Source organism: Paenalicyclobacillus macrosporangiidus (assembly GCF_900116805.1).
Taxonomy (GTDB): Bacteria; Bacillota; Bacilli; order Alicyclobacillales; family Alicyclobacillaceae; genus Alicyclobacillus_H; species Alicyclobacillus_H macrosporangiidus.
Genome location: NZ_FPBV01000005.1, coordinates 115,344 through 172,556, shown reverse-complemented (window position 1 = coordinate 172,556; position 57,213 = coordinate 115,344). Strand labels below are relative to the sequence as shown.

The window sequence follows — 57,213 nt, the reverse complement described above, 5'->3', positions numbered from 1 at the left end:
CGTCACGTCCGCGTCCACCGTGCCGAGCCGCCCCGCAATCACGTTTCCGTTGGTGTCGATCACGCTGTACGACGCCTGCCCCTGCGCATCCACCACGGGCCCGCCGTCCGGTCCGAACAGTTCCGTCCCCGTGTAGTTCGGGTTGATGCGAATGCGCCCGTTGAGGATTGGCAGCCCGTCCGCCCCCACCGGGAGCACCGGACGCCCGGACGCGTCCACCAGGATGTTGTTCCCGTCCACGTCGAAATGGCCGTCCCGCGTCAGGACCAGGCCCTGCGCCACCTGTCCCGAGGAGAAGGCGACCGGGAAGAAGCTGTGCCAGCCCATGTCCGCTTCCGTCCCCACGCGCAGCGACGCGCCTTCCCAGCCCGGCTGGCCGGGCCGCCCGAGCACCTGCCCCGCCGCGTTTGCGAACAGGTAGGAAGGATTGCCTTGGGCATCGTAATTGGCCGTACCGTCCGCCGCGGTGAGGGCCACGCCCTGATAGGCCGGATTGCGGATAGCCATCACGCCGGGAATGGCTTGTCCATTCGCCCCGACGACCGCCAGCGGGCGCCCGTTCACCTGCAGCACGCCGCCGGCCCCCGTCGTCACCGGGCCCTGGACCGACGCCAGGCCCGGCGCACCGCCGGCACCGGCGCCGCCCCCCGGCCCCGCCGCCACCGCCGCGTACGGGCCGGCGGGGGTGGTGTCCGAGATGGCCACGTCCAATGCCCTGCCCGTCTGCACGAGATCGCCCTGGCTGAACCAGAGCACGCCCTCTTGGAACGTGACCCCCGTCGGCATCGTGCCGATGGCCGGTCCCAATGCCGGGTTGCCGCCCTGGTAGTCCATGATGTGCAGCAACTGCTCCGGAAAGCTGAGCAATTCGGCGTTTGACGCCTTAAACCCTGGGGTTTCGGTGTTGGCGAGGTTGTTGGTGAGCACCTGCTGCATCCGTTCCGCAGCCGTCATCCCGGATGCGGCCGTGGTCAGTCCTCGGATCACAGGTCATCCTCCTTCCCAGCGCGATCTCGCATCGCTTCACATCCGCTCCGCCGCGCCGCTCGGCCGCCCCGATGGTTTGGCGCTCGCCCTGAACTTCTTGTAGTACGGGCTCTCGAGCATGATGCCCGTGCCCAGGACCACGCAGTGGGTCGGATTCTCCGCGACGTGCACCGGAATCTGCAGCTCATCCATCATCAGCTTGTCCAGGCCGTCGACGAGCGCCCCGCCACCGGTGAGCACGACGCCCTTGTCGAAAATGTCGGCCGCCAGTTCCGGCGGTGTCCGCTCCAGCACCGACTTGGCCGCGGCGACAATCTGCTCCACCGGTTCCTGCAACGCTTCCCGCATCTCCTCGGCGTGCACGGTCACGGTCTTGGGGAGGCCGCTGACCATGTCGCGGCCGCGCACGTCCATCTCGCCGGTCCGGCTGTTCGGGTACACGGTGGCGAGCTCTTTCTTCAGCTCTTCCGCAGTGCGCTCACCGATGAGCAGGTTGTGCACGCGCTTGATGTATTTGACGATGGCCTCGTCGAACTTGTCCCCCGCGATGCGCAGAGAAGCGGAGGTCACCACGTCGCCGAGCGAGAGGACCGCGACGTCCGTGGTGCCTCCTCCAATGTCGACCACCATGCTGCCGCTCGGCTCGAAGATGTTCAAGCCGGCGCCGATGGCGGCCGCTTTCGGTTCTTCTATGAGATCAACGTGCTTGATGCCGCACGCCTCCGCGGCTTGCCGAACCGCCTTCTGCTCGACCGACGTGATGCCGGCGGGGACGCAGATGATGGCGCGCGGACGCATCATGACGCTGTTGCCGATGGTTTTCCGAATGAAATGGCGCAGCATGATTTCCGTCACTTCAAAGTCAGCGATGACGCCCTCGCGCAACGGGCGAATGGCGACGATGTTGCCGGGCGTGCGGCCGAGCATCTGCCTGGCCTCTTCGCCGACAGCGACCACCTGCTTCGTCGTCTGATCAATGGCGACCACTGAGGGTTCGTTGAGGACAATCCCCTGTCCCCGGACGTGGATGAGAACCGTTGCGGTGCCGAGATCGACACCGATGTCTTTGGAAAACATTTGCGGCGAGTCCTCCCCAACTGAGCGTGCATCGGAGCGTATCTGCTGCCACGGTACGGATGTCCCAGAGTTCGCGCAGGCACAAGCTGCAATGGCCTTCCACCGAGGGCGCTGAGGCGCAAGCACCCAACGCGCATGGGTGTGTCAATCACGTTTCGTCCGAATAGAGAGTGATTCTACAGACCGCTGGAAACTCCTTTTCTCGTTTGAAAGTTTTTCGACGCGGATCGCGCTTGGGCGTCGTCCGACGCCTCCTTGTTGTACTTGAGTTTCGTGGCCTCTCCTCCCCGCAGGTGCCGGATGGACTTGTGGTACTCGAGGATCTCCTTGACCCGGCCGGCCAGCTCCGGGTTGATCTCCGGCAGCCGCTCGGTCAGATCCTTGTGGACCGTGCTCTTGGACACCCCGAATTCGCGCGCGATGGTGCGAACCGTGTTGCGCGTCTCGACAATATACTCGCCGATCTTCAGCGTACGCTCCTTGATATAATCATGCACTCCCCTCGCCTCCCCAGGTTTGCTCAGATGGTCTGATACAGTATATGAGGGGGTGTACACCATATGCCTTGTGACACGCGGTTAGAGCTTGTCAGGGCTTGTTTTTGGCTATTCCCTCTCGTTTTCTCGCAAATCCTCCCCGGGAAATAAAAAGGCGGCCGCTTCCTTTGGAAGCGACCGTCACCCCGTATCGTCGCGCGTCTCGTACGTGATTGTTCCAGGAAATCTTTCAGGCGAGCCTCAGCTCTTCGGCAGCACCGTCGCCGGGTCAATCAACTGGCCATCCTTGTAGACGGCGAAGAACAGGTGGTTGCCCTGCGACTGCTCGAAGAGGCACGTGCCCGAAGTGCCGATGGCTTGTCCGGCGCGGACCGTGTCCCCGACCTTGACCTTGACGGCGGAGAGAGACTCGTAATGCTCCTCGTAGCCGCCGGGAGACGTGACCACCACCGTCAACCCTTTGAGTTGGTTGGCTTGGTTGTTGGGATCCGCGTTGACGGCGGTCACCTTGCCGTCGGCCGCGGCCAGGACCGTGAACGGCTGGCCGGAGCCCGCCTTGATGTCGACTCCCTGGTGCGGATAGTAGCCGTTGTCGTACGACACCAGCGCGGCGGCCTGCTGATCGGCCGTGCCCTTGGCCGGGTAGAAGCCCAGGGTGACCTTGGTGGCGGCGGCGGGATCGGCCGGCCATTGCCACGTCAGCGCCTGCGTGGTGGTCGTCGTGGTCTGGCCCTGCCCCTCGTTGACATCCGTGCTGGTCACCGGACTGGTGCCTGTCTGGCTCTTTACATACATGAGTCCGATGATCAGCGCTGCGGCGCCGAGGTAGATGGCCGGGTAGACCCAGCGTTTCGAGAAGACGCGGCGGGATGCAATGGGGGCGCTGCCCGGGGTCTCCGGAGCCTGGCTGCCCTTTGGATTCTCTTTGCTCAGATTCTGGTTTGGATGCTTGTTTTCATCCATGTGGCGCTCACCTCATTCACGAGTGTCGCCACATTGCCAATGTTTTATACCACGCGGCGCATGAGATTGTCAGAATCCGGGGGAGATGCTGGCCAGGGAATGGATTCCGCCGGTGCGCGCCCCTCACGAACCACCCGTGACCTCCGTGCCGGGATAGAAGGTGGACAGGATGTCCCGCCACGCCTTCCCCCGCCCGGCCATCGCCGCCGCCTCGTGCAGGCTCATGCCGATCCCGCTGCCCTCCCCCTGCACCCGCACGACGAGTTTCCCCGCCTGCGCCGACAGTTGAAAGTGGGTCGAGGCGAGCCCGAGCCGGGCGGCGAAGTCAGTCCCGGACCAGGTCCGGTCCCCGCAGGCCACGATCTTCACGTAGCCGTACGAATCCTGGGCGACCGCGCGGAACGCGGACGGGTCAGGCAGTCCTGCGGAAGGGGGCCAGTTGAGGCGACCGGCGAGATCGACGGGCGTGAACTGGAGCGTCTGCGTGACGGGATGGGCGGCGTCGTCCGGACAGGGGACGGAGGGCAGATACGGCAGCGACCGCCCGAGCGCCTGCGCGGCGTCCCGCGTCCGCCCGGCGGATTGGCCGAAGAGGAAGGCGAGGATGGGTTGGCCTTTGTAGGTCAGAATCCGGCCGTCGGTGGCCTGCACGGCCTGCTGCAGGCGGGCGCTGTACACGGGGTTGCGCGCGCCGTAGCGCTGGGCCTGGGCCTCGGCGGGGAGGAGCGGGAGATCGAGGACGGGGCTGTCGGTGAGGTCGGCGTTGTGCTGATAGGCGAACGCGGAGCCGTCCTCCGCCGGATGGGACAGCGCCCGCACCGCGTAGGTCCGGGCGGCGACAGCGGCGGCCTGGAGGGCGTCCATGGGCGCGTCGGGGCTCATCTGCGCGGCCAGGACTTCGACCAGCCAGTCGTTCAACGCCACGGGCGTCACCTGGCCGGTCTCCATGTGGTACACGCGCAGCACGGTGTGGGCGTCCCAACTGTCCACCCAGGCTTCCATCCCGAGGCCTCCCCCGCCCTTCCCGTGCACGGTCAGCGCCATCCCCGCCGGCAGGAGCACCACGGCAGCGAACGCGGCGGCGAAGGCGATCCCAGCCTTGCCCGGCCACCCCAGCGGCCCTGGGTGGAGGCGGCGGTGCACCCGGCGCCAGAGGGCGCGCGGACGCAGAAGGGCGGGCGGGTCTTGGTGCGGCCAGAGCCCGCGAAGGGCCGCCAGGAGGCGCAGACCCCCGCGCAAGGCCGGAAGGTTGCGCAGACGTGCGCCACGCCGGACCTGCAGGTTGCGCAGGCCCGCACCCCGCTGGGCGCGCTCCGGCCGTGGCTGGGACGAGGCGGCAGGGCTGTGGGGTGCGGAGCGGGATCGCGGCAGGGGAATCACCGGGGTGACCGGGCGGACTTCCCCCTTCGGCGCGGGTTCCGCCGCCTGGGGCACCTCGTCCTTCTCGCCGTTCGGCGCGGCTTGGGGTTGGGGATGGGTGTTCTCCGGATTGGGCAAGGCCTGTCCCTCCTCCGCAGGGCATCGGTTGCGGACAACCTGGGATGATGAGTATGCGCGCGGGGGCGGGATTATGAAGGAGGGATGAGAGACGCGCGGCAGCCGCGGTGCGTCGCGAGGCGGGACGGGGCGTTGCCGGGCCGCAGCCGCGGGAGAAGCCCGGGCGGGGTCCCCCGCTATGGGCGAAGGATCGCGCGGGGGACCTCAGATGATGATGGGCGGCCGGGGCCAGAGGCCGAAAATGCCGCCGTACGGGATGAACAGACCCGGAAACGGCAGGAAGAATTGCGCCTGGCGCACGTCTCCGGCCGCCAGGGGGGCGTCCCCTTCGGCGCGGATCTGCCCTTCTTCCTGCGGCGATCCGCTGGCCAGCGTCACCGGGTGGATGAGCACGATCCCGTCGTGCAACGCACGGTGCAGCAACCCGGCATGCATCCCGTAGACGGAGTGACAATGCACCCACTTGCCGACGTACGGCCTGACAATCTCTTTGTGGATGATATGCACTTCCATATCGCCGACACCCTCCGGTGGGGATTTTGGTCTCTGCCGTTACGATACGTGAACCGGGGATGCGGCTCCTGGACGTGCGCCCACCCGGGCGGTTGTCCGGGAAAAGTTGGGCCGGGAGGTGAACCCGTGGCATCCGTCAGCGCCTGAGAGCGCCTGCGGACAGACCGTCCACTGAAATCGACAGGGACCGTCACGCGGGCTGGGTACTTGGATGTCGGACAAATCCGAAACCGTAGAACCCCCACAACGATGGCGGCAGGATCGTATGCGTATAACAAGCACCGATGCAGGAACGCTCCGGTGCCGGTCAACGCCCTGGCAGCCGTGCGATTGGCCGTTCACTTCTTCCTCTGTTCTGTTTCCCCCTTACCCTTGGCAGCCGGTCCTGCGGCTGCGTCTTTTTGTGGGCGCTTTGCCAGCGAACCCAAACAGAGAGGCCCGCCGCACCCTCGCAGCGAGCCTCATTCTGTATGTACCGGACTTGGCCGGGCGGCAACACGGCCGGGGGCCCCTCGGCCCGTGACCGAGCCGCGCCCGACCCGGCCGCCCTCCGGTTACCGCTTGTCCCATCCCGGCCGGCTATTCCTCCACGCGGCGGATGCTCGCGCCGAGCGACTGGAACTTGCCGACCAGGTCTTCGTAACCCCGATCAATGTGGTGCACCCCGCTGACGGTGGTGGTGCCGTTCGCCATCAGCCCCGCGATGACGAGGGCCGCCCCCGCGCGCAGGTCGGTGGCCGTGACCTCCGCGCCCGTCAGGGCCTCGATGCCTTCAATGACCGCCGTCCGCCCCTCGATGTGGATCTCGGCGCCCATGCGCTGCAGCTCCGCCACGTGCATGAAGCGGTTCTCGAACACCGTCTCCGTCATCATGCTCGTCCCCTGGGCCGTCGTGAGCGCGGCGACCATCTGGGCCTGGAGATCCGTCGGATAAGCCGGGTAGTAGTGCGTCTTCACGTCGATGGCCCGCAGCCGCGATCCCTCGATGGGCCACACCTTGATGCCCCGCACGTCGTCCTCAAGCTGGGCGCCGGCCTCCGTCAGCTTCGCGATCAACGCCGCCAAATGCTGCGACAACGCGTTCTCCACGTAGACGCCGTTGCCCATCACCGCGCCCGCGATGAGGAACGTCCCGGCCTCGATGCGGTCCGGGATCACGCTGTGCACGGCCCCGGTCAACTCCTTCACGCCGTCGATCCGGATGGTATCCGTCCCGGCCCCGCGCACGCGGGCACCCATGGCGTTGAGGTAGTTGGCGAGATCGACATTTTCCGGCTCCTTCGCCGCGTTCTCGATGATGGTCTGGCCGTTGGCCAGACACGCCGCCATCATGATGTTTTGGGTGGCCCCGACGCTGGCGATGTCCAGGTAGATCCGCGCCCCCCGCAGACCGCCGCGGGGCGCGCGCAGATGTACGCACCCGTTCTCCATCGTCACCGAGGCCCCCATCGCCTCGAAGCCCTTGATATGTAGATCCACGGGTCGCGGGCCGATGTTGCAGCCGCCGGGCAGGGCGATGATGGCTTCGCCGAACCGGGACAGCAAAGGTCCCGCTACGACAAAAGACGCCCGCATGCGGCGAACGAGATCGTACGGAGGCTCCACGCTCCGCAGCTGCGTGGCGTCGACGCGAATGGCGTGATCGATCCAGTCCACCTTGGCCCCCAGGGCAGCGATGGTCTGGGCCATGTGCTGCACGTCGAGCAGCGACGGGACTTCTTCGATCACGCTGACTCCCCGGGACGCCAACAGGCTGGCTGCAAGGATGGGCAGCACGGCATTTTTTGCTCCGCCGATGCGAACCGTCCCCTCCAGGCGGCGGCCGCCGTCGATGATGATCTTTGCCATTGCGTCAACTCCTGTGCGCCAAACTCCGCGTCCTTCGGGTGGGAGCCACGGTACGCCGCCCCCCTTCCGGCGCACGGACGGTCGCCGTCAGTAGGGGATGGTGATGATGGGCGTACCGACCAGGACGTTGGTTCGCTCGTGGTAGGTGTCGTCATGGATGGCCACTTGCAGGTTCATGCGATGTCCATGGGTCAGGATGCCGTTCGCAACCCCGGGGGAATCGGCCGAGATGCTCATGACGCCGCCACTGGTAATTCCCTCCACTTGGTGCGCTCGGACTGCCCCTAAAGCTTCGGAGATGAGCCGCTCCTTTTGACCGCCACTCATTCTAGCATTCACGGATCCTTCGATACAACCGCTAATTTGTGGCGTAAAACCGGCGTTTGCGACGCCCTGCCGGACCTGGGCGAAGTCGGCCCGGAACCCCGTGGCGAGGCTGCCCCATGCCGCCCCGGAGGCCGGTTTGGACGTGGGTGGCGCCGCCGACGTAGGCAACGCCGCGGACGTGGGGGCCGCCGCGGACGCCACCGGAGTGACGGGCGTGGTCCAGGCCTTGTCGATGCGGACCACCAACACGGTCGTATCCGGGCCCTGGCTCGGGTGATACGAGGACGCGGTCAGAATGACGCTGGCGCCGTCGGCCCTCTCCCCATAGATTGCGCAAAACGTGTCGTTTCTTCCCGCTTGATGCACCTGCTTCGCGTTTTGGATATGGAATTCCTGCTTTAATTTGCCCAGAAGCCCTTGCAATTCCGCTTCAGACAGGAACCGCCCCTCCGACTGGCTCCAGTTGTGCACCTCGTACCCGCTCGCGCTGGCCCCCGTCGCCGCGAAGCTTTGGATCACGAGGTCCGCCGAGGCACGGGCGGAGTCCGGCGTGGTGTTCCCGACCGCGCTGATGTTCCCGACGGTACTGGTGCTTCCGGTGGCGCTGGTCTTCCCGACGGCGCTGGTGTTCCCAGGGGCGCTGGTGCGCGCCGAGGCCGTGATGGCGCGGGCCGGCGAAGGCGCTGTTGCCGACGGGCCGCTCGCCTGCACCGCCTGTGCCGAACCGGCCGCTTCAGCCGAGGCGGTGTGGGACTGCGCGATCGACACCCCCACCCCAACCACCAATGCCGCCAACAACCACCGTTTCATCGTGGACCTCCCCTTTCCGCTCCGGGTCTCTACTGGCAGTGTGGGCGGAGAGGAAAGGATTTATACCAATCGGGAAGCGGAAGTTCATAGAGTCCATAGAGACGGAGCGGCGTGCGCGCCCCGTAACAACAGAGTTGTGGTTATGGTGTGGGACGGCGGGATTGATAGCGACGGCGTCCGCATATAACCACCTTTTCGCATTTACGATCCCGCGGGATCGAGGTCGCAAACGCGCGAGGCATCCCCCGGTGCCACCGCGTCACCCCGCCAGCCGGCGCGGGAACAGGTACGACGCCAGGGCCAGCATCAGCGTGCCCGCGAAGGCGAGGATCAACGCGTCCGCCCAGACGGCGTGCGTGCCTGTGCCGAGCAGGAGGCCGCGCAGGCCGTCGACCAGGTAGGTCATGGGGTTGATGGTCGCAACCACCTTCAGCCAGGCCGGCATGATGCTGATGGGATACAGGGCGTTGGAGGAGAAGAACAGCGGCATCGTGATCACCTGGCCGATGCCCATCATCCGCTCCCGCGTCTTGAGCAAGGCGGCCAGCACCATCGACATGCCGGCGAAAAATGCGGCGCCCAGGATGACGAGAATCAACACGGCGATCACGTTCCACCCCACATGCAGCCGCACCCCCACGAGCCAGGACAGCACGAGGATGACGACGGCTTGGCTGATGGCACGGGTCGAGGCGCCCAGCTGCTTGCCGAGAACGAGCGCGGAACGGCGCATGGGCGTCGCCAGGTACTTCTGCAGGATCCCCATGTCCCTCTCCCAGATGATGGCGATCCCGTAGAAGATGGAGATGAACGTCACGGACTGCGCGAGGATGCCGGGCGTGAGGAAGGCGAGATACGGCACCCCGCCGGTGGGCACCGCGCGCAGACGCCCGAAGGCCTGGCCGAACACCAACAGCCACAGGGCCGGTTGGACGGCGCGCATGATGAGCTCGCTGGGATCGCGGCGGAGCTTGCGCAGCTCGAGATCCACGATGGTCGCCGCGTGGACGAGGTAGCGCCATACCGGGTTCGTGTAGACGTCGGGCTGCGTCTCAACCGAGGCGGCGTGCGATCCGGCGTGTGCGTGAGACATCCCGCAGCCCTCCCTCGTGTTGGAATTGGCCGGCGAAGTGGACGAAGATCTCGTTGAGGGTCGCCTCCGGATTGCCGACGCGATCCCGCAGCTCCGCCAACGTCCCGAGTGCGGCGACGCGCCCGCGGCTCATGATGGCGATGCGGCTGCACAGGGATTCGGCTTCCTCCATGTAGTGGGTGGTGAGGAACACGGTCATGCCGTAATCGCGGCGCAGGCGTTCGATGTGTTCCCAGACGCTTTGGCGGGCGACCGGATCGAGTCCGACCGTCGGCTCGTCGAGGAACAGGACCTTCGGCCGGTGCAGAATCGCCTGGCCGATCTCGAGGCGCCGCACCATTCCCCCGGAGTAGGTGCGCACCAGCCGGTGGGCCGCGTCCTCTAACCCAAGCATGGTGATGACCTCGTCGATCCGCACCTTCCGCGCCCTGGGACGAAGCCCCTGCAGCCGGGCGCAGATGACGAGGTTCTCGTACCCGGTCAGGGCGCTGTTCACCGAGAGCATCTGGGGGACGTAGCCTATGGCGGATCGAACCCGTTGCGGCTCGGCCACGACATCAAATCCGGCGACCAGGGCACGGCCTGCGTCCGGCCGGAGCAGTGTGGCCAGCATCTTGATGGTGGTGGACTTGCCCGCCCCGTTGGGGCCGAGCAGCCCGAAGCACTCCCCCGCCTGGGTGCGGAAGGAGACGTCGTCCACGGCCTGATAAGCGCCGAACCGCTTGCTGAGCCCCTCGACGACGACGGAATCGGACATCGGCGGATGGTCCCCCTGGCTCATCCGGATCCCTCCCCTGGATGCTTGGGGCGTGCGTTGCCGGCGTGCGAGGTCAGCGGTCGACGGGATCGCCCTGGCCAGTGGCGAAATCGTGCGGCCCGCGGGGTTCGTCCACGCTGCGGTCGGGCGGGATGGCTTGCCCGTCCGGATCGTCCACACCCCGGTCGGCGGGGATGGCCTGCGCGAGCTTGTGGAACAGCGTCACCAGCTGCACGCGCTCCTCCTCACTCAACGCCTCGAAGGGACGGCGCAGGCGCGACAGCCAGGTGCTCTCGACCGCGCGGATGACGCGCTCCCCCTCCGGCGTGAGATCGACCGTGCGGACGCGCGAATCGGTGCTGCTGATGCGGCGGATGATCCAGCCCATTTTCTCCAAGCGATCGAGCATCTGGGACATGGTGCTGGGCCGCACGTCCAACTTCTCCGCCAACTGCCCGATGGGACACCCCGGCCGTTTGCGCAGGGTGCGCAGGATCATCCACTGGACCCGCGTGATCTGCAGATCGCCCTGCCGCAACGATCCCGCCCGCAGCGCCCGGTTCACCTTCTGCAGGTCCTCGAACAGGACCTCCAGCGACATCTCGCCTGCCATAGCTCCACCCCATTCAGCTATATCGTATAGCCAAACGAAATAATTCACAACCCCCTGTTTTGGGGATCGATCCCGGTGATTGGCTCCGCCATCCCCCGCGGGGGCTTGCCGTGGTGGCTGGCCGTAGTGGCTTACCGGGATGGCTTGCCGCGGTTGCTTGCTGCAGTGGCTTCGCGCGCCTGGCGTGCCGTGGCGGCTTCCCGCGGGAGCTCGCCGCAGTGGCTTCGCACGCTGGTAGCTTGCCGCAGGGTCCGTCGTTTTAGCGCACCGTCCTGCGCAGATCGGTGCGAAGGACGCGTTGGGTCTGCGTGTTGAACGTGATGGTCACGTACACGCCGAACTCCTGCTTTCCTTGCCGCAACCACAGCTTGAACGTCTCCTGCGCCCGGGTGGCCGACAGGTTGCGCCGCCCGACGTGCAGGTAGTCGACGATGGCGGCCTTGGGATAACGATTTTGCACGATCCGCATGGCCATCCTGCCCCACGGCGCGTACGCCGGCTCCGGCTTGACATTGGGACGCTGTGCCGGCTTGGTTGGGGCCCGGGAGCCGGGTTGCGGGGCTTGGGCCTGCGGGGCGGCAGTGGCCAGGAGGACCGGTTGCGCCGGAACCGCGGGGGCCGGAGCGGCGAGGGACCGGGGGGTCGAAGCGGCGAGGGCCAGAGGCTCGCTCGCCGCCGCGGGCTGCGTCGTCGCGGGTTTCGTCGCCCGCGACGGCCCGGCTGGGCCTGAGCTCGCGGGTTCGGCTTGGGTGGCCCACGCCCCCCTGGCCAGGCCTGAACTCGCCGACTCGGCCTGCACCACCCGCGACGCCTCCGCCGGGTCCGGGCCCACCGACTCAGCCTGCACCGTGCCGATCTGCGGCACAGCGGCCACCAACGCAGCTCCGAGCGCGAGGCACACCGCCCGCCGCACACGGCCGCGACGGTCATCATCCAGGGGCATCCGCGTCACCTCCAAAAGGTCTCCACCGTTTCCGCTAGTATGCCCGTGGACGACGCCGCGATGGCGGATAAGTACGAAACCGATGTTACATCCGGCTGCCGCAGCTTCCGTAAATACAGAACCGTTGCTATCGATCCCGCCGCCCCTCGCGAACACCGTGCCGCGCCGCCCACCGGCCCACCGGCCCCCGCACGGCGCCCCCCTACCCCCGCGAACTCAGCGCGCGCCGAGCTCCTGCAAGAGCATGCAGTACGCGTACTGGATCCGCTCGAAGTTCCGGATGCGAACGAACTCGTTCGGCGCGTGGGCGCGCTCCATCCCGCCCGAGGCGCCGAGCGTGATGGTGTCGACGCCGAGCAGGCGCTTCATCATGCCCGTGATGGGCACCGTCCCGCCGCCGCGCACCCGGGCCGGCCACTTCTTCGACACGGCGGCCACCGCCTTCTCCAGGGCTTGGAGACCCGGGTGATCCGCCGGCAGCAGGTACGGGTCCGCGTCGCCCGGGAACGTCTCAATGGAGACCTCGACTTGGCGTGGGGCGACTTTGTGGATGTGATCGATCACGCACTTCGCCACCCGCTCGGGATCCTGGTCCGGCACGAGGCGGCAGGTGATCTTGGCGTGCGCCTCGCACGGGATCACGGTCTTCGTCCCGGCGCCCTGGTAGCCGCCCCACAGGCCGTTGACCTCCAGCGTCGGGCGGGCGACGTTGCGCTCCTGCGGGGTGTACTCCGGCTCGCCGAAGAAGTCCTTGATGCCGATGGCGGCCTTGTACGCATCGGCGTCGAACGGGGCCTTCGCGATCTCCGCCCGCTCCTCCTCCGTCAACGGCCTCACGTCATCGTAGAAGCCTTCGACGAGGATGCGGCCCTCTTCGTCGCGCATGGAGGCGAGGATCTGGACCAACGCGTGCAGGGCGTTGTGCACCATGCCGCCGGCCCCACCGGAGTGCAGGTCGGTGTTGGCGCTGCGCACGGTCACCTCGAGCGCCGTCAGGCCGCGTCGGCCGACATTGACCACCGGATCGTCCTCGGAACCGACGCCCCCGTCCGCGCACACCACCATGTCGCACGCCAGCCTGTCCCGGTTCTCCTGAATGAACCGCGTCAGCGAGGGGCTGCCGATCTCCTCCTCGCCCTCGTACAGGAACTTGACGTTCACGGGCAGCTTGCCCTCCGTCTTCAACAGGGCCTCGCAGGCAATCGCGGGCAGCAACAGGCTCCCCTTCATGTCGCTGGCGCCGCGGGCGAAGATACAGCCGTCTTCGACGCGCGGATCGAACGGCGGAGAGGTCCAGAGCTCCAGCGGATCGGCCGGTTGGACGTCGAAGTGGCCGTAGAACAGGAGCGTCGGTTTGTCCGCCCCGGCATGCAGCCAGTCACCGTACACGACCGGGTGGCACTGGGTGTCCATCACCTGCACGTTTTCAATGCCCGCCTGGCGCAGTCGATCCGCCGTCCACTCCGCCGCTCGCCGCACCTCGCCAGCCAGCGAGGGTTCGGTGGACACGCTGGGAATGCGCAGCAGTTCGAGGAATTCGTTGAGAAATCGATCCCGATGGGTCTCCAAATAACTTCTCCAAGCTTCAGACATGTGCAAGTCCTCCTCTCGAATGGCGCGCCTGGGTGGGGAGGCGCAGGCCCGGCATGAAACGCGGCCCGGTGCGGGACGCACCGCACGCACCGCGGCGTGGCGAGGCGCCTAGGCGCTCACGCCCCGCCGACGCGACGCGCGCGACGCGATGAGGGTCACACCCCAGATGGCCGCCAGGACCAGAATGAGGCCCACGCCCAGCGGCCCGATGTCGAGCTCCTGAAGGCTCTTCCAGATTCCCCCGTTCAGTCCCATCTGCGGGCTCCACACCTGCACGAGCTCGATGACACCGATGGTGATGGCGGCGGCGACGGAGATGGACGTGACCGTCAGGTTGTAGCGGAGTTTGCGCACGGGATCGGCGAAGGCCCACCGATAGGCGCTGGCCATCCACACGCCGTCGGCGGTGTCGAGCAGGGTCATGCCTGCGGAGAAGAGGATGGGAAGGGCCGTCAGCCCGGACACCGGCACGGCCTGATGGGCGGCCGAGGCGGACATGGAGAGCAGTGCGATCTCGCTGGCCGTGTCAAACCCCAGCCCAAACAGGAAACCGATGGGATACACGTGCCAACTCCGGCTCACGAACCGGAACAGGGGCCACAACAGGGCGGTCAGCGGCCCGGCCGGGGAGGCGCCGGCGCCGACGCCCGGTGTGCCCGCGCGGCGCGCGAGTTGCAGGGTCCGCCCCAGGATGGCGAAGTTGATGAACCCCACGATGAGCAGGAACAGACCGGAGACGGTGCCGCCAATCACGCCGCCCGCCGCCTCAAATCCGGGCAGCGCCCGCTCCACCCAGTGCATGGCGAAGGTGGTGGCGATGGCCGTCAGGATGACGACCGTGGAGTGGCCGAGGGCGAAGAAGAAGCCGACGCCGGAGGGATCTCGCCGCTGCTCCGTCAGCTTGCGCACGGTGTTGTCCACCGCGGCGATGTGGTCGGCGTCGAGCGCGTGCCGCAACCCGAACGTGTACGCCAGAAGCCCCATGCCGAGGAGAATCGGGTGCCCTGGCAACGCCGGAAGCCACAGCAACAGGCCGACCACGTGCAGGCCGGCCACGCACAGCGCGAATCGGCGCCACCCCCCGGACAGGGAATGCGTGGGACATCCATCGGGTCGGTTCATGCAAGTCCTCCTCACCGATAAATCAGAGCAAGATGCGCAGCGCCTGCCCGGCGAGCACGTAGATCACCGCGACCACGGCCAGGACAAATCCACCGCAGAGCGCGAGCAGGAAGCGGAGCACGCGGGTTTGGTGCCCGAACGGATCGAACACAAACTTCTCCCACTTGAGGATGGCGAGCGCCCGCCACCAGACGTAGGTGCCGAACAAGAAGGCGACGATGAACACCAAGCCGTCGACGGCCATGAGGACGGCGCGGCTTTGATCGATGGCGCTCGCGAGCATCGGTGGCTCCCCTCCTTTCGTTAGGGTTCGGCGGCCGCGCGGGATCTCCTGCTTCGTTGGGTCATGCGCGGTCCCGCTCGTGCTCGGTTACACGTGATCGAACGCAGGCGGATACTTCACCGTGCCGCGTATGGAGTCGAGCGAACCCGCTTGGATTTCATGGACCATGAACACTTCCTCCGGCACTTGGAACGGAGACTGAATGCCTTTCGCCGTGGACGGCACAAACCCGAATTTGGGATAGAAGTTCGGGTGGCCCAATACGACGACGTGTTCAAAGCCGAGCTCTGCGGCCCTCCGCAAGCCTTCCCGGACGAGGGCGGACCCGATGCCCTGATGTTGATATTCAGGCAAGACAGCCATTGGGGCCAGGGCGAGCGTGGGCACCATCCCGGTGTCGGTCTCAATCCCCACGATGCTGAACAAGATGTGGCCGACCACTTCATCAGTGTCCGTCACGGCCACCAGGGACAGCTCCGGGACGAAGTTGTCGGAGGCGCGTACGGCCTCCACCAGGTTGGCTTCCCCTTCGCCCTCGAACGCGCGCAGGTGTACCTCCCGGATGGAAGTGAAGTCTTTTGGACTTTCGGATCGAATGGTGAACATCATAGGGCTCCTCTCCACGATATGGGGTGGCTTGATAGTCCCGCGAACGGCGGGCGGCACCTGGACCCCCCGACGGCTGGCGCTACTGCGCCGGGGTGTACACCGTCCACCCTTTCTGCGTCTGGTCTGGCATCTGGACGACCCAAGAATCCCCGTCGGCGAACGAAGGACCGTACACCCAGTTCCCCAGCCACAGGGACTGCATGGTGTTGGTCTTCGAATCATACCGCATCTGGGCGACATAGAGATCATTTCCCGAGGAAGCGGGCAGCGCCTCTTCCCAGTAGACGGAGCCGCTTCCAACGTCGGAAACCCCGACGATGGTCTGGACGATGTAGATCTGTGTGGGCTGCACCCACTGATTGTCGGCCTCGGACCAATAGTAGTCCGCCTCCCAGACGCCGGCGTTGCCGCCGTGGTTCGTGTGAGCGCCCGGCGTCCGACGGATCGAGATGTGGCGGGTCGCGCCATTCCGGCTGGTCCATGCGTCGACTTCCCTTCCGGCTGACATTCTCGGAGAGATGAGACCGGGCATCTTCTGCAATGGGTACACATTTCGGTCAGGAAGTCGCGGGGGTTGCTGTCAAAGGATGCGTGGCCGCATGCGGGAGAAGTGGCTGTGGGACGGCCCGGGACCGCTTCCCGCGACACCGTTGGGGAGACATAAGCCGAATCGCCGAAGTAAATGCCGGGTTGCCGCCTGCCTGGACTACGTCGGAACCGGTGTTTTGGCCGGAAAATCGTACAATATCGCAGGATGAAATGCGGAAACCACGCGACTTTGTCCGAAATCCCGGCCTAACGTGCCCGCCAAATCCATGAATGCGACGGCGAAGTGCCTTCCATAGTCCGAAAATCCGGCCAAACGCCGTCCCCTTCGCTCTGGGGGGACGTCCAGGCTGCCCAGCACAGGGGCGATCCGTTTGCCACCCGCGCGGTGATGACAGATGGCCTGAGGGGCCGGGATGGAGCCTCACCGCCCAACTTGCGCACCGGGATCGCAGCCGTATCGCCATCCGCCGACCCTGGACAGATACCCCACGGGGCCGTCTCCGACCGCGCCAATCGTCCTTTCGTACGGTGCGCGGTCGAGAGAAGGACAACGGGACCCCTTCGCGAATATGGGAGTCGATTCGCAGAATGAAGCCGCATTCATTGCACGCATGGATGTTCGTGGAGGCGAGATGACGGTATGGAAGGGAGAAATGATACAGATGATTCTGTCTTGTTGATTTCATTCCGGCGTCGAATCCCCTATGGTGACCATCCCTTGTGGAGAGGCGATGTCATGAAAAGGTTCTTATGCCACGACCTCCGTTTGGAATGCCGCTGCCCCACCGGATGGCGCCGTCGTTTGCCGTGCTCCACCGAAGCGGTTTGTATGAGCTCGCTGCCTACACCTTGCTTGCTGCCGCGACGGACTCGCTGCCTCGCCACGAAATGAATTCACTGTTTTCCCTGAAGCGGAAAGCCATCCCCTCGTCCGAAAGACGCCCGTTGACCAGGGAGCGATGGGTGGGGATCTCGGCCGCAATCGTCATCCTGGCATTCTCCAATCTCAGGGAAGCGTACATGGTCCTCAACGATTCGTTCCATGGGTAAATGGAAAGCGGCCCCGCCATCGGGGCCGCTCCATCCACCGCCGCTCAATACAGCCAGCCCGAGTTGAGCAGCGGGTGCAACAGCACCGCCGGGACCACGCCCAGCGCGATGGTGCCCAGCACGCACAGGCCGACCAGCACGTTCATCGTGCCGCTGGCGCGGATGGGTTCAATATCGCCCACCGGCTCGCGCTGGAAGATCTTGCGCACCCAGCCCAGGTAGTAGTAGAACGACGCGACGCTCGTCAGGAACAACAGCACGCCGAGCCAAGCCTGGTGCAGGTGCACCGTGTCCGTGAAGATGTAGAACTTCCCGATGAAGCCCGCCGTCAAGGGCATGCCCGCCAGCCCCAGGACGAACACCGTCAATGCCGCCGCCAGCCAGGGAGACCGCTGGTACAGGCCAATCAGGGCGTCCGAGTCGATGGTGTTGCGGGCGCGCGACACCACGTAGACCACGGCGAAGGCGCCGATGGTCATGAACGTGTACGCGTACAGGTAGAACGAGATGCTGTCGAACAGGCCCGGCCAGTCGTTGAAGTGGTTCGTCTGAATCAGGGCGAACGGGACCAGCACGTAGCCCGCCTGGGCCACGCTGGAGAACGCCAGCAGCCGCTTCATGTTGCGCTGCGGCAGGGCAATCAGGTTGCCGACCACCATGGTGACGGCCGCCAGCACGCCCGCCCACCAGAACAACTGCGTGGCCGCCGCGTTGAACGCGAATAAGAGCATCCGCAGCAGCATCCCGAACGCCGCCGTCTTCGAGAGCGTCGCCAGGAAGGCGGAGATCGGCGCCGGGGCGCCGTCGTAAGCGTCCGGCGTCCACATGTGGAACGGCACCAGCGACAGCTTGAAGCCCATGCCAGCCAGCATCAGGAGGAACGCCAGCACCGTGATGGCCGGGTAGTTGTTGTACATCGCGAATCCGTTGGATCCCAGTTCAATCAGGTTCGTCGTGCCCGAGATGCCGTAGACGAACGACATCCCGTACAACACCACCGCCGACCCGACCGCTCCCATCAAGAGGTACTTGGCGCCCGCTTCCACCGACCGCGCCGAGTGCCGCCGCAGCGCCACCAACACGTAGCTCGCCACGGACAGCAGTTCGAGGCCGACGTAGAGCGTGACGAGATCGACCGCCGTCGCCATCGCCAGGGCGCCGACCACCGCGAACAGGATCAGGTACGTGTGCTCACTCGCCACCTTCGTCCTGCCCGTGTAGTCCAGCGTGAACAGCAGCACCAACAGCGCGCTGATGAGGATGAGCACCGAAAACACCGAGCCAAAGGCGTCGACCACCACCGTATTCAGCGCAATGGCCGGTTCGTGGTGGAAGTTCCACAGCGCCGCCACCAACGCTGCGGCAATCCCCGCCAGGGACAGGCCCGACAACCACCGGCGGTCCCCCTTGCGGAGCAGAAACTCCAGGATCATCACGATAAACGCTGCTGCGGTGACGATGATCATCGGCCCCATCGTCGATCCGTACGGTTGATGCAACAGATCTGTCGCCGGCATCGCCTCAACCCCCAATCCTCAGCAGCGCCTGCACCGACAGACCGAACAGGTCGCCGATCACGCTGGGATACACGCCGATGAGCAGCACCAGTGCCGTCAGGACCACCGTCGGCACATATTCGCGCGGCGTCGCGTCCGCAAGCCCGGTGTACGACTGCCTGGCCGGGCCGAACGTCGTCTTCTCCATCGCGTACAGCAGGTACACCGCCGACAGGATGATGCCGATCACGCCGACGAACGAGATCGCCGGATACGTCCCGAAGCCGCCGATGAACGCCTGGATCTCGCTGACGAAACCGCTCGTCAGCGGCAGCCCCAGCGACCCCAGCGCCGCCACCAGCAGGAAGCCGGAGAGCATCGGCATGGGCCGCGACAGGCCGCCGAGGGACGGGATGAGCGCCGTCTGCGTGCGCTCCTTGATGGCCCCCGTCAGGAAGAACAACAGCGCGGTCAGCAGACCCGAGGACACCATCATGAACATGGCGCCCTGGAGTCCCGCCGCGTTCAGCGCCGCGACCCCGAGCAGCACCAGGCCCATGTGGCTGATGCTGCCAAAGGCGATGAGCCGCCGCCAGTCCTTTTGCGCCCAGGCGGCGAACGCGCCGTACAGGATGTTGATGACGCCTAGCACCGCGATGAGCACACCCCAGTGCCGCACCTCACCCGGCAGGAGCCCGACGCCGAAGCGGAGCAGCGCGTACGCGCCGGTCTTGGTCAGCACGCCGCCAATCAGCATGTTCGTCGTCGTGTCGCTGAACTCGTGCGTCGTCGGCAGCCAGGTGTGGAAGGGGACGAACGCCTCTTCCACCAACACGCCGAGCAACAAGATGAGGAACAGGACCGACCGGGCGTGCGGCGTGAAGAACGCCTCCGACGCCTTGTGCAGGGTATCGGTCAAGGTCGGGATGTCGAAGGTCAGCGCCCCTGCGCCGTTGATGATCCCCTGCGTGTCCGGCTGCGTGGTGCCGAAGCCGCCCGCCGCGCCGTAGGCCAGTCCGACCAGGGCCGCCAGGAACAGGACGCTGGCCAGTCCGCGGTACAACAGGAACTTGAACGCCGCCTTCCGGCTCCCCGCCTCCCCGAACAGATGGATGAGGAAGAAGGCAGCAAAGAGCGACAGCTCAAGCGCCAGCAGGAAGGTGAACAGGTCCATGGCGGTGAACACCCCGAGGATGCCCGCCGTCGCCAATTCCATCCAGAAGTAGTACAACCGCGTCCGCTGCAGCGTCCGCGGCGCCGCCACCCCGGCCAGCAGCGAGATGAACGCGGCGAGCAGGACCAACGGCAGCGACAGGCCGTCCACCCCAAACGACAGGCCGATGGAGAGGTCCGACTGCTGCCAGAGCGCCGGCAACGTGAACCAGTGCAACCGGCTGACCTCCTGGTAGGCGCTCGTCGCGTACTGGAAGCGACCCCAGGCTGCCAGCGCCAGCACCAGTGCCGCGGCGGATCCCAGCAGGCCGAGTGCGCGGTGTGCGCCCGCGCGCAGGCCCGGCACCACCAGGATCAACACGGCCGCGATCAGCGGCGCCAGGACAATCCAGAACACAAGGCCCACTACAGGACACCCCCTATCGACCACATCGCCCAGGCGACGAGGATCAGCACACCGAACGCAGCCACCGCGGTGTACGCCTGGATCTGGCCCGTCTGCGTGTACTTCAGGCCGAGGCCGATGGTGGCGACAATGCGCGCCACCAGGCGGACGATGCCGTCGATGATGTAGCGGTCGACGAAGTCGACGATGGCCGCGATGGCCTTACCGGTCGCCACCACGATGGCGTAGTAGATCTCATCCAGGTAGAACTTGCGGAACGACAGTTGGTACAAGAAGCCCAGGCTGCGCGCCAGCTTCTCCGGCTGAATGGCCGGCCGCCAGTACATCAGGGCCGCCAAGCCGATGCCCGCCAGGCCGACGAGCACGCTGAGCACCATCAGGCCCACGTTCTCCGGCGTCGTCGCGCCGATGGCCCCCTGCGGCGAATCGGCGAACAGGTACCGCTCCAGGCCGTAGCCGTTGAACGGGGTGTTGAAGAACCCTCCGATGGTCGCCAGAACGGCCAGCACCACCAGCGGCAGGGTCATCACCCAGGAGCCCTCGTGCGCGTGTTCATGGCGCGCGGGATCCCGCGGCTGGCCGGTGAACGTCAGGAAGTACACGCGGAAGATGTAGAAGGCCGTGCAGAACGCCGCGATCAACCCGAAGACATACAGAACCGTGTGCCCGCTCTCGAGCGCCGCCGCCAGGATGTCGTCCTTCGACCAGAACCCGGCGAACGGGACGATGCCCGCCAACGCGAGAGCGCCCGCGAGGAACGTCCAGGCGGTCAGCTTCATCTTCTTGTACAGGCCGCCCATCTCGAACAGGTCCTGCGTGTCGAGGGCGTGGATGACCGAACCGGCCGCCAGGAACAGCAGGGCCTTGAAGAAGGCGTGGGTCATCAGGTGGAACACGCCGTAGGCGTACGCCCCGACGCCGAGCGCCATCATCATGTAGCCGAGCTGCGAGATGGTCGAGTACGCGATCACGCGTTTGATGTCGCGTTGCGTCAGCGCGATGAGGGCCGCGAGCAACGCGGTGATGCCGCCGATCCAGGCGACCGTCGAGAGCGCCGCCGGGCTCAACTGGAACAGCGGGTAGCAGCGCGCCACCAGGTAGACGCCCGCCGCCACCATGGTCGCGGCGTGGATCAACGCGGACACCGGCGTCGGGCCCTCCATGGCGTCCGGCAACCAGACGTGCAGCGGGAACTGGGCCGACTTTCCGACGGCGCCGACGAAGATCAGGATGGCCGCCAGGGTCACCAGGTGGTCGTTGGAGATCCAGCCGAGCGACAGCTTGTGCGCGGCCGCCGCCGTGAAGACGGTGCTGTAATCAAACGACCCGCTGGCGAGGAACAGGAGGATGATGCCCGTGAACAGGCCCACATCGCCGATGCGCGTGACGATGAACGACTTTTTCGCCGCCAGGGCCGCCTCCGGTTTGAAGTACCAAAAGCCCACCAGCAGATACGAGCACAGACCGACCATCTCCCAGAAGATGTACAACTGCAGCAGGTTCGGAGAGATGACCAGCGCCAGCATCGAGAACACGAACAAATTCAGGTATTGGTAGAACACCGGGAACCGTTCGTCGCCGTGCATGTATCCCTTGGAAAACAGCAGCACCAGCGTGCTGACGAGGGATACCACCACCAGCATGAGCGCGTTGAGGTGGGTGACCTCAAACCCCACGGTGAACGAGTGCGTCCCGACCGTCAGCCAGTGAAACACGTACGGTCCAGTCTGGTCCGGGCTCTGGCCGACGGAGCGGAACACCAAGGCGCTGATGAGGAACGCGGCGAACGTCAGCACCACAGAGACGCCAGCCACGATGCCCTCCGGCGCACGCCGGCCGAGGACCAAGAGGAACACGTACGCCACCAGCGGCAGCAGGGGCACCAGCCACGCGTACTCCACCATACACAACCCTCCTGTCAGCAATTGCCGTCCTGTCCGCGGTCGTCCGCCCCGGGGAGGGCGGCGTTGCGCAACGGATCAATGCTTGTGGACATTCAGATCCTGGACCTCCGTGGTCTTGCGCACCCGGAAGATGGCGAGCAACAGGGCCAGTCCGACCGCGATTTCGGCTGCCGCGACGGTGATGGTGAACAGCGCGAACACCTGGCCGCTGATGTTCGGCCCCACGCCCAGCCGCGAGAACGTCACCAGATTGATGTTCGCGGCGTTCAGCATCAGCTCGATGGACACCAGCACGATGATCAGGTTGCGCTTGGTCAGCGCCCCGTACAGCCCGATGCAAAACAGGATGGCACCCAAGGCCAGCAGCGATCCGGTCGGGATTGGAAACATCCCGCTCATTCCTCCTCGTCCTCCTTTCGCTCGCGCGCCAGGATGACGGCCCCGACCATACCGACGATGAGCAACAAGGACACCAGTTCAAACGGCACGGTGTAGTTCTGGAACAAGGCCAGGCCGACGGCCACCGGATTGCTGTTCCCTCCGTTGACGTCCGCCTCCACCTCGGGCGGCCACGTGGTGGAGCGGATGACGAGCAGCAGGACCGCGCCGAGCAACACCGCGGCCACCGCGCTCAGGATGTTGCGCACCGTCCATTTGTGCGGCGGGTCCGCCGCCTCGTGGTTCGTCAACATGATGGCGAACATGATGAGGATGGTGATGGCCCCGGCGTAGATCAAGAGTTGGGCCACACCGACGAAATCCGCCCCGAGCAGGATGTAGATGGCGGCGCAGCCGATGAACACCCCGCCGATGGCCAGCGCCATGTAGATGACGCGCTGGAAGCTGAGCAGCATCACGGCGCATCCGAGGATGAACAGCGCGATGATGTAAAACCCGATCATCGGCGCATTGAGGAAGAAGGTCATCACGCCTCGCCCTCCTTCGCCTCGCCCGCCGTCTGCGGAACGCGATCCGGATGGCGCTGTTCATACGCCAGCTCGTTGTTGTACAACCAGTGCATGTCGAGGTACAGGTTGTCGCGGCTGTACGTGGCGAGCTCGAACGTGTCCGACATGAGAACGGCCTCCGTCGGGCACACCTCGGTGCACAGGTCGCACAGGATGCAGATGTCGAAGTTGATGTCGTACGTGTCGATCCGCATCTTTTTGTTGGCATCGCGCGTCCCGGACAGCGAGATGCAGCTGGTCGGGCAGATGCGCGCACACTGGTTGCAGACGATGCACAGTTCTGGAATGAACCGGTGGACGCCGCGGAACCGCTCCGGCCACTCGGGCCGCACGTCCGGGTACTGCAGGGTGACCTTTTTCTTCGGCAGCTGCCGCAGCGTCACGCCCAGGCCCTTGAGGAAACCGAACATCTTCGTCTCACCCCGCTTAGCTTCGGAATCGCACCAGGTCTCACGCGGGCGGCCGTTCTTCGCCCCAGGTGCGGCGTCATACGAACGCCTTGACGACGGCCGTGATGACGATGTTGACCAACGCGAGCGGCAGCAGCACCTTCCAGCTGAAGCTCATCAGCTGGTCGACCCGCATACGCGGCATGGTCGCCTGCAGCCAGAACTGAAAACTGATGTACAAAAACGCCTTGATGGCGAACCACAGCCAGCCCGGAAGAAGCGGGCCGCTCCAACCGCCCAGGTACAGGGTGGCGAACAGGCCGGCCATGGCGAACAGGTACACGTACTCGGTCAACATGAAAAAGGCGAAGCGGAAGCCGCTGTACTCGGTGTGGTAGCCGGCCACCAGCTCCGACTCCGCCTCGGGCAGGTCGAACGGCGTGCGGCTGAGCTCGGCGGTGGACGCGATCATGAAGACGATGAAGCCGAGAATCTGCGGGATCACGTACCACAGGCCGGACTTCGCCTGCGCCTCGACGATGTCGTTGAGATTGATGGAGCCGGCCATGAGCACCACGCCGACGATGGACAAGCCGAGCGGGATCTCATAGCTGATCAACTGCGCCGCCGACCGCATGCCGCCGATGAGCGAATACTTGTTGTTCGACGCCCAGGCGCCGAGCATGACGCCGTGGATCGTGATGGCAGACAGGGCGACGTAGAAGAGGGCGCCGATGCTGATGTTGGCCGTGAACACGTGATGCGCCGAGAACGGGATGGCGGCGAGCACCGTGAAGGCCGGCACGAACGCGATGATGGGCGCGAGCAGGAACATCGCCCGGTCGGCCTTCTCCGGGACCACATCCTCCTTGATCAGCAGCTTGATGACGTCCGCCGCCGTCTGCAACAGTCCAAACGGGCCGACCCGGTTGGGCCCGATGCGCCACTGAATCCAACCGATGAGTTTGCGCTGCCAGTAGATGGAGTACATGACCACCAGCAGGGTGAGGATCAGGATGACCACGCCGCCGATGACCATGCCGAGTACCGCCGGCCCGTTGAGCGGGTTCGCCTCCCAGTGCCACATCACGCGTCCACCTCCCCGAGCACGATGTCGACGGCGCCGAGAATCGCAATGAGGTTGGCCATGTTCTGCCCGCGCAGGAGCTTCGGCAGCAGCTGCAGGTTCAGGAATGACGGCTTGCGGATCTTCATGCGATACGGCTTGTCTTTGCCGTCGCTGACGATGTAGAACCCGAGCTCGCCGCGCGCCCCCTCAATGCCGCTGTAGTACTCCCCGGCCGGGACGCGGATCAGCTTCGGCACCTTTCCGAGCACCGGGCCCGACTCCGGGATCTGGTCGAGCGCCTGTTCGACGATCTTGAGCGATTCACGCATCTCCAGCAGGTGGAGATAGTAACGGTCGAAGCAGTCGCCGTTCTTGCCCACCGGGATCTCGAAGTCGAAGCGGTCGTAGATGCTGTACGGCTTCTTGCGCCGCAGGTCCCAGTCGAAGCCGGTGGAGCGCAGGTTGATCCCGCTCATCCCGTACGCCAACGCCGTCTCCGTGTCGTAGACGCCGATGCCGCGGACACGGTTGAGGAAGATCTCGTTGCCGGTGATGAGGTCGTCGTACATCTTCAACTGCTCGCGCATGTGCGGCACGAACGCCCGCACCTTGTCCAGCCATCCGGGCGGGGCGTCCCACTTGACACCGCCGATGCGCATGTAGTTGTAGGTGAGCCGGGCGCCGCAGAGCTCATTGAACAGTTGGATGATCCGCTCGCGCTCCGCGAACACGTACAAGAACGGGCTCATGGCCCCCAGGTCCAACAGATACGTGCCGATGAACAACAGGTGCGACGCGATGCGGTTGAGCTCCATCGCAATCACGCGGAGGTACTCCGCCCGCTCCGGGATCTCGAGCCCCAGCGCCTCCTCCACGGTGTGACAGAGCGCGTAGTTGTTGAGCATCGCGGCCAGATAGTCCAGCCGGTCGGTGTACGGGATGATCTGCGTGTACTGCAGGTCCTCGGCGAGCTTCTCCGTCCCCCGGTGCAGGTACCCGATGACCGGCTCGGCGTCGATGATGGTCTCACCGCTGATCTTGACCACCAACCGGAACACGCCGTGCGTGCTCGGATGCTGCGGGCCGACGTTGAGCAGCATCTCCTCGGTGCGCACCTGGTCTTTCTCGTCGATGAGCGACATCTTGTCCCCTCGCTTTCACAGCGCTTGCGCCGAAGCGTCAGCGTTCGGTCAAGCGTTTCGCTCGTCCCACTCGTTGTAGTCCTTGCGCAACGGGTGACCTTTGAAGTCGTCCCACATCATGATGCGCCGCAGGTCCGGGTGGCCGGTGAAAGTGACTCCGAGCAGGTCGTAGATTTCCCGTTCCTCCCAGTTGACGCCGGGGAACACGGAGAACAAGGAGGGGATCTCCGCCTGGTCCCGGTCGGTGCGGGTCTTCAGGCAGATGAAGTGACCCAGCTCGGTCGACTGGAGGTAGATGACGACCTCGATGTAACCCTTGTCCTTGTAGTCCGTTCCCGCCATGAATTCGAGGTAGTTGGTCCGCCAATCCGGGTGGGTGCGCAGCAAATCCACCGCTGCCGGCCAGTCCTGTTTGCGGATGACCAGCATCGGCACGAAGTGCGCGGCCCCCACCTCCTCCACCGCGGCCTCTCCCAACTGGGCCACGATGGCCGCCTTGACCTGTTCGGCTTTCTCCTTGGCGGCTTCGGCCCGCGGATCGGGCGGCGGCGTTTTTTTCGCCGCGGCGCCAGCCCCCGCCGCGGCGGGGCGTGCAGCCGGTTTCACGGCCGGCTTGTCGGCGCCTTCTTTGGCCGCAGGCTTGGCGACATCCTGTGCCGCCGGCTTGTCAGCGCCTTCCGCCGCGCTGGCGCCAGGCGCCGCTGATGCGGCGGATGTTACCGGTGCGGCCGGCGCGGGTGCCTCCGGCTTCTCCGTTGCGTCCGCAGGTTGGTCCTGTGCCTCGCCGGGTTTACGTCCCTCTTCGCTCACGCTCTGGCCACCTTCCTTCCTCTGGCCTCGTTGCGAATCTTCTCCTGCAGCAGGTTGAGTCCGTAGATCAGGGCAGGCGGAGACGGAGGGCATCCCGGGATGTAGACGTCGACGGGGACGACCTGATCGACCCCTTTCAACACGGAATAGCTGCGCACGTACGGCCCGCCCGCGGTGGCACACACGCCCATGGAGACGACCCACTTCGGTTCGGCCATCTGGTCGTACAATCGGCGCAGCAACGGGGCCATCTTCTTCGTCACGGTACCGGCCACAATCATCACGTCCGCATGGCGAGGGGAAGCGCGGAAGATGATGCCGAAGCGATCGAGATCGTAGTGCGCGGCACCGGTCCCCATCATCTCGATGGCGCAGCACGCGAGACCGAAGGTCAGCGGCCACAGGCTGTTGCTCCGGGCCCACGCCTTGAGCTGCTCCAAGGAATGGAGCATGACCCCTGCGCGCCTCAGTTCGGCGTTCTCTTCCGGCGTCAGACCTTCGTATTCCAGCACCGGCAGTTGCGCAGCGCGGCTCAGGTCCATTCCAGCACCTTCTTTCTCCAGGCGTACACCAGACCAATCACGAGCAGGAACAGGAAGATGAGCATCTCCACCAACGCGAACATGCCGAGCCTCTTGTAGCTCACCGCCCACGGATACAGAAACAAGGTCTCGACGTCGAAGACCACGAACAGCAACGCGAACAGGTAGTACCTTGCGTTGTACCGGACGCGCGCGTCTCCGAACGGTTCGAGACCACTCTCATAGGTCGTTCGCTTGCCCTGGGTGGGATGATTGGGCCGCAACAGCGGGCCAATGACCCACAGGGAGGCGACGGGCAATAAAATGCCGAGGATGATAAACAAGGCCACAAACAGGTACCCGTTCCAGTATTGGAACATGGCGTTCCCCCCAGGCGGACCTGGCGCCGGATCACCCACCAGAGCCCCTCGCGAATTCGTGCAACGGGTCAGAAGTTGGCGATACGACGCGGAATTTTTGACCTTGAACATTATAACAGACGCTATTTTGGGTGTAAAACACCTGTTTGGATCAGCGGTCTCGCGACACCGCCTAGTCCGAAACGATCATTTTCCCGGGCAACTGCCGCGAGACGACGGGCGGACGGGCGGTTACAACCCGCTCCGCGGGGCGGGAATGGGGATAAGGGGGCCTGTGGCGGCCGTGCGGGGCATGTCTGAGACGGGGCGTGCGCAGGACAGGGCGAAGCCCGCCGGCCATGCCCGAGGGGATGTGCGTGGCGTGCCCAGCGTGCGGATACTCGCTATGGAATACGGATATTCACCATTGGGAGGGGAGTAAAACACGGTTGGCAGCGGCCGCGTCACGAGCGCACGGACACATACCACCATTTTGACGTTAATGGCGGATGGCAGCGGATCGATAAACAACCTTTGCACGTAATCTCAGGCTAGGAATCATCGATAAGGTTCAGGACTTGATTTATCGAGGCCCGACCTGGTGCCCGCAGCCCCGGAGGCCCCCGGAATAAGTCGAAAATCGTTTCTATGACGTGCCCGAACCGTCACTTCAATCAAATACGGTTGCTATCTCCTCGCAAGTCGAGTGGAATAAGAAAAATTCGTTTACAACCGCTTGAACCGTGGTCCCCGGCGGGGCCCCAAGTGCGCTCAGGCAGAGCGGTCTCACGAACCTGCGGCCCTCAAAACGTCACTCATCAAGCACGGCCCACCGCATTCAGGGGCGAGGAAGTCGGGCCCGGGCCAGCCTCCCGGGCCAGCCTCCCGGGCCAGCCTCCCGGGCCAGCCTCCCGGGCCAGCTACCCGCACAAGCGCCCGCGGCATGCCCCCGCCCAAAATCATCGAGGGCGGCATCCGGACCTCGTCCGAATGCCGCCCTCGTACGCCTCATCCGTGCGGGCCGCCCGGCCGCTCAGACTCAGGAATTCCGCCGGCGGGCGAGGAGTCGGCCGGCGCGATCCGAGCGCTCCACGACCTCCAGCCGGTGCAGCGCGCGCATCAGGGCGGCCTCAGCCCGGCGGACGTCGATGTCCTCGGTGCGCTGCGCGAGCCGCTGCTCCGCCCGTTCCTTCGCGCGCTGGGCGCGCTCCACGTCGATGTCCTCCGCCGTCTCCGCCGCCTTCGCCAGAATGGTCACGCGATCCGGCAGGACCTCGAGGAAGCCCCCGCTGACGTGGACGTAGTCCTCGCCCTCCTCGAGCTTCACCCGCACCACGCACGGCTTGACCGTCGCCGCAAGCGGTGCGTGCCGCGGCAGGATGCCCAGTTCGCCGCCGCCCGTCAGGACCGAAACCATCTGGACCTGCTGGGACAGCACGGTGCGCTCCGGCGTCACCACTTCAAACAGCACACTACTCAAATGCTTTCACCTCCTGGCCACCCCTGCTGCGGGCTGGCCGACGGCCGACGCCTGTTTCAGCGGGTGCGGGGGAGGATTCGCGGCGAAATATGGCTTGAGCGCCAGTGAGGCGCGAGTCTCCTCCCCGCCTGATCTGCGCGCCGCTGAGGCGCGAATCCTCCGCCCCGCCTTAGCCGACCTGGATGCCGTCCTTCTGGGCCGCCTCTACCACCTCTTCGATGGCGCCCTTGTACCGGAAGTAGGTCTCCGGAATGTCGTCGTGCTTGCCTTCCAAGATCTCCTTGAACGAGCGAACCGTGTCCTTGACCGGCACGTATTTCCCGGGGATGCCGGTGAACTGCTCGGCCACGAAGTTCGGCTGGGACAGGAAGTTTTGGATCTTGCGGGCGCGCGCCACCGTGAGCTTGTCCTCGTCGCTCAACTCGTCCATGCCGAGGATGGCGATGATGTCCTGCAGCTCGCGGTAGCGCTGCAGCACCTGCTGCACGCCGCGCGCCACCTGGTAGTGCTCCTCGCCGACGATCTCCGGCGTGAGCGCGCGGGACGTGGAGGCCAGCGGATCGACGGCCGGATACAGACCCATCTCGGCGATGCGCCGCTCCAGGTTCGTCGTCGCGTCCAGGTGGGCGAACGTGTTCGCCGGAGCCGGGTCGGTGTAGTCGTCGGCCGGCACGTAGATGGCTTGAATCGACGTGATCGATCCATTGACCGTCGAGGCGATACGCTCCTGCAACTGGCCCATCTCCGTCGCCAGGGTCGGTTGGTAACCCACGGCGGACGGCATGCGGCCGAGCAGAGCGGACACCTCGGAACCGGCCTGCGTAAAGCGGAAGATGTTGTCGACGAAGAACAGCACGTCGCGGTGTTCCACGTCACGGAAGTACTCCGCCATCGTCAGGCCTGCGAGCGCCACGCGCAGACGCGCACCCGGCGGCTCGTTCATCTGACCGAAGACCATGACGGTCTTGTCGATGACGCCGGAGTCCCTCATCTCGTGATACAGGTCGTTGCCTTCACGCGTGCGTTCGCCGACGCCCGCGAAGACCGAGTAACCGCCGTGCTCCTTGGCGATGTTGTGGATGAGTTCCTGTATCAACACCGTCTTGCCCACGCCGGCACCGCCGAACAGGCCAATCTTGCCGCCCTTGACGTACGGGGCGAGCAGGTCGATGACCTTGATGCCCGTCTCGAAGATCTCGACCGTCGTGCTCAGCTGGCTGAACTCCGGCGCGTCCCGGTGAATGGCCCACAGCTGGTCCGTGTCGATGGGGCCCTGCTCGTCAATCGTCTCGCCGAGCACGTTGAGGATGCGCCCGAGCGTCGCCGGGCCCACCGGCACGGAGATAGGCCGCCCGGTGTTGACGACTTCCATGCCGCGGACCACGCCGTCCGTGGAAGACATGGCCACCGTGCGCACCACGTTGTCCCCCAGGTGCAGGGCCACCTCCAGCGTCAGGTGGACGGGCACCTCACCCTCTTGGTCGATCCGCAGGGCGTGGTAGATGGCCGGCAGCTGCCCTTCCGGGAAGCGCACGTCCACGACAGGTCCCATGACAGAAACAACCTGTCCTTTGTTCAATTCGTTCCCTCCCTCGCGCACCCGGCCGCGGAACCTGCCGCAGGCCGGCGCTTCTATACCGAGGCCTCTCGGCCGTCTTATTTCAACGCCTCGGCGCCGCTCACGACCTCGACGATCTGCGTCGTGATGGCCGCCTGACGAGCCCGGTTGAGGCTGAGCGTGAGCGATTCAATCATCTCCTGCGCGGCGTCCGTCGCGTTGCCCATCGCGGTCATGCGGGCGCCGTGCTCGCTCGCCTTCGCGTCGAGCACCGCCTGATAGACCAGCGTCTCGGCGAAACGGGGCAACAGCTCGGCCAGCACCGTCTCCGCGTCGGGCTCGAACAGGTACTGTCCGCTCACCTGCTCTTCTCCCGCGACCCCGGTCAGCGGCAACACCTTCTTGACCACGGGCCGTTGCACGATGGGGTTGATGAACTCGTTGTACACGAAGTACAGTTCATCGAACTCCTCATTGCCGTACGCCTCCACGACGCGTTCGGCCAAGCCGCGCACGCTCTCGTATGTCGGCGAGTCGGCCAGTCCAACCACCTCGCCGCCGACCGGATACCCGTGCTTGCGGAAGAAGTCGCGGCCGCGCCGCCCGATGGCGAAGATGGTGTAGGTCGACTTGTCCCGCCGGCGGACCTCCTGCAACACCGCCCGGATGACCTGGGCGTTGTACGGGCCGGCCAGGCCGCGGTCGGCCGTGATCACCAGATAGCCGGTGCGCCGCACCTCGCGCTCCGCCAACAGCGGGTGCTTGATCCAGCGGGCCGATTTGGACACATTGGCGAGCATGTTCTGCATCTTCGCCAGGTACGGCTTCGACTGCTGCACCGCCTCTTGCACGCGCCGCAGTTTGGCGGCCGACACCATCTCCATCGCCTTGGTGATCTTGGCGGTGTTGCGAATGCTGTTGATCCGGCGCCGGATGTCTCTGACGTTTTGGGGCACTGCATTCACCACCTTTGCTAGCCAAGCCGCCGCGCCGCCCCGTCGGGAGACGGGGCCCGCGGGCCGGGCGGATGGATCAGGCGACGAAGGTTTGCTTGAACTTCGCCACGGCCTCTTTCAACAGCGCGATCGTGTCGTCCTTCAGATCACCCGTCGACACGATGTTCTCGTAGATCTGCGGATACTGGGATCCGACGAACGCCAGCCATTCCTCCTCGAAGCGGCGCACCGCGGACACCGGGAGATCGTCCACGTACCCGTTGACGACCGCCCAGATGGAGACCACCTGCTTCTCCACCGGCATCGGCTGGTACTGCGCCTGCTTCAGGATCTCCACCGTGCGCTCGCCGCGCGCCAGACGGGCCTGCGTCGCCTTGTCCAGGTCGGACCCGAACTGGGCGAACGCCTGCAGCTCGCGGTACTGCGCCAGGTCGAGGCGCAGGGTGCCGGCGACTTTTTTCATCGCCTTGATCTGCGCGTTGCCGCCGACGCGGGACACGGAGATACCGACGTTCACGGCCGGACGGACGCCCGCGTAGAACAGGTCGGACTCCAGGAAGATCTGGCCGTCGGTGATGGAGATCACGTTGGTCGGGATGTAAGCCGACACGTCGCCGGCCTGCGTCTCAATGAACGGCAGCGCCGTCAGCGAACCGCCGCCGTTGGCCTCGTTCAGCTTCGCGGCCCGCTCCAGCAGGCGAGAGTGCAGGTAGAACACGTCGCCCGGATACGCCTCGCGGCCGGGCGGACGGCGCAGCAGCAAGGACATCTCGCGGTACGCCGCGGCCTGCTTCGACAGGTCGTCGTAGATCACGAGGGCGTGCTCGCCTTTGTACATGAAGTACTCGCCCATCGCGCACCCGGCATACGGCGCCAGGTACAACAGCGGCGCCGGGTCGGATGCGTTCGCGGCGACCACGATGGTGTACTCCAGCGCCCCGTGCCGGCGCAGGGTCTCCACCACGCGGGCAACTGTGGACTGCTTTTGGCCGATGGCGACGTAGATGCACTTCACGCCCGTGTTCTTCTGGTTGATGATGGTGTCGATGGCGATGGCCGTCTTACCGGTCTGGCGATCGCCGATGATCAGCTCACGTTGCCCGCGGCCGATGGGGATCATGGCGTCGATGGCCTTGATGCCCGTCTGCATCGGCTCGTGCACCGACTTCCGGACGATGACGCCCGGCGCAGGCGACTCAATCGGCCGGTACGCCGCCGCCTCAATGGGGCCGCGGTTGTCCAGCGGCTGACCGAGCGGGTTGACGACGCGCCCGAGCAGCGCCTCGCCCACCGGCACGTTGGCGATGCGGCCGGTCCGCTTCACCTGGTCGCCCTCCTGGATCCCGGTGACCGACCCCAGGACGATGACGCCCACGTTGTCCTCTTCCAGGTTGAACGCGATGCCGAACACGCCGTTGCTGAATTCCACCAGCTCGCCCGCCATGACGTTGTCCAGCCCGTGGATGCGCGCGATGCCGTCGCCGACCTGCAGCACGATGCCCGTGTCGTAGACCTGCACCTGCGCTTCGAACTGCTCAATCTGTTGCTTTATCAGAGCACTGATTTCGTCAGGTCGAATGCTCAAAGGGTTCCCTCCTCCTTCAGGACGCGGCCATCAGGCGCCCCGCCGCGCGCTGCGTTCGGCCAATTCCCGCGCGAACTGCCCGACGGCGCCCACCAGCGACGCGTCAATCACCCGGTGACCGACATGGATCCGCAGCCCGGCGAGCAAGTTCTGGTTCACGTTCACCACGGCGCGCACACGCTTGTTCAGTGCGGCGCCCAGGCGCCTCTCCAACTCCGCCACTTCGCTCTCCTGCAGAGGAAACGCCGTCTCCACGCCGACCGAAAGCAGGCCTTCGGCCTCCTCGGCGAGGGCATGGAACGACTCCGCGACGGCCAACACCTGGTCCGCGCGGCCGCGTCGGATGAGCAAGGTCAGGAAACGGAGGACCAGCGGGTGCACCGCCTGGCCGAAGACCTTCTCAACCATCGCAACCTTCTCGTCCGGGGAGATGAGCGGATGCTCGAGCAGCGCCTTGAACTTCGGCGCCTGGCGCAGGGCTTCGGCCACCGCGTTCAAGCCGCGGTCGGCGTCCTGAACCAACCCGTGCTCGCTGGCGTAAGAGAACAGGCCGCGCGTATACCGGCGAGCGACCACGGTGCTCATGAGACCAGCTCCTCCAGGTGCTTCTCGGCCTCGGAGACCATCTCACGATGCGCGCTCTCGGTGACGTGGCCGCGCAGGAGCTTGGTCGTCAGCTCGACCGTCAGTTCGGACAGGGTCTGCATGGCGCCGGCCAGCGCCTCCGCCCGCTCGCGTTCTATCAATTGGCGGCCCTCCGCAATGAGGCGATCCGCTTCCGCGCGCGCCTCCTCGACAATCTGCCGCGCCTGTTCGTCCGCGCGCGCACGCGCCTGATCCAGCATGTCGCGCACCTCGTTGCGGGTCTGCTCCAGCAGGCGCCGCTGTTCGGCCAGCAGCCGCTCCGCCTCGGCGCGGTCCCGCTCCGCGGATTGAATCTGGTCCTCGATGTGCTTCCGGCGCTGCTCCATCATGTTGGCGAGCGGCTGGAACGCCACCCTCTTCACAATCCAGAAGCTGATGAGAAAGCCAAGCAACGACACAATCATCGTGCCTGGGTCGATGATGGACACTCGCTCCACCCCCCTCGTTTGAGTCCGCTGAACATCAGCTGAAGAACGTCATCAAACCGAGGGCGAGCAAAATCGCAGGGAACGCCTCGACGAACGCCAAGCCAATCATGGCGCTGCCGAGCAGGGTGCCGCGCGCTTCCGGCTGACGGGAGACGCCTTCGACGAACTTGCTGAACAGCACGCCGTTGCCCACACCGGAGCCCACCGTGGCGAATCCGAGCAGCAGCGCAGCAGCAATCAGGTGCAGTTGTTGTTCCATGAATGACAAGCCTCCTTCATGAACTCGAAAGAAGTGAATTCCACGCCCCAACCGGTCTCCCGAACAGAGGGCCCGTCCCAATCCTGCGCCCTCAGGGCGCCTCTTGGCGCACGCGGCCGCGGGTACCGGCTCAGTGGTGCGCGACGCTGAAATCCTTGTGCCCGATGTAGAGCGTCAGCAGCAGGGCGAAGATGTACGCCTGGATGGTGCTCACGAACATGCTGTAGAGCAACCAGATGATGAGCAGTGGCAACCCGGTCGGCACCCACCCGAACAACATCGGCATCTTGAGGATGGCTTCAATCAGCACCTCGCCGGCCAGGATGTTGCCGAACAGTCGCATGCCGTGCGTCAACGGGTTGGTCACTTCGTCGATGATGGCCATCGGGTTGCGGTACTGCTTGAGCCACCGCAGCGGATGGCGCAGCCCGTAGCCGTGGCTGACCAACCACACCAGGATGGCCAGGCCGAGCGTCATGTTCATGTTCTCGGTGGGCGAGTTGTTCAGGGAGTACTTGACGTGCTCCGCCATGTGCAGCACGGGGATGTCGCGCCCGGGCTCGAACTCGATGGTGACGATGAGGCCCAGCCAGTTGGCGACGAACAGGTACACGAGCGTCACAAAGGCGAAGGGAAGGACGAAATTCACGCCCTGCTCGGACGGCATCGTGTCGCGCGCCATGCTGCGCGTGAACTCGATGGCCCACTCCATGACGTTCTGCAAGCCCCGCGGGCTGCGCATGTCCAGCCGCCGCGCGACCACGCCCAGCACAATCGCCACCAGCGCACCGACCACCAGGGTCCAGAACACCGTGACCAGGTCGATTCTGTACCAGTGGTCGGCGAACAGCATCGGGTGTTTTGGCACCTTCTCACCTACTTTCCTTGCGAAATCGCCCCGCCCGGTTTCAGCGGCCGCCGGCGCGGTAGTCGAAGCGGTACAGCCCGGCGACGACCAGCGCGAACCCGAGCAAGTATCCCACGAGCGCCGCCAGCACGTGGACGTGCGGAAGCTTGATGGCGATCACGATGACGGCAACCAACAGCAACATGCGGATGAAGTAGCCGACGATGCCGGACACCATCAAGGCGGCCCCTTGGCGGCCGTCGTGCAGGTGGCCCTGGCGGATCATGCTCCAGACCGCCCCCGCGCCGCCCGCTTCTCCAATCAGCAACCCGTTCGTCACGTCGTGCCAAGGCAACACAAAACGCGCGATCACGGTGAACCCCATGATCGCCAGACCTGCCCATTGGATGGCGCGCAACCGCGCCTGCAGACGTTGCACGTCGTCTTTCACGGCTCATCTCCTCAGCAGATGATTCGCCAGGAATGCAAACCCGGACATGCCGACGCCGAGGCCCACGAGGATCCCGACGAGCGTGACAAACGGGTGATGCCATTTTTGCGCGAGCAGGTGGCCGAGATATCCGAAAACAACCGTGCAGGTCGCCAATTGCAGCATCAGGGACAACAGAACTGCATACGTTTTCACAGCGCTCTGTGCCCCTGAGTCCTTGGACTCCTTATCGTTGTTTTCTATCCGACTTCACCCGCCCGGCGAAAGATTGGAGGGATTCTGGCTGGCCAATGAGGTGCTGGTGTCTGCGGCCGGCCTTGTGCCACGCACACCGCGGCGGAAGGCGCTGGCCCGAATCGCCCGGCTGCCGCACCGCCCGTCTCGCGCCGCCAGAAGCGCTCTGCATCACGGGCCAGGATCGGCGACAAGCCGCAACCCTCGCCTATAGTACCCTAAGTGAAAATTTATTGTCAATGAACGGCAGCCTCCGCGGACTCTCTGCCGCTTGCCCTTCAGGGCCACGTTCATAATTTGGTCTACACTTTAACCTGTTAATCATTCGTGTCGCTATTCATTATATAGAAGGAACGGGGCGGTCGCCGTAGCATCCGCCCTGCCCCGTCCACTCCGCACACCCCTCACCGTCAGATCCGTTCCACCACCATCGCGACCCCTTGGCCGCCGCCGATGCACAGGGTGGCCAGCCCGTAGCGCCCTTGGCGCTTCTGCAGTTCGTGAAGGAGCGTCACGAGAATCCGCGTGCCGCTCGCCCCGATGGGATGCCCGAGCGCGATGGCCCCTCCGTTGACGTTCACCTTCTCGCACGGGAACCCGAGCGCCTTCGCCACCGCCACCGACTGGGCCGCGAACGCCTCGTTGGCCTCGATGAGATCCAGGTCGCCGACGGTGAGCCCGGCTTTCTCCAGCGCCTTGCGGGTCGCGTCAATCGGCCCCAGGCCCATCACCGCCGGGTCCAATCCGGCACTGGCGTAGCTGACGATCCGCGCCATCGGCCGAATGCCCAACGCCTCCGCCCGCTCGGCGCTGGCCACCACCACCGCGGCGGCGCCGTCATTGATGCCGGAGGCGTTCCCGGCGGTCACGGTGCCGTCCTTCTTGAAGGCCGGCCGCAGTTTCGCCAGCGTTTCAACCGTGGTCCCTGCACGCGGGAACTCATCCGTGTCGAAGACCAGCGGATCGCCCTTGCGCTGCGGCACGTGAACGGGCACAATCTCGTCCCGGAAGCGGCCCGAGGCGATGGCGGCCGCCGCCTTCTGCTGGCTCCAGGCGGCGAACTCGTCCTGCTCTTCGCGCGTGATGCCGTGCCGCTCGGCGATGTTCTCGGCCGTGATGCCCATGTGCACATCGCAGAACGCGCACCACAGCCCGTCGCGGATCATGCTGTCGACGACCTTCTGATCCCCCATCCGGTACCCCTGGCGCGCCCCCTCCAGCAGGTACGGGGCACCCGACATGCTCTCCATGCCGCCGGCGACGATGAGATCATTGTCCCCCGCCCGGATGGCCTGCGCGGCGAGCATGACGGCCTTCAAGCCCGATCCGCACACCTTGTTGATGGTCATGGACGGCACCGTGTCCGGCAGGCCCGCCCGGATGGCCGCCTGGCGCGCCGGGTTCTGGCCCAGCCCCGCCTGCAGCACGTTGCCGAAGATGACCTCCTCGACCTGCTCCTTCTCCACACCGGCGCGCTCCAGGGCAGCGGAGAGCACCACCGCGCCCAGTTGCGTCGCCGGCAACGGCGCCAAGCTGCCCATGAAACTGCCGATGGCCGTCCGCACCGCACCCGCCAACACCACGTCTTTGCCCATCGGTATTCCTCCTCTCATGCTGTCCGGATCCCCCGCCGAAGCGGGCGTCCGGGCCCAGAGATAAAGCGCTTTCAACCCGGCCGGGGAAAGCCCCCGGCCGCCGCCTCAAAAGGGCTTCACATCCGTCTGCCGCAGCGGTTGGTACACGAACGGCTGCGGCCGCGGCCCGTGGCCGAAATGATGGAGAATCGCCTGCACGATCCGCTCGGACGCGCGCCCGTCGCCGTACGGATTGTTGCGGCGGGCCATGTCCTCGTAGGCCTCCGGCTCGGACAACAGGCGCGCTGCCTCGCCGGCGATGGCGTGCTGGTCGGTCCCCACCAACCGCAGCGTCCCCGCCTCAATGCCCTCCGGACGCTCCGTCGTGTCGCGCATGACCAGCACCGGCACGCCGAGGGAGGGCGCCTCCTCCTGGATCCCGCCGGAATCGGTGAGGATGAGCGTCGCGCGGGCCATGAAGTTGTGGTTGTCCACGACGCCCAAGGGATCGATCAGATGGATCCGCGGGTGGCCGCCGAGCACCCGGAACACGGTCTCGCGCACGCGCGGGTTGAGGTGCACCGGGTACACCAGGTGCACGTCCGGGAACCGGTCCACCACCTCGCGCGCCGCGCGGCAGATGTTCTCCAGCGGCTCGCCGAGGTTTTCGCGCCGATGCGAGGTCATGTAGACCATCCGCGCCCCGGGTGGGATCTGGTCCAGGACCTCGTGGCGGTACTCGCGCCGGACGGTCGTCGCCATGGCGTCGACGACGGTGTTGCCGGTGACGAAGATGCGCTCGGCCGGCTTGCCTTCCCGCAGCAGGTTGCCGGCCGCCCATTCGGTGGGAGCGAAGAACAAATCGCACAACACATCCGCCAACTGGCGGTTCATCTCCTCCGGAAACGGGCTGTACTTGTCGTAGGTGCGCAGTCCGGCCTCCACGTGGCCGATGGCGACCTGGTGGTAAAACGCGGCGAGCGCCGCCGCGAAGGTGGTGGTGGTGTCCCCGTGCACCAGCACGATGTCCGGGCGCCGCCGTTCGATGACGTCCTCCAGGCCCTGCAGCGCCTTGCGCGTGATGGTGCCGAGGGTCTGGCACGGCTCCATGATGTCGAGATCCTCGTCCGGCTGGATGGCGAACACCTCCAGCACTTGATCAAGCATCTCCCGGTGCTGGGCGGTGACGCACACCAGGGACTCGACCCCGGGGGTGCGGTCCAGCGCCTTCACCAAGGGCGCCATCTTCACCGCCTCCGGCCGCGTCCCGAAGACGGTCATGACCCGAATCGAAGCCTTCACCTGTGTACCTCCTCGCATCCCGTCAGCGCGTGCCAAACAGCCGGTCCCCCGCGTCGCCGAGCCCGGGAACGATGTACCCGTGGTCGTTCAGGCCGTCGTCGACGGCGGCGACATAGATATCCACATCCGGATGGGCCGATTGCACGCGCTGCACCCCGGCCGGCGCCGCCACCAGGCACATCAGCTTGACGGCGGTGGCCCCGCGCTCCTTCACCGCGTCGATGGCCGCCACCGCAGAGCCGCCCGTGGCGAGCATCGGATCAATCACGATGACATCCCGCTCCTCCACATTAGGCGGAAGCTTGCAGTAATACTCCACCGGTTGCAGCGTCTCCGGGTCCCGGTAGAGGCCGATGTGGCCCACCTTGGCGTTCGGGATCATCGCGAGGATGCCGTCCACCATCCCGAGCCCCGCCCGCAGCACCGGTACCAGCGCCAGCGTCTTGCCCTCAATCACCTTGCAGTGGGCGAGGCCCACGGGCGTCTCCACGGTCGTGTCGGTCAGCGGCAGATCGCGTGTGATCTCGTAGGCCATCAACATCGCGACCTCCTGCACGAGCTGGCGAAACTCCTTCGTGCCGGTTTCCTTCGAGCGAATGTAGGTCAGTTTGTGCTGAATCAAAGGGTGGTCCAGGACGTGCAGTCGGCCCACAAGGTCACGCTCCTATCTCCATCATTCGTGCCTTTAGTATACCAGAACCGCCGATGCGCCGCCGCCCGAATGGACAGCCCGGCAGTATGGTATAATGTGGACGTTCTCCGCCCCGCATCGCAAGATGTACGCTTGGATTGTCGACGTTCGATTGGAGCGGGTGCGGCCCTGTACGCCGGTGGGCCTGCGCGGGTCCATCCGGGCGATGACTTGGATTCCCACGAAAGGGGTGCTCCAGTGTGTCCCGGTTTCAGCGATTGCTCATCCTTTCGGCGACATACGGCGAGGGTCACCAGCAAGCCGCGTACGCCGTACGGGACGCTCTGGCCGAGCTCAGCCCGGAGACCGAAGTCAAGGTGGTCGACTACATCAAGTCCATCCATCCGGTGCTCGACTCGGTGGTCCGGTATTGCTACCTGAAAAGCGTTCGCTTCGCCCCTGCCCTGTACGGGTGGTTCTACAAAGGCACCAGCCAGATTCCGCCCTCCTCGCGCCTGCAGCGCCAACTCAACTCCCTGGGGCTGGACGAGATGGAGGCGACCCTGAATGCCTTCCGGCCGGACGTGGTGCTCTCGACGTTTCCGACGCCCGCCGGCGTCGTCTCGCATCTGAAGCAAAAGGGCCGCACGTCGGTGCCGACGGCCATCGCCATCACCGATCACGCCATCCACAGCCAGTGGATCCATCCGCTCACCGACATGTACTACGTCGGTTCGGAGCACGTGCGCCGAGGCCTGCTGGCTCGCGGGATCCCGAGCGAATCGGTGCTGGTGACAGGCATCCCCATCCGCCCGGCGTTCCGCCAGACGTTCGATCGCGCGGCGCTCCGCGAGAAATACGGGCTCTCCCCGGACATTCCGGTCCTGCTCATCATGGGCGGCGCCTACGGCGTGATGGGAGATCTGTACCACGTATGCGAGCAACTGTTCCAGTGGCACCACCGGATCCAGGTGATCATCGTCACCGGCCGCAACCGGCGGCTGAAGACGAGCCTGGAGGAATTGCTCCCCGAAGCCATGAACCCGGTCCAGGTGTACGGTTTCGTGCAGGAGATCTGGGAGCTGATGGCGGTCGCCGACCTGATGCTCACCAAGGCGGGAGGGTTGACCATCTCGGAGGCGTTGGCCCTGCAACTGCCGATGCTGTTGTACCGCCCGATCCCCGGCCAGGAGGTGCAGAACGCAAAATTCCTCGTCCGCTCCGGGGTGGCAGTCCTGGCGCGCCAACGGCGGGAGATCTTCGATCACCTGTACGATCTCCTGATTGCCCACCCGGAAAAGCGCGCCCGCATGAAGGAGCGCGCCCTCGGCGTGCGCCAACTGTACGCGGCCGAGCGGATTGCGGAGAATCTGATGGAACTCGCAAATCGAGACCGAACCCGGGCAAACTATTCCTACCAGTGACAGGCGATGCCCCTCCCCGGGCGCATCGCCCGCGGGAGGGATTGGGTGGCCACGTGGACACAACGGGCGGTCGACCGCCTCAAAGGATGGCTGGAACCAGAGCTGTTTCAGCCTTTTCTGTTGGGCGTGTTCGTCTCCCTGTCCTTGTCGGAGTTCGTTCGGGGCGCGCTGACCTTCTCCCTGCTGCCGACCTGGGGGCGAACGGTCCTCGGCTTCGCGGTGGAATGGACCGCCCTGGCGCTGTCGGTGCACTACCTGGTGGACAACGCCCTGCGCGCGCCGGCGGGATGGTTGGTCGATCACGTCGGAGAGCGCCCCGCCATCCTGGCCGGGTTCGCCATCGCCCTGGGATCGCTGGTGGCGATGTCCCAGGTGCACACGGTGGGCGGCCTGATCCTCTCCATGGCCGCCTACGGCATGGGCGCCACGCCCATGTGGCCCTCGGTGGTCTCCGCCATCGGGCGCGCCACCCCCGAGCACAAACGCGCCGCTTTCATGAGCTACATGTACATGTTCTGGCTGGGGGGCACGGGGTTGGGGCCGGTGATCATCAACTTCCTGACCGGCCGCAGGGACGCGCTGGCATTCTTCGTGCTGGCCGGCGTGGTGGCCCTGGGCCTCGTGCTCGCCTGGGCGCTCGTCCGCTGGCCCGGGGGGAACTTCGCGAACGAAGGCCAAGCGGCGCCGGTCCGGCCCGGCCGAGGCCCAGCCGGTTCCGCCGCTTCCAGCGCAGCCGCTCCAGCCGGTTTGACCGCTTCAGTCGGTTCCTCCGCTTTGACCGCGTCAGACGCTTCCGCCGACGCTTCGGCCGGTTCTTCCGCCGCCGCGCGGCCCGGCGGGTGGCGGACGCCGGCGGATCGAAGGTATTGGCGATCCCTTTGGCGCAACGTGCGCGAGGTGGCATTCTTGTTCCCGGGCATGTTCGTGCAGACCTTCGCGGTGGCGTCCCTGATCCCCATCCTGTCCGTGTACGCCCGCATGGTCCTCGGCATCAGCGGCGCGCGCTACAGCACCATCCTGGTCGCCGGGGGCGCCCTGACGGTCGCCCTGCTGATCCCGGCCGGGCGCCTGGTGGACCGAACCGGGCCGAGGCCGTTTCTCGTCGGCGGATTTCTCATCGCCGGGGGGCTGCTCGCGGTGTACCCCTGGTTTCACACGCTGCCCCTCACCTACGTGACGGTGGCCCTGCTCGGCGGCTGTTACGCGTTCATCCTCCCGGCCTGGAACGCGGTCCTCGACCACAGCATCGATCCCGACAAAAAAGGCGCCCTCTGGGGCGTCTTCATGACGGTGGAGGGGCTCGGCTCCGCGGCCGGGCCCTACGTCGGCGGGCTGATGTGGGACGTCTTCAGCCCCAACGCGCCGTTTTTGGCCAGCGCCGCCGTCATCCTCATCATGGGCGTGCTGTACCTGTTTCTCCCCATCACCGCCGGGCATGCCCGCCGCCGCGCCGCCCGCCCGCATACGTAAGGCCATCGCCGGCGCCGCCGTTGTGGCGTCGTGCCGGGGGCGGGCACGCGGCGGGCGCGGCGGGATCGTCATCTCGGAAGCGGCAGGTCATGGGCGGGACGAGCGGGGCCACAGGCGTCGGCCGGCGCGCCGGGGCCGGCACCGACCACGCGCCAAGGGTGGGTGTAGACGTGGAAGCCCCCGTGCCGGACAAAGCCGATGGCCGTCACCCCCGTCTCCTGCGCGATGTCGAGGGCGAGCGCCGTGGGGGCCGATTTGGCAATCACCACCCCGACGCCAATCTTCGCGACCTTGAGCAGCACCTCCGAAGAGAGCCGCCCGCTGAACGTGATCACGTGGCCGGCCACGTCCATCCCGTGGCGAAGGGCATGCCCGTACAGCTTGTCGAGTGCGTTGTGCCGCCCGATGTCGGCACGCGACAGGACGAGCCCGTCCGGGGTGCACAGGCTCGCCATGTGCACGCCGCCCGTCTCCCGCCACAGGTCGGCCTGGGCCTCCATCTCCTGCATTCGGGCCAGCACCTGGTCCGGCCGGATGCGGACCGGGTCGTCGACGCGCTTGGCCAGCTGCGCGTCGTTGTAGTAGTAGAACATCTGCCGGCCCTTTCCGCAGCACGAGCCGATGTACCGCTTGTTGTAAAACGCCTGGTTGAACGTGACGGACGTGGCCGTGCGCACGCGCGCCGTCCCCCGTTGCCGGGCAATCTGCAGATCCAACAACTGGTCCAGGCGGCGGATCACGCCTTCGGAGGCCAGGAAGCCCACCACCAGGTCCTCCAGGTGCTCCGGCGTACAGACCACCGTGGCCATCTCTTGGTCGTTGACCCAGATGGTCAGGGCGTATTCCGCCGCGACGACATCGTCCGTCTGCTGGAACTGCCCGTCGCGGAAGGCCCACAGAGTACGGTCCTGGCGGACAGGCAGCCAATCCGACGCTTCACAGGATCCTGCCGGTGTGGCCATGTCTCATCCCTCTTCGCCAGCGGATTGGCCCAACACGCGGCCCATCCCCTTCAGCGCGCCGAAGAGGGTGTGCAGGGCTCGGCTGACGTCCGGATCGGACAACAGATGCAGGAGTCCGAACACCCCCAGCGGCCGCTTGGGCGGGTGGGCCTGAGCTTCCTGGATGCCTGCGGCGGCACCTTCCAGGATCGGCCCCCATTTTTCCAGGTCCCACGCGCCCGCCTGCTGCAACAGGGTGATGGCGTTGCGCAGCAGGCGGAGCGCCCCGGGCTGGTTGACCTGCTCCACCACGAGGCGGAGCAGGTCGTCGCCCTTTTCGAGGGCCGCGGCGGTGAGCTCGAGCAGTCCGCGCTCGTGCAGGCCGCGGACGACGCGCAGGGCCTGCTGCAAGGCCTCGGCGTCCTGCGCCACACTGTCGCGCAAGGCGTCGAGCGCCGCCTTCTCTGTGTCCTCCCGGGAGGGTGCGGGAACATGCAGCACCGGAATCGGTTTCGCCATTCAGCTCACCTCTCTTGGCCTGTGCCGACGGGGACCTTGCCGGTCAGCGGCCGGTAGTCGGCCCGGGCCCACTTTTTCTCCACCTGGACGCCGGGCTGGGGATTCGGGCGCCCGAGCCGCGGATTGCCCTTGACGATGGCCGGCCGGGCTTTGAAATCGAGCACCTCGAGGCGGACGTTCATCTCCTTGTATGCCGGCGTGTGCGTGGCGGTATCCGCCTCGCTGCTGGTCAGGAGGTTCACCGCCTCCTCGTCCTTGGGCGAGTTCATCGGGACGTACAGCTCCTTGCCTGAGACGCGGTCCGTCACCACCGCGCGCATCTTCACCGCCCCGTAAGGCGAGACCAACCGCACCAGCATGCCGTCCTCAATGCCGCGCTCCCGCGCCAGCTCCGGCGACACTTCGACGAACGTGCTCGGGACCTTCTGCCGGATGCCGGGCACGCGGTAGGTCAGGTTGCCCTCGTGGAAGTGCTCGAGCAGGCGCCCGTTGTTCAGGTGCAGATCGAACTCCTCGGGCGTGGTCACCGGCGGCGTCCACGTCACGGGCACCAAACGGGCCTTGCCCCCGGGCAGCGGGAACCCGTCGGTGTACAGCAGCGGCGAGTCCGTGCCATCGGGGAGCACCGGCCACTGCAGGCTGCGGTAGCCCTCCAACCGTTCATAGGTGGCACCTTTCATCAACTCGGTGATGCCACAGGCCTCCTCGAAGATCTCCTTCGGAGAGGTGTAGTTCCAGTTCGCGCCGAGCCGGTTGGCCACGAGCTGGATGATCTCCCAGTCGGGCTTCGATTCGCCGAGCGGATCGAGCACCCGGTACAGGCGCTGGATGCGCCGCTCCGTGTTCGTGAACGTGCCCTCCTTCTCCAGGCTGGGCGCGGCGGGCAGGATGACGTCGGCGAACTGCGCCGTCTTGGAGAAGAACACGTCCTGCACGACGAAGAAGTCGAGCTTCTCAAACGCCGCCTGCACGTAGTTGGCGTTGGAGTCGACGATGGCCATGTCCTCGCCGACCAAGTACATCGCGCGGACCTTGCCCTCGTGAATGGCGTCCACCATCTGGTGATTGTCGAGCCCCGGATTCACCGGCAGCGACACGCCCCAGGCGCGCTCCCACTTGGCACGCACCTGTGGATCGTCCACGCGCTCATAACCCGGGAGCATCGCCGGCGCGCAGCCGAAGTCGCCCGCGCCCTGGACGTTATTGTGGCCGCGCAGCGGGTACGCCCCGGTGCCCGGACGGCCGATGTTGCCCGTGACCAGGAGCAGGTTGCAGATGGCGGTGCTGGTGTCGGTGCCGCCCTTGTGCTGCGTGACGCCCATCGCCCAGCAGATGGCCACCGAACCGGCGGCCGCAATCATATCGGCCGTCCGTTCCAACTGCTCCCGCGGGATGCCGGTCATCTTCTCCGCGTATTCCAGCGTGAACGGTGCCAGGGATTTCACATACTCGTCGAATCCGTTCACCCGCTGCGCCACGAACGCCTTGTCATACCGGCCGGTGTCGATGAGGTGCTTGGTGACCGCCGACAGCCAGATGAGGTCGGTGCCGGGGCGCGGATGCAGGTGCACATCCGCCCGTTGTGCCAAATCGTTCTTGCGCAGGTCGGCGACGATGAGCTTCTGCCCGAACTTCTTGTGCGCCCGCCGGATGCGCGTGGAGAGCACCGGGTGGGACTCGGCCGTGTTGGCGCCGACGATGATCACCAACTCCGCCTTGGCGATGTCGGTGATGGAACCGGAGTCCCCGCCGTAGCCCATGGTGCGCCGCATGGCCTCGGTGGCCGGAGCCTGACAGTAGCGGGAGCAGTTGTCGATGTTGTTGGTGTGCAGCACGGCACGGGCCAGTTTCTGCATCAGGTAGTTTTCCTCGTTGGTGGTCTTGGACGAGGAGATGAGCGCGATGCTGTCGTCTCCGTACTGCTGCCGGATCTCGTTCAGGCGCCGGGCGATGGTATCCAGCGCCTCGTCCCAGGTCACCGGCTCGAAGGCGTCCCCGCGCCGGATCATCGGCTGCAGGATGCGTTCCGGGTTGTTCACCCAATCCCAGCCGAACTTGCCCTTGACGCAGGTGGAGATCTGGTTGACCGGGGCCTCCATCTGCGGTTCGACCTTGAGGATCTTGCGGCCCTTGGTCCAGATGTCAAAGCTGCACCCGACGCCGCAGTAGGTGCAGACGGTCTTCGTCTTCTGGATGCGCGCCTCGCGCAGCGTGGCTTCCGCCTCCGAGATGGCGAAGATCTGCCGGTACCCCGGCTCCACCTGCTTGGTGATCTCAATCATGCCGCGCAGGGTGTCCTTCTCGATCCCGGTGAGGAACCCTGCCTCGCCGAGCATCGATTTCTCCATCAGGGCGTTGCACGGACACACGGTGACGCAGTGGCCGCAGGAGACGCACGAAGACTCGTTGATGGGCACATCGTTGTCCCAGATGACGCGCGGCCGCTCGCGCGACCAGTCGATGGAGAGCACCTCGCTGACCTGCAGGTTCTGGCAGGCCTCCACGCAGCGGCCGCAGAGGATGCATTGATTCGGATCGTACCGGTAGAACGGGTTGGACGCGTCGACCTCGTAGGGCTTCGGCTCAAACGGATAGGCCTGGTGGTCAATCTCCATGGCCATCGCCGTGTTGTGGACGACGCAGTTGCCGTTGTTGTTGTCGCACACGGTGCAGTACAGCTCGTGGTTGCGCAGGATGCGATCCATCGCCTCCTTGCGCGCCCAGCGGGCCGCGACGGACTTGGTGCGCACCTTCATGCCGTCCCGCACGGGGGTGCTGCAGGCGCGCACCAGCTCCCCGTCCACCTCCGCGATGCACGTGTCGCATGTCTCAATCGGCCCGAGGGCCGGGTGATAGCAGATGTGCGGGAATTTTTCATCCCGCAGGGCAATGGCGTCTATCAATCGGGTTCCTCCGGAGACCCGCACAGGTTCCCCGTCGATGTACACGGTGATCTCCTGCGTCCCGGTGTCTGCCAGACTGGGCTGAAGGTCCAGTTCCATGAGTCCATGTCCCCCTTCAGATTCGTGCAGGCGTCCCCTGAGCAGCTTCACGCGCGGGCGCCTCGCCGCGCAGATACGCGTACCAGTAGGCGCTCGCCACGAACAGCCAACCGCCGATAGCGTTGCCGATGAACGCGCCGATCCACTCGACGACAATCTGCCCCCAGGTGATGGGCGCCCCGGCGAAGTGACCGGCCGGCAGGAAGAACATGTTGGCGACGACGTGCTGGAAGCCGATGGAAACAAAGCCCATGATGGGGAACCAGATGGCGAAGATCTTGCTCACGATGTCTTTGGCGCCCATGGCCATCCACACCGCGAGGCACACCAGCCAGTTGCACCCGATGGCCGACAGCACCGTCGGCACAAACGGCAGGGTCGCCTTGGACACCGCGATGGCGGCGGCGGCTTTGTCGTACGGCGCCGTGGTGAGCATCCTGGCGCCCACGCCGAACACCCACGCGACAAACAGGGACCCCACCAGGTTGCCGATGGTCACCCAGAACCAGTTGCGCGCGAGCCCGCCCAGTGTGGCGCGTTTGGCATGCACCGCGATGGGCAGCGTCATCATGTTGCCGGTGAGCAGTTCTCCGCCCGCGATGACGACGAACATGAGGCCGATTGGAAACACGGCGCCGCCGACAAGCGCTTTCAACGTGCCGGCGCTCTCCGGCATCGCGGCGGTGACCCGGATGTCAAACAGAGCCCCCAACGCGATGAACGCCCCTGCCAAGAAACCCAGTACCAACAACTTGCCCGCCGCGGCGCGGGCTTTCTCCTCGCCCGCCTGGACCGCCGCAGCCGCGATTTCGGCAGGCTTCAAGAAATTGCTCATCCTCTTCTCCCTCCCTTTTTCTCTGGAGAGCTGCTGGCCTGTTCACGTGAAAAAACAAAAGCGGCACAGCGGGAAGACACACGTCTTCCCCTGCGCCGCTCTGCGCGCCTGCAGCACCCTACAGGCGGGCCAGTCAGCGAAAATGGCATCGAACGTAGCGGATGCACGGAACCCGACCATGCGTCCACCACAGACAACGCCATCATTATAGTCCGATTGGACCAGTTTTGTGAAGCCCGCCTACCGCTCAGATGGAGGATGTGAATGGTCCGTTTGGATGGGTTGCTCGAAGATGAAGACGGACACCCCCATGTCCGCCTCCACCTTGAAGTCGGAAAACAGATACAGAAGCCGTGATCCCACCAGTTCCTCCATTCCCTCGGGCACCATCTGGGCGTACCGCTGCTGGATCATCTTGGTCCGGGCAGCGCGGACCATCTCGGCCCCCTCCGGCGTCTGGCTGATGAATTTCTCCGTCGGCGTGAGGTTGCCGTAGAGCAGCGAGATCGCCATGTTGTGGATGAAATAGGTCTGAATCCGCTCCGGCCCTTTCCCGAAACACTCTTTCCGCACGCGCCGCACAATTTCGTTAAAGGCTTCCTCTTTGCTGCGGGGCATCCGCACCCCTCCCTTCGGTGTCCAGCGCCCGGCGTGGTGTCGCGCGGATCGGCATGACAGAGGCGGGACAGCGGCGCGGCAGCGGGTGCCGCGTCACACCCGCCGCCGCGCATCCTCCGCCAGGGTCCTCAGGCCTGGGTCTGCATCACCTGCTCGAGCAGCATCGCCTCCGGCGCCGCGCCCTCGAGCGACCACGCCTCGGAGTCGTTGATCACCGTCTTCGGCACCCCGTACACGTTGAACCGGTTCGCCCACTCTGGAAATTCCGTCGCCTCCACCATACTGGCCGTCACCAGCGGCGACTCCAACGCGAACTGGTGCGCCAGGCGGACAGCCGCCGGGCAATATGGGCAAGTGGGGGTGACGAACACCTTCAGATCCACCGGATGCTTCAGCTCGGCCAACCGCGCCTTGGTGGTATCGGACAGCCCGGATGCTCCGTCGGCCACCATCCGGATGTCCTCCAGCAACGTGGCAAACTCGTAGCCGGAAGGCGCTCCATAGAACCGGATGCCGTAATTCTCACCTTGCTCGTCGGTCAACACGATGGCCGGCGCCTTGTCCACGCCGTATCGCCGGGCCTCCTCGTCATCCGTGTACAGATTGTACACCTCGAGCGTCACGTGATCCGACAAATCGGCGACTTCCTGCAACAACCGCCGGATCTCCGGACACGTGGGACAGTCCAGGCTGGTCTCGAAGAACTTGATGACCACCGGACGGGCCAGGTCCGCCAGACGCGTCCGAATGGCGTCCTGTTGGCTGGTCGTGAACATCATCCGTATCACCCTTCCATCGTTTTCTCGGATCGTCTTGTTTATGGCTGTTGAATGAACGCTCTGCATGGTTCTGCCTCCATATATACCCCTGAGGGTATAAGGTGTCAAGAAGGCGATAGACAACGATTTTGATGGGATTCGGGCGGAGGGTCGGATCGATACGAAACATTTCAACGTTATCACGAGCCCCGCGCCGCCCCCGCCGCGCCGTGATATTTGATATAGTAAAGTATCAGGCGGAATGAGACTGGAGGAGGACACTTACCGATGTGGATCTGGGTGGCAGCCGTTGTCGCGGTGTACGTCGCGTATGCGCCGCTGGCGGAGTTGGTATGCAAGTACATCGGCATCGGTACGCTGAAGCGCAGCGCGCGCAACCAGCGCGTGATCGCCCTGACGTTCGACGACGGACCAGACCCTCGCTACACGCCGAAGGTGTTGGACATCCTGGCCCAGCACGGCGTCCGGGCGACCTTCTTCGTCGTCGGCGAACGGGCGAAGGCGCACCCGGAGTTGATCCGGCGGATGGTGTCCGAAGGCCATCAGGTCGCCCTCCACGCGCAGCGCCATGTGCACGCCTGGTTGACCGGTCCCCTCCGCTCGTGGCGAAACGTGGCGGAGGCCAAGCGGACCATCGAATCCCTCACCGGCCGGCCCGTGACCCAGTTCCGCCCGCCCTGGGGCGGGTTCAACTGGGTGCAGCGCCTGGCGATGGCCCGCCTGGGGTTGACGCCCGTCTTGTGGTCCGTGCGGGCCATCGACTGGAACGCGGGCGATCACGCCGCCGCCATCACCCGCCGCGTCACAGAAGGGGCGCATCCCGGCGCCATCGTGCTCTGCCACGATGCCGGTGGCGCAGATGGAGCGCCGCTCAACACCATCCGGGCGCTGCCCGACATCCTGACCTGCCTGCAGCGGCTCAACTACACCTTCGTCACAACCGAGGAGGCGCAGCAGATCCGGCAGCGGCGGGAGGTCGAGGCACGGTCCATCCACGCCCGCTACCCCTGGGGACGGCGCCTGCTCATCCAGTTGTGGCGCGTGATTGAATATCTCTTCACCACCGTCCACCACGTGCGCGACGTCAACACCATCTTCCGCTTCGGCCTCGTGCGCTGGTGGCTCGGCGAGCGCCGGGACGCGGACGGGCGGGTGGTGATCCGGGACGGCGCCATCGCCCTCGACATCCATTTTCAAAACGACAGCGTCATCACCTTCGCGACCGAAAATCCCCGCGTCCTGCTGCGCGGCCTGCGGGAAGCCCGGGAAGGCTTCCACGACATCGCCCTGACGCTGATGCACGACCCCCGCTGCCGGGACGTCGAGGTGGTGTTCGCGATCACGCTGATCAACAAGGGCATGGACATGCTCGGATTCCACATCGAGGACCTGCCCCCGACGTTCACCAACCGCTTCCTGAAGGCGTACATGAGCTTCCTGCTCGGCATGCATCACCCAGAGGGGTTCTCGCGGCTACGCCGCGGGGCACAGCCGCTCGAGATGAAGTTGATGTGGATGACGCGGGAGGAGTTGTTTGAACGGTACGGATCGTTGGAGGCGCGCCGGCGCGAAGACGGCCCGGGGGACGGCCAGGGCACGGTGCGGCGCGAACGATAGACCGGCCTCACCCAGGGAGGAGGGAGGTCAGCCGGCCCATCACCACGGGATGAGATACGTCAGCCAGCCCATCACCTTGCCGCATCCCCGTACCACTCGCCACGCCCAGCTGCGCTTGCCGCGCGCCCAGCGCTCCAGCAGGCCGGAAATCACGACCATCCCGATGAAGATCAGCAGCCATTTCCACCAGGTCACGCCCGCTCCCCCCTGTGTGCAGCCACGGCAACCGCCGCCGGCCGCGCGCTCAGTACCGCGCCTCGATGTCCACCTGGGTCGGCAGCGGTTCCCCCGCCCGGTAGGCCCGGTAGTTGGCGAGAAACACCTCAAGGAACCGGTCGTCGTGCGACGGCGTCCATCCGCCGTTGTGCGGCGAAATCAGGACGTTCTCCATGTCCCACAGGGGGCTGTCCGCAGGCAGCGGTTCCTTGTGGAACACATCCAGGCCCGCCCCGCGGATGCGACTCTCCCGCAGCGCGCGGATGAGCGCGTCCTCGTCCACCACGTCCCCGCGGGCGAAGTTGATGAGAAACGCCGACGGCTTCATGGCGGCCAATTCCGCTTCCCCAATCAGGTGGTACGTGTCCGGGGTCAATGGCGTCAGGACCACCACGAAGTCAGCCTCCGGCAGGACGCGGTGCAAGGCGTCCACGCCGACCACCTGGTGAAAGCCCGGCAGCGGAGCCGGGTTCCGGCGCACCCCCGTGATGGTCATATCGAACGCCTGCGCCTTGCGCGCCACCTCGCGTCCAATGCTGCCTGCCCCGACGATGACCAGGTGGCTGCCCGCCAGCTCGCCCAGCTTGTACCCGTGGTCCCAGCGGTGTTCCAACTGACGGCGCACATTGTAGTGGAGGCCGCGGGTGAACGAGATCATCATGCCGAGGATCTGCTCAGCCATCTGCTTGCCGTGCGCGCCGCGCGCGTTCGACAGCAACAGGCCCCGCGCCCGGATGAGATGGAACGGCACCGTCTCGACGCCGGCCGAGATGGAGTGCAGCCAGCGGACGTTCGGGCACGCCCCGATGGCAGCCTCCGTGAGCGACGGTCCGGTGGCCGCCAGGATCTCCACTTCCGCCAAGCGGGGATGGGCGGGATCGAAGCGGTCCATCACCTCAATCTCTTCCTCCGGCAACGCCTTCCGCAGCGCCTCCACAACGTGCGGTTTCAACCGATGGGCGATGAGAATCACCGCAATTCCTCCTCTCCTGCCATCCGCCCGCCGCGGGCGGACAGACCCATGCCAGGTGCAGCAACGCACCGGGGACAGAGCCCTCCGCCCCAGGCGGGCCCGAAAGCGACAAAGGGCTCACGCCAGGTACGACAATCCCTCGTAGAGCGGGAAGCGTTCCGTCAATGCCTTCACCTTGGCCCGCGCGGCCTCGGCATCCGCCTCCGTGAACGAAGAGGCGAGAGTCATGTGGAACACGTCGGCGATCTCCTCCATCGCCCGCTCGTCCATGCCGCGCGTCGTGACCGCCGGCGTGCCGACCCGGATGCCGCTGGTGACCATGGGGGACTGCGGATCAAACGGGATGGCGTTCTTGTTCACGGTGATGCCGACCTCGTCGAGGCGCCGCTCCGCCTCCTTGCCGGTCAAGTTGAAGTTGCGCACGTCAATCAGGATGAGGTGGTTGTCCGTGCCGCCCGACACCAGCCGGAAGCCGCGCGCCGTGAGCGCCTCGGCCAGCGCCTTCGCATTCCGGATGATGCGCGCGGAATAATCCTTGAACTCCGGCTTCAGCGCCTCCCCGAAGGCCACCGCCTTGGCGGCGATGACGTGCATCAGGGGACCGCCCTGGACGCCCGGGAAGATGGACTTGTCGATGGCCTTCGCATGCGCCTGCGTCGTCAGGATGAGCCCCCCGCGCGGCCCGCGCAAGGTCTTGTGCGTGGTGCTCGTGACAAATTGGGCGTGCGGAACAGGAGACGGGTGATGGCCGGTCGCCACCAGGCCCGCGATGTGGGCCATGTCGACCATGAGCATCGCCCCCACCTCGTCGGCGATGGCGCGCATGCGGGCGAAGTCGATCACGCGCGGATACGCGCTCGCCCCGGCGACGATGAGCTTCGGCCGCACCTCCTTGGCGATGCGGGCCACCTCGTCGTAGTCAATCTGCTCCGTTTCCGGATGGACCCCGTAGGCGGCGAAACGGTACAGTTGGCCGGAGAAATTGACCGGGCTGCCGTGCGTCAGATGGCCGCCGTGGGCGAGGTTCATGCCGAGGACCGTGTCCCCCGGCTGCAGGGCCGCGAAGTAGACCGCCATGTTCGCCTGTGCGCCGGAGTGGGGCTGCACGTTGGCGTGTTCGGCGCCAAACAGTTGTTTGACGCGATCCCGCGCCAGGTTCTCGACGATGTCGACGTACTCGCAGCCGCCGTAATAGCGCCGGCCCGGGTACCCCTCGGCGTACTTGTTGGTCAAGACGCTCCCCATGGCCTCCATGACGGCCCGGCTGACGAAGTTCTCCGACGCAATCAACTCAATCTTCGCGCGCTGGCGGCCGAGCTCCTGCTCCATCGCCCGCGCGACTTCCGGATCCCATGTGTGCAATGTGGTCATTCCGTCTCCTCCTCCCGGGTGCCCGCCCGGCCGCAGATTTCTCGGGACCGTCAACGCATGTCGCCAAACAGGCGCCGCCGCGCCTCCTCCACGTCGTACACGGCGCGCGATCCGCCGACGAGCGGCGGCCGCGTGCGCGCCATCACCACATGGGCCTCGCCGATCCGGTTGCGCCGCCCGCGCACCGGCACCGCGACGCGCTTGAGATGCATGCCGATGAGGGTGTCGCCGATGTCCAGCCCGGCGTCCGCCTCGACGCGCTCCACCAGACAGGCGTCCGGCCACGCGAAATACGCGTGGGCCGCCACCGATCCGCCCGCCCCGGGCACCGGCACAGCGGCGACCTCCGTCCAGCCGCGCGCTTCGGCGAGCGAACGACGCACCACCAACGCCCGGTTGAGGTGCTCGCAGCACTGGAATGCCAGGTGGCATCCCGCCGCCGCGGCGAAGTCGAAGAGGGTCTCGACCAGCGCCTGACCCACCTCAGCCGAGGTGTGCGTGCCGATCCGATGGCCGCACACCTCGCTCGTCGAGGCACCGACCACCAGCAGGCGGCCCGGGCCGAGGTCCGCCGCCGCCCGAAGATCGTCGAGGCACTCGCGGAGCTCCGACCGGATCTGGTCCAGCCATGCCCGGTCCCCCATCGGGCCGCGTGGTTCCCTCATGCCTTTCCGTACTCCCGTTCCACCTGGCGCACCTTGTCGACGCGCCCAGCGTGGCGCCCGCCCTCGAACTCGGTCGTCAGCCACGTCTTGAGCACTTCCGCCGCCAGCCCGGGGCCAATCACGCGCTCCCCCATGGTGAGCACGTTGGCATCATTGTGCGCCCGGGACATCCGGGCGGAGAACACGTCATGCGCCGTCACCGCGCGCACTCCCGGCACCTTGTTCGCGGTGATGCACATGCCGAGGCCCGTCCCGCAGACGAGGACCCCCCGGTTATAGCGGCCCTCGGCCACGCCCTCCGCGACCTTGCGCGCGTAATCCGGATAGTCGACCGACGTTTCGTCGTAGGTGCCCAGGTCTTCGTAGTCCACGGCCAACTCGTCGAGCGTCTGCTTGAGTGCCTCTTTCAGCCGGAATCCAGCGTGATCGCTGGCGATTGCGATGTTCACAGCTTGTTCTCCCCCAACAGGTGGTTGACGAGCCCCCGCACGCTGCGCTCAATCTGTTGTGCGCACGCCTCGTAATGCTCGTCCAATCCTCCGAACGGATCTACAATATCACACCCGGTGGAGGATGCGGCATCCGTTTGCGATGCGCCTTCCTCAGGGTCGGCAAACGCCGCGAAGCCTCCGAGCAGGCGGATCTTGTCCTTCGCCTGCGGGAATCGGCTCTCCAGGTCCTTGGCCTGGCTCTGCGTCATGACGAGGATGACATCGGCTTTCTCGACCAGATCCGGCCGCACAGGCTGGGACCGATGCGGCGACAGGGGGATGTGGCGGCGGGTCAGCGCGTCCGCGGCGGCGGGCGTCATCGGCATGCCCTCCGCCGCGTACAGGCCGGCCGATTCCACGGTCCAGGACAGACTGCGGCGTTGGATCTCCGCTTGCGCAAAAAAAGCCGCCATGGGACTGCGGCACGTGTTCCCGGTGCAGACGAACAACAGGTGCAAGGACGACACCTCCTGGCCCCGGCCTGCGAATTTCCGGTGATGGATTCGATTGGCTTCAGTATATCCCGCCCCCAAAACCGCATGCAATGGCGCCGATCCCCGGGGCAGATGCGCCCCGGAGCCGGCGCCGCGTTCCCGACTCCATGGTCCCTTCTTATCCGTCCGCACCGTCCGTCTGGATCACAAACCGGCCCCGCCGGACCTCGATGGACTGCTCCTGCATCCGCCGGCGCAGGGTCTCCAGCCGCTGCCGGGGGGCGAGCGGCTCCACCGCGTCTTCCGCGAGCGGATCCGTGCTGACGGTGGTCCCCGCCGCCTCCTGATATTCGTACAAGGTGCCGCGCTCGGGATCCCAGGCGGTGACATACAGCGTCCACGTCACATAGTGGACGAACGACAGCTCGCTTTGGCGGATCACCCGGAACAGGTCCAGCCGCGCCGTCCGGATGCCGCACTGCAGCAATTCGTCCAGCAGGCTGTCCAGGTCCGAGAACGCCACCTTGACCGGCGGTGCATCCGGACAACGAAACTGGCGGCGGTCAATCATCCTCATCCTCCGCCTTTCTGTTCATCCGTATTTGTACGTCACCCCGTAGCCCCCCTTCGGGTACAGCCACTCGATGTTGTACTCCGGGCAGGCAATTCGGCAGGTCCCGCACTCGATGCAGTTCTCGTACGCCACGGACGTCATGCGCTCCGCTTCGTGCCACAGATACACATCCGACGGGCAGAACCAGTTGCACTCCTTGGTCGGGCAGGCCAGGCACACCTCCTGATCCTTGATGATCAGGTGAGACACCCGGTCGGCCTTGTAGCGAATGGTGAACAGCCGCTCCTCGATGCTCGCGCTCATCCGTTCATCGCCCTCCACCCTTTCAAACCCAGGCGAATCAGGTCCATATAAGCGCCCCCCGCCGCTTCCTTCACGCGGCGGATGGCCTTTCGCTGCTTGTCGCGCTTCGGCACGCCGTCCACCAGCAGCATCTCGTAGGCGGCGTCGTTGAGCGCCTGCGGCAGTCGATGGAACAACTGCTCCGCGTCCTCATGGGCCAGCAGGCTGTGCACGCCCCGGTACTTCTTGAGGTCCTTGTAGACGAACGAAGCCCGGATGGCCTCGTCGTAGGCAGCCAGGGTGCTCGCGGAGAAGTCTCCCGCCTCGTGCGCCCGGATGGCCGCCTCCCCCGCCAGGCGCCCGGAGGTGATGGCCAGGTTCGTCCCCTCCCTGTGCACCGCGTTGACCAACTGCGCCGCGTCGCCGCAGATCATCCAGCCGTCGCCCGCCAAGGCCGGGATGGAGTTGAAGCCGCCCTCTGGGATGAGGTGGCCGGAGTACTCCTTGACCTCACCCCCCTGGATGAGCCGGGAGATGGCCGGATGCTGCTTCAGCCCGTCCAGCACCTCGTACGGCTTGACTCGCTTTTTCTTGAGGTCGCTGACCATCACGCCGACGCCGATGGAGAGGGTATCGGTGTTGGTGTACAGGAATCCCAACCCGGCCATGCCGCAGGTGTGGCCGATGATCTCAATCGTGCATCCCTCGTCGCCCTCCAGATTGAACCGGTCCTGGATGGTCTGCTTGGGCAGTTGGATGATCTCCTTGACGGCGAGCGACACCTCGTCCGGCCGCCATTCCCGATGCACCATCAACTGTTTGCCCAACAGCGAGTTGACCCCGTCGGCGATGATGGTGACGTTGGCTTCCAGTTCGCCGTCGTCGCGGTCCGTGATCACCCCCCGAACCCGTTCGCCGGCGCGCAACAGGCCGGTGACCACCGTCTCGTAGATGGGGATCGCCCCCGCCTGCTCCGCTTTGCCGGCGAACCAGGGATCGAACTTTACCCGCAGTCCTGTCCAGCAGTTCGGCGGGTCATGGTACCGCTGGTTGCGATGCCCGAACGTCACCGCGCTGTCGTCGGCGAGGATCCACAGGCGCTGTTCGACGATCTTCCGCTCCAGAGGCGCCTCCTTCCACCACTCCGGGATCAGGTCCTCGAGCTGCTTGCGGTATAATACGCCGCCGAAGATGTTTTTCGCGCCTGGAAACTCCCCGCGTTCGACGAGCGCCACCTTCAGGCCCGCCTTGGCCATCGTGTAGGCCGCCGCCGTCCCCGCCGGACCCGCGCCCACCACGATGGCGTCAAACCGTTCGTCCGCCACGCGCACTCCCCCCCTGTCACTCATTCCGCGCCCCGGACGGGACCGCCGGAGCCCGCACCGGTCAAGGAAAAGCCCACGCCTTCCCCGTCTGCACGTAGCCCGCCGGCCGCCTTGCGCGCGCGCACCGCCTCCGTAATGGCCGGGACAATCTGGAACAGGTCGCCGACGATGCCGTAGTGGGCGATCTGAAAGATCGGCGCCGCCGGATCCTTGTTGATGGCGATGATGCACTCCGCGTTCTGCATCCCGACCACGTGCTGCACCGCCCCGGAGATGCCGATGGCGAAGTAGAGCTTGGGCCGCACCGTGGTCCCCGTCTGGCCGACCTGATGGCGATGGTCAATCCAACCGAGATCGAC

Annotated in this window: 61 protein-coding genes (2 of these 61 running past the window's edge); 3 read left to right on the top strand and 58 right to left on the bottom strand. The window is 65.8% G+C overall.

Features of this window, described 5'->3' with window-relative positions:
* From BM357_RS06375 to upp, 42 genes are all read right to left on the bottom strand, one after another.
* A protein-coding gene (locus BM357_RS06375) for a flagellar hook-basal body protein (RefSeq protein ID WP_074950737.1) crosses the window boundary here: on the bottom strand, nt 1-987 show its 5' portion. 255 nt of this gene lie to the left of the window's left edge; the window shows 987 of its 1,242 coding nt (coding positions 1-987); the start codon lies at nt 985-987; the stop codon falls past the left edge of the window.
* Between the two features lie 36 nt (nt 988-1,023).
* Complete coding sequence (mreB, locus tag BM357_RS06370; RefSeq protein WP_074950735.1) at nt 1,024-2,064, bottom strand: rod shape-determining protein; 1,041 nt, start codon at nt 2,062-2,064, stop codon at nt 1,024-1,026.
* A gap of 176 nt (nt 2,065-2,240) precedes the next feature.
* The gene (spoIIID, locus tag BM357_RS06365; protein WP_074950733.1) at nt 2,241-2,561 is read right to left on the bottom strand and encodes a sporulation transcriptional regulator SpoIIID; all 321 of its coding nucleotides are present in this window, start codon (nt 2,559-2,561) and stop codon (nt 2,241-2,243) included.
* Between the two features lie 240 nt (nt 2,562-2,801).
* The gene (locus BM357_RS06360) at nt 2,802-3,524 is read right to left on the bottom strand and encodes a M23 family metallopeptidase (protein WP_074950731.1); all 723 of its coding nucleotides are present in this window, start codon (nt 3,522-3,524) and stop codon (nt 2,802-2,804) included.
* A gap of 123 nt (nt 3,525-3,647) precedes the next feature.
* A complete protein-coding gene (locus BM357_RS06355; RefSeq protein ID WP_083430243.1) occupies nt 3,648-5,021 on the bottom strand; it encodes a SpoIID/LytB domain-containing protein in 1,374 nt (457 codons plus the stop codon).
* Nucleotides 5,022-5,225: 204 nt separating this feature from the next.
* Nucleotides 5,226-5,534 (bottom strand): hypothetical protein, encoded by a 309-nt coding sequence (locus BM357_RS06350; protein ID WP_074950729.1) that lies wholly within the window; start codon nt 5,532-5,534, stop codon nt 5,226-5,228.
* Nucleotides 5,535-6,113: 579 nt separating this feature from the next.
* The gene (gene murA, locus BM357_RS06345; protein WP_074950727.1) at nt 6,114-7,382 is read right to left on the bottom strand and encodes a UDP-N-acetylglucosamine 1-carboxyvinyltransferase; all 1,269 of its coding nucleotides are present in this window, start codon (nt 7,380-7,382) and stop codon (nt 6,114-6,116) included.
* An 87-nt stretch (nt 7,383-7,469) separates the two neighbouring features.
* Complete coding sequence (locus tag BM357_RS06340) at nt 7,470-8,519, bottom strand: YwmB family TATA-box binding protein (protein WP_074950725.1); 1,050 nt, start codon at nt 8,517-8,519, stop codon at nt 7,470-7,472.
* A 259-nt stretch (nt 8,520-8,778) separates the two neighbouring features.
* Nucleotides 8,779-9,612 carry an ABC transporter permease gene (locus BM357_RS06335; protein WP_074950723.1) on the bottom strand — a complete coding sequence of 278 codons (834 nt, stop codon included), beginning with the start codon at nt 9,610-9,612 and terminating at the stop codon, nt 8,779-8,781.
* A complete protein-coding gene (locus tag BM357_RS06330; protein WP_245783871.1) occupies nt 9,572-10,393 on the bottom strand; it encodes an ATP-binding cassette domain-containing protein in 822 nt (273 codons plus the stop codon). Before BM357_RS06330 ends, BM357_RS06335 begins: the two co-directional genes overlap by 41 nt.
* Before the next feature lie 49 nt (nt 10,394-10,442).
* On the bottom strand, nt 10,443-10,982 hold the full coding sequence (locus BM357_RS06325; RefSeq protein ID WP_074950721.1) for a MarR family winged helix-turn-helix transcriptional regulator: 540 nt from the start codon (nt 10,980-10,982) through the stop codon (nt 10,443-10,445).
* 259 nt (nt 10,983-11,241) lie between these two features.
* Nucleotides 11,242-11,925, bottom strand: coding sequence for a DUF3889 domain-containing protein (locus BM357_RS06320; protein ID WP_074950719.1), 684 nt, complete (start codon nt 11,923-11,925; stop codon nt 11,242-11,244).
* Between the two features lie 216 nt (nt 11,926-12,141).
* Nucleotides 12,142-13,518, bottom strand: coding sequence for a dipeptidase (locus BM357_RS06315; protein ID WP_074950717.1), 1,377 nt, complete (start codon nt 13,516-13,518; stop codon nt 12,142-12,144).
* A 108-nt stretch (nt 13,519-13,626) separates the two neighbouring features.
* The gene (locus tag BM357_RS06310; protein ID WP_074950715.1) at nt 13,627-14,640 is read right to left on the bottom strand and encodes a HoxN/HupN/NixA family nickel/cobalt transporter; all 1,014 of its coding nucleotides are present in this window, start codon (nt 14,638-14,640) and stop codon (nt 13,627-13,629) included.
* Between the two features lie 22 nt (nt 14,641-14,662).
* Nucleotides 14,663-14,923, bottom strand: a complete 261-nt coding sequence (locus BM357_RS06305; protein ID WP_074950713.1) for a DUF1146 family protein — start codon at nt 14,921-14,923, stop codon at nt 14,663-14,665.
* An 87-nt stretch (nt 14,924-15,010) separates the two neighbouring features.
* Nucleotides 15,011-15,529: a GNAT family N-acetyltransferase gene (locus BM357_RS06300; RefSeq protein WP_074950823.1), complete on the bottom strand. Its 519-nt coding sequence runs from the start codon at nt 15,527-15,529 to the stop codon at nt 15,011-15,013.
* Nucleotides 15,530-15,611: 82 nt separating this feature from the next.
* Nucleotides 15,612-16,040, bottom strand: a complete 429-nt coding sequence (locus BM357_RS06295) for a hypothetical protein (protein ID WP_074950711.1) — start codon at nt 16,038-16,040, stop codon at nt 15,612-15,614.
* 883 nt (nt 16,041-16,923) lie between these two features.
* On the bottom strand, nt 16,924-17,070 hold the full coding sequence (locus tag BM357_RS19760; protein WP_175511466.1) for a hypothetical protein: 147 nt from the start codon (nt 17,068-17,070) through the stop codon (nt 16,924-16,926).
* 105 nt (nt 17,071-17,175) lie between these two features.
* Complete coding sequence (locus BM357_RS06285) at nt 17,176-18,648, bottom strand: NADH-quinone oxidoreductase subunit N (RefSeq protein WP_074950706.1); 1,473 nt, start codon at nt 18,646-18,648, stop codon at nt 17,176-17,178.
* A 4-nt stretch (nt 18,649-18,652) separates the two neighbouring features.
* Nucleotides 18,653-20,206 carry a complex I subunit 4 family protein gene (locus BM357_RS06280; protein ID WP_074950704.1) on the bottom strand — a complete coding sequence of 518 codons (1,554 nt, stop codon included), beginning with the start codon at nt 20,204-20,206 and terminating at the stop codon, nt 18,653-18,655.
* Complete coding sequence (nuoL, locus tag BM357_RS06275) at nt 20,206-22,110, bottom strand: NADH-quinone oxidoreductase subunit L (RefSeq protein WP_074950702.1); 1,905 nt, start codon at nt 22,108-22,110, stop codon at nt 20,206-20,208. The genes BM357_RS06280 and nuoL overlap by 1 nt, the downstream gene beginning before the upstream one ends.
* Nucleotides 22,111-22,185: 75 nt before the next feature.
* Nucleotides 22,186-22,500, bottom strand: a complete 315-nt coding sequence (nuoK, locus tag BM357_RS06270) for an NADH-quinone oxidoreductase subunit NuoK (RefSeq protein WP_074950819.1) — start codon at nt 22,498-22,500, stop codon at nt 22,186-22,188.
* Nucleotides 22,501-22,505: 5 nt separating this feature from the next.
* Entirely contained in the window at nt 22,506-23,036 is a 531-nt protein-coding gene (locus tag BM357_RS06265; protein WP_083430259.1) for an NADH-quinone oxidoreductase subunit J, read from the bottom strand.
* Nucleotides 23,036-23,488, bottom strand: coding sequence for a NuoI/complex I 23 kDa subunit family protein (locus tag BM357_RS06260; protein WP_074950700.1), 453 nt, complete (start codon nt 23,486-23,488; stop codon nt 23,036-23,038). The genes BM357_RS06265 and BM357_RS06260 overlap by 1 nt, the downstream gene beginning before the upstream one ends.
* A 76-nt stretch (nt 23,489-23,564) precedes the next feature.
* Nucleotides 23,565-24,554 carry an NADH-quinone oxidoreductase subunit NuoH gene (gene nuoH / locus BM357_RS06255; protein ID WP_074950817.1) on the bottom strand — a complete coding sequence of 330 codons (990 nt, stop codon included), beginning with the start codon at nt 24,552-24,554 and terminating at the stop codon, nt 23,565-23,567.
* Complete coding sequence (locus BM357_RS06250; protein ID WP_074950698.1) at nt 24,554-25,678, bottom strand: NADH-quinone oxidoreductase subunit D; 1,125 nt, start codon at nt 25,676-25,678, stop codon at nt 24,554-24,556. Before BM357_RS06250 ends, nuoH begins: the two co-directional genes overlap by 1 nt.
* Nucleotides 25,679-25,726: 48 nt before the next feature.
* Nucleotides 25,727-26,488, bottom strand: coding sequence for an NADH-quinone oxidoreductase subunit C (locus tag BM357_RS20450; RefSeq protein ID WP_083430242.1), 762 nt, complete (start codon nt 26,486-26,488; stop codon nt 25,727-25,729).
* Nucleotides 26,485-27,030: a NuoB/complex I 20 kDa subunit family protein gene (locus BM357_RS06240; protein ID WP_175511465.1), complete on the bottom strand. Its 546-nt coding sequence runs from the start codon at nt 27,028-27,030 to the stop codon at nt 26,485-26,487. Before BM357_RS06240 ends, BM357_RS20450 begins: the two co-directional genes overlap by 4 nt.
* Nucleotides 27,021-27,389, bottom strand: coding sequence for an NADH-quinone oxidoreductase subunit A (locus BM357_RS06235; protein ID WP_074950696.1), 369 nt, complete (start codon nt 27,387-27,389; stop codon nt 27,021-27,023). Before BM357_RS06235 ends, BM357_RS06240 begins: the two co-directional genes overlap by 10 nt.
* Nucleotides 27,390-28,407: 1,018 nt before the next feature.
* On the bottom strand, nt 28,408-28,848 hold the full coding sequence (locus BM357_RS06230; protein WP_074950694.1) for a F0F1 ATP synthase subunit epsilon: 441 nt from the start codon (nt 28,846-28,848) through the stop codon (nt 28,408-28,410).
* A gap of 169 nt (nt 28,849-29,017) precedes the next feature.
* Nucleotides 29,018-30,427, bottom strand: coding sequence for a F0F1 ATP synthase subunit beta (gene atpD, locus BM357_RS06225; protein ID WP_074950692.1), 1,410 nt, complete (start codon nt 30,425-30,427; stop codon nt 29,018-29,020).
* 77 nt (nt 30,428-30,504) lie between these two features.
* Nucleotides 30,505-31,362, bottom strand: coding sequence for an ATP synthase F1 subunit gamma (gene atpG, locus BM357_RS06220; RefSeq protein WP_074950690.1), 858 nt, complete (start codon nt 31,360-31,362; stop codon nt 30,505-30,507).
* 76 nt (nt 31,363-31,438) lie between these two features.
* A complete protein-coding gene (gene atpA / locus BM357_RS06215) occupies nt 31,439-32,947 on the bottom strand; it encodes a F0F1 ATP synthase subunit alpha (RefSeq protein ID WP_074950688.1) in 1,509 nt (502 codons plus the stop codon).
* A 30-nt stretch (nt 32,948-32,977) separates the two neighbouring features.
* Nucleotides 32,978-33,532 carry an ATP synthase F1 subunit delta gene (gene atpH, locus BM357_RS06210; protein ID WP_074950686.1) on the bottom strand — a complete coding sequence of 185 codons (555 nt, stop codon included), beginning with the start codon at nt 33,530-33,532 and terminating at the stop codon, nt 32,978-32,980.
* Nucleotides 33,529-34,020, bottom strand: coding sequence for a F0F1 ATP synthase subunit B (atpF, locus tag BM357_RS06205; RefSeq protein WP_245783870.1), 492 nt, complete (start codon nt 34,018-34,020; stop codon nt 33,529-33,531). The genes atpH and atpF overlap by 4 nt, the downstream gene beginning before the upstream one ends.
* 34 nt (nt 34,021-34,054) lie before the next feature.
* Nucleotides 34,055-34,267: an ATP synthase F0 subunit C gene (gene atpE / locus BM357_RS06200; RefSeq protein ID WP_029422291.1), complete on the bottom strand. Its 213-nt coding sequence runs from the start codon at nt 34,265-34,267 to the stop codon at nt 34,055-34,057.
* Nucleotides 34,268-34,409: 142 nt separating this feature from the next.
* Complete coding sequence (gene atpB / locus BM357_RS06195) at nt 34,410-35,147, bottom strand: F0F1 ATP synthase subunit A (RefSeq protein ID WP_074950684.1); 738 nt, start codon at nt 35,145-35,147, stop codon at nt 34,410-34,412.
* Between the two features lie 40 nt (nt 35,148-35,187).
* Nucleotides 35,188-35,577 carry an ATP synthase subunit I gene (locus BM357_RS06190; RefSeq protein ID WP_245783869.1) on the bottom strand — a complete coding sequence of 130 codons (390 nt, stop codon included), beginning with the start codon at nt 35,575-35,577 and terminating at the stop codon, nt 35,188-35,190.
* Between the two features lie 3 nt (nt 35,578-35,580).
* Entirely contained in the window at nt 35,581-35,772 is a 192-nt protein-coding gene (locus tag BM357_RS06185) for an AtpZ/AtpI family protein (RefSeq protein ID WP_051663231.1), read from the bottom strand.
* A 449-nt stretch (nt 35,773-36,221) separates the two neighbouring features.
* On the bottom strand, nt 36,222-37,406 hold the full coding sequence (locus tag BM357_RS06180) for an acetyl-CoA C-acetyltransferase (RefSeq protein WP_074950680.1): 1,185 nt from the start codon (nt 37,404-37,406) through the stop codon (nt 36,222-36,224).
* Between the two features lie 105 nt (nt 37,407-37,511).
* Nucleotides 37,512-38,666: a non-hydrolyzing UDP-N-acetylglucosamine 2-epimerase gene (gene wecB, locus BM357_RS06175; RefSeq protein WP_083430258.1), complete on the bottom strand. Its 1,155-nt coding sequence runs from the start codon at nt 38,664-38,666 to the stop codon at nt 37,512-37,514.
* Nucleotides 38,667-38,709: 43 nt separating this feature from the next.
* The gene (upp, locus tag BM357_RS06170) at nt 38,710-39,339 is read right to left on the bottom strand and encodes a uracil phosphoribosyltransferase (protein WP_074950678.1); all 630 of its coding nucleotides are present in this window, start codon (nt 39,337-39,339) and stop codon (nt 38,710-38,712) included.
* Nucleotides 39,340-39,578: 239 nt separating this feature from the next.
* On the opposite strand from upp, the gene BM357_RS06165 reads away from it, so the two are divergent.
* A complete protein-coding gene (locus BM357_RS06165) occupies nt 39,579-40,742 on the top strand; it encodes an MGDG synthase family glycosyltransferase (protein WP_074950676.1) in 1,164 nt (387 codons plus the stop codon).
* 45 nt (nt 40,743-40,787) lie between these two features.
* A complete protein-coding gene (locus BM357_RS06160) occupies nt 40,788-42,212 on the top strand; it encodes an MFS transporter (protein WP_074950674.1) in 1,425 nt (474 codons plus the stop codon).
* Between the two features lie 68 nt (nt 42,213-42,280).
* Here BM357_RS06160 and fdhD read toward each other — a convergent pair whose 3' ends face one another.
* From fdhD to pdo, 6 genes are all read right to left on the bottom strand, one after another.
* Nucleotides 42,281-43,174 (bottom strand): formate dehydrogenase accessory sulfurtransferase FdhD, encoded by an 894-nt coding sequence (gene fdhD, locus BM357_RS06155; protein ID WP_074950672.1) that lies wholly within the window; start codon nt 43,172-43,174, stop codon nt 42,281-42,283.
* 3 nt (nt 43,175-43,177) lie between these two features.
* Complete coding sequence (locus BM357_RS06150; RefSeq protein ID WP_074950670.1) at nt 43,178-43,672, bottom strand: helical membrane plugin domain-containing protein; 495 nt, start codon at nt 43,670-43,672, stop codon at nt 43,178-43,180.
* A 5-nt stretch (nt 43,673-43,677) separates the two neighbouring features.
* Nucleotides 43,678-46,674: a formate dehydrogenase subunit alpha gene (fdhF, locus tag BM357_RS06145; protein ID WP_074950668.1), complete on the bottom strand. Its 2,997-nt coding sequence runs from the start codon at nt 46,672-46,674 to the stop codon at nt 43,678-43,680.
* Nucleotides 46,675-46,690: 16 nt separating this feature from the next.
* Nucleotides 46,691-47,509, bottom strand: coding sequence for a formate/nitrite transporter family protein (locus BM357_RS06140; protein ID WP_074950666.1), 819 nt, complete (start codon nt 47,507-47,509; stop codon nt 46,691-46,693).
* Between the two features lie 240 nt (nt 47,510-47,749).
* Nucleotides 47,750-48,127: a Na-translocating system protein MpsC family protein gene (locus BM357_RS06135; protein WP_029422278.1), complete on the bottom strand. Its 378-nt coding sequence runs from the start codon at nt 48,125-48,127 to the stop codon at nt 47,750-47,752.
* 128 nt (nt 48,128-48,255) lie between these two features.
* Nucleotides 48,256-48,903, bottom strand: coding sequence for a protein disulfide oxidoreductase (gene pdo / locus BM357_RS06130; RefSeq protein WP_074950807.1), 648 nt, complete (start codon nt 48,901-48,903; stop codon nt 48,256-48,258).
* 270 nt (nt 48,904-49,173) lie between these two features.
* Between pdo and BM357_RS06125 the strand changes: the two genes are divergently transcribed.
* Nucleotides 49,174-50,523 (top strand): polysaccharide deacetylase family protein, encoded by a 1,350-nt coding sequence (locus tag BM357_RS06125; RefSeq protein WP_074950664.1) that lies wholly within the window; start codon nt 49,174-49,176, stop codon nt 50,521-50,523.
* Between the two features lie 39 nt (nt 50,524-50,562).
* Here the strand turns inward: BM357_RS06125 and BM357_RS19755 are convergent, their stop codons facing one another.
* From BM357_RS19755 to BM357_RS06080, 10 genes are all read right to left on the bottom strand, one after another.
* A complete protein-coding gene (locus BM357_RS19755; RefSeq protein WP_175511464.1) occupies nt 50,563-50,718 on the bottom strand; it encodes a hypothetical protein in 156 nt (51 codons plus the stop codon).
* A 49-nt stretch (nt 50,719-50,767) separates the two neighbouring features.
* Entirely contained in the window at nt 50,768-51,712 is a 945-nt protein-coding gene (locus BM357_RS06120; protein ID WP_175511463.1) for a D-2-hydroxyacid dehydrogenase, read from the bottom strand.
* Nucleotides 51,713-51,829: 117 nt separating this feature from the next.
* Nucleotides 51,830-53,083, bottom strand: a complete 1,254-nt coding sequence (locus BM357_RS06115; RefSeq protein WP_074950662.1) for a serine hydroxymethyltransferase — start codon at nt 53,081-53,083, stop codon at nt 51,830-51,832.
* Between the two features lie 50 nt (nt 53,084-53,133).
* Entirely contained in the window at nt 53,134-53,748 is a 615-nt protein-coding gene (locus BM357_RS06110; RefSeq protein WP_074950660.1) for a TIGR01440 family protein, read from the bottom strand.
* Nucleotides 53,745-54,197, bottom strand: coding sequence for a ribose 5-phosphate isomerase B (gene rpiB / locus BM357_RS06105; protein WP_074950658.1), 453 nt, complete (start codon nt 54,195-54,197; stop codon nt 53,745-53,747). Before rpiB ends, BM357_RS06110 begins: the two co-directional genes overlap by 4 nt.
* Nucleotides 54,194-54,697, bottom strand: a complete 504-nt coding sequence (locus BM357_RS06100; RefSeq protein ID WP_083430239.1) for a low molecular weight protein arginine phosphatase — start codon at nt 54,695-54,697, stop codon at nt 54,194-54,196. The genes rpiB and BM357_RS06100 overlap by 4 nt, the downstream gene beginning before the upstream one ends.
* A gap of 154 nt (nt 54,698-54,851) precedes the next feature.
* A complete protein-coding gene (locus tag BM357_RS06095; protein ID WP_074950656.1) occupies nt 54,852-55,244 on the bottom strand; it encodes a hypothetical protein in 393 nt (130 codons plus the stop codon).
* Between the two features lie 21 nt (nt 55,245-55,265).
* Nucleotides 55,266-55,550, bottom strand: a complete 285-nt coding sequence (locus BM357_RS06090; protein ID WP_029422269.1) for a ferredoxin family protein — start codon at nt 55,548-55,550, stop codon at nt 55,266-55,268.
* A complete protein-coding gene (locus tag BM357_RS06085; protein WP_074950654.1) occupies nt 55,547-56,878 on the bottom strand; it encodes an FAD-dependent oxidoreductase in 1,332 nt (443 codons plus the stop codon). Before BM357_RS06085 ends, BM357_RS06090 begins: the two co-directional genes overlap by 4 nt.
* A protein-coding gene (locus BM357_RS06080) for an electron transfer flavoprotein subunit alpha/FixB family protein (protein ID WP_217647674.1) crosses the window boundary here: on the bottom strand, nt 56,875-57,213 show its 3' end. The gene runs 744 nt beyond the window's last position; 339 of the gene's 1,083 nt are visible here — the last part of the coding sequence; the start codon falls outside the window, past its right edge; the stop codon is at nt 56,875-56,877. The genes BM357_RS06085 and BM357_RS06080 overlap by 4 nt, the downstream gene beginning before the upstream one ends.

Coding starts and splice junctions, on each gene's coding strand:
- BM357_RS06235 (WP_074950696.1), bottom strand. CDS start 27,389: ATGTTCCAATACTGGAACGGGTACCTGTTTGTGGCCTTGTTTATCATC.
- BM357_RS06300 (WP_074950823.1), bottom strand. CDS start 15,529: ATGTTCACCATTCGATCCGAAAGTCCAAAAGACTTCACTTCCATCCGG.
- BM357_RS06265 (WP_083430259.1), bottom strand. CDS start 23,036: ATGACCTTCTTCCTCAATGCGCCGATGATCGGGTTTTACATCATCGCG.
- BM357_RS06260 (WP_074950700.1), bottom strand. CDS start 23,488: ATGTTCGGTTTCCTCAAGGGCCTGGGCGTGACGCTGCGGCAGCTGCCG.
- BM357_RS06340 (WP_074950725.1), bottom strand. CDS start 8,519: ATGAAACGGTGGTTGTTGGCGGCATTGGTGGTTGGGGTGGGGGTGTCG.
- BM357_RS06330 (WP_245783871.1), bottom strand. CDS start 10,393: ATGAGCCAGGGGGACCATCCGCCGATGTCCGATTCCGTCGTCGTCGAG.
- BM357_RS06315 (WP_074950717.1), bottom strand. CDS start 13,518: ATGTCTGAAGCTTGGAGAAGTTATTTGGAGACCCATCGGGATCGATTT.
- BM357_RS06335 (WP_074950723.1), bottom strand. CDS start 9,612: ATGTCTCACGCACACGCCGGATCGCACGCCGCCTCGGTTGAGACGCAG.
- BM357_RS19760 (WP_175511466.1), bottom strand. CDS start 17,070: ATGACGATTGCGGCCGAGATCCCCACCCATCGCTCCCTGGTCAACGGG.
- BM357_RS06250 (WP_074950698.1), bottom strand. CDS start 25,678: ATGTCGCTCATCGACGAGAAAGACCAGGTGCGCACCGAGGAGATGCTG.
- BM357_RS06325 (WP_074950721.1), bottom strand. CDS start 10,982: ATGGCAGGCGAGATGTCGCTGGAGGTCCTGTTCGAGGACCTGCAGAAG.
- nuoH (WP_074950817.1), bottom strand. CDS start 24,554: ATGTGGCACTGGGAGGCGAACCCGCTCAACGGGCCGGCGGTACTCGGC.
- BM357_RS06180 (WP_074950680.1), bottom strand. CDS start 37,406: ATGGGCAAAGACGTGGTGTTGGCGGGTGCGGTGCGGACGGCCATCGGC.
- fdhD (WP_074950672.1), bottom strand. CDS start 43,174: ATGGCCACACCGGCAGGATCCTGTGAAGCGTCGGATTGGCTGCCTGTC.
- BM357_RS06295 (WP_074950711.1), bottom strand. CDS start 16,040: ATGTCAGCCGGAAGGGAAGTCGACGCATGGACCAGCCGGAATGGCGCG.
- murA (WP_074950727.1), bottom strand. CDS start 7,382: ATGGCAAAGATCATCATCGACGGCGGCCGCCGCCTGGAGGGGACGGTT.
- BM357_RS06090 (WP_029422269.1), bottom strand. CDS start 55,550: ATGAGCGCGAGCATCGAGGAGCGGCTGTTCACCATTCGCTACAAGGCC.
- wecB (WP_083430258.1), bottom strand. CDS start 38,666: ATGACCGTCTTCGGGACGCGGCCGGAGGCGGTGAAGATGGCGCCCTTG.
- BM357_RS06285 (WP_074950706.1), bottom strand. CDS start 18,648: ATGCCGGCGACAGATCTGTTGCATCAACCGTACGGATCGACGATGGGG.
- BM357_RS06320 (WP_074950719.1), bottom strand. CDS start 11,925: ATGCCCCTGGATGATGACCGTCGCGGCCGTGTGCGGCGGGCGGTGTGC.
- BM357_RS06125 (WP_074950664.1), top strand. CDS start 49,174: ATGTGGATCTGGGTGGCAGCCGTTGTCGCGGTGTACGTCGCGTATGCG.
- BM357_RS06305 (WP_074950713.1), bottom strand. CDS start 14,923: ATGCTCGCGAGCGCCATCGATCAAAGCCGCGCCGTCCTCATGGCCGTC.
- BM357_RS06360 (WP_074950731.1), bottom strand. CDS start 3,524: ATGGATGAAAACAAGCATCCAAACCAGAATCTGAGCAAAGAGAATCCA.
- BM357_RS06110 (WP_074950660.1), bottom strand. CDS start 53,748: ATGAGGGAACCACGCGGCCCGATGGGGGACCGGGCATGGCTGGACCAG.
- nuoL (WP_074950702.1), bottom strand. CDS start 22,110: ATGGTGGAGTACGCGTGGCTGGTGCCCCTGCTGCCGCTGGTGGCGTAC.
- BM357_RS06115 (WP_074950662.1), bottom strand. CDS start 53,083: ATGACCACATTGCACACATGGGATCCGGAAGTCGCGCGGGCGATGGAG.
- BM357_RS06310 (WP_074950715.1), bottom strand. CDS start 14,640: ATGAACCGACCCGATGGATGTCCCACGCATTCCCTGTCCGGGGGGTGG.
- BM357_RS06240 (WP_175511465.1), bottom strand. CDS start 27,030: ATGGACCTGAGCCGCGCTGCGCAACTGCCGGTGCTGGAATACGAAGGT.
- fdhF (WP_074950668.1), bottom strand. CDS start 46,674: ATGGAACTGGACCTTCAGCCCAGTCTGGCAGACACCGGGACGCAGGAG.
- nuoK (WP_074950819.1), bottom strand. CDS start 22,500: ATGTTTCCAATCCCGACCGGATCGCTGCTGGCCTTGGGTGCCATCCTG.
- BM357_RS06140 (WP_074950666.1), bottom strand. CDS start 47,509: ATGAGCAATTTCTTGAAGCCTGCCGAAATCGCGGCTGCGGCGGTCCAG.
- BM357_RS06085 (WP_074950654.1), bottom strand. CDS start 56,878: ATGAGTGACAGGGGGGGAGTGCGCGTGGCGGACGAACGGTTTGACGCC.
- pdo (WP_074950807.1), bottom strand. CDS start 48,903: ATGTTCACGACCAGCCAACAGGACGCCATTCGGACGCGTCTGGCGGAC.
- BM357_RS06135 (WP_029422278.1), bottom strand. CDS start 48,127: ATGCCCCGCAGCAAAGAGGAAGCCTTTAACGAAATTGTGCGGCGCGTG.
- BM357_RS06350 (WP_074950729.1), bottom strand. CDS start 5,534: ATGGAAGTGCATATCATCCACAAAGAGATTGTCAGGCCGTACGTCGGC.
- atpH (WP_074950686.1), bottom strand. CDS start 33,532: ATGAGCACCGTGGTCGCTCGCCGGTATACGCGCGGCCTGTTCTCTTAC.
- mreB (WP_074950735.1), bottom strand. CDS start 2,064: ATGTTTTCCAAAGACATCGGTGTCGATCTCGGCACCGCAACGGTTCTC.
- BM357_RS06095 (WP_074950656.1), bottom strand. CDS start 55,244: ATGATTGACCGCCGCCAGTTTCGTTGTCCGGATGCACCGCCGGTCAAG.
- BM357_RS06150 (WP_074950670.1), bottom strand. CDS start 43,672: ATGGCGAAACCGATTCCGGTGCTGCATGTTCCCGCACCCTCCCGGGAG.